The sequence below is a fragment of the Chryseobacterium turcicum genome (assembly GCF_021010565.1).
In the GTDB taxonomy this organism is placed as follows: Bacteria; Bacteroidota; Bacteroidia; order Flavobacteriales; family Weeksellaceae; genus Chryseobacterium; species Chryseobacterium turcicum.
The window spans coordinates 115,344-173,014 of sequence record NZ_JAJNAY010000002.1; the positions used below are offsets into that span (position 1 = coordinate 115,344).

Genomic DNA, 57,671 nt, shown 5'->3' on the forward strand with positions numbered 1-57,671 from the left:
AGAGGTTTTTATTTGTTTAGAGAAATTGAAAATTCGCGACTATTTAGTGTTTATTTTAGTAAATCATGACTCTATAGCATCTATTCTAGAACATAAGAAATTCATCCAATAATTATACACATAAAATAAAACTATGGTTTTTAAATTATTTACAATTAAAGATTATTTTTAGTAAAAATCTAGCAATATGATTAGTTCTAAAAATTCTCATATTTCGTGCAATAAATTTTATTTTATTAGCTCAAAGTCGGGAGACTTTGCGCAGCGGGGATTTACATTTATGATAATTACAAACCTTATCTTGAATTTAAACCTTTTACAGTTTTTGAATAAAAAGAATATTCAGGAATAACATTGTTATTTAATTGTTTTTCTAAGATAAATAATTTTTCATGTTTAATATTGAATGGGAAATCAATACTTGTGTTTTTAAACCATGTTTTGCCTTTGTCAAACTTAAAATTCAATTTCTTTATTTTTTTAGAAGGTATTAGAATTATCGGTATGGATTGTTTATCTTGACCGTACAATTCGCTAACAATGCTATCAATGGTATCACTTACAAAGAAATCATATTGGTTTAATTTGCCAACAGAACTAAAATTATTTTCACTTATTATACACTGAGGTGCTAAAATATAATAATTTTTAGATGTTGGATTGTTTAAGTAAATATTAATTTCATAATCTTTATCATTCCGATCTACTTTCTGTAATATTAACTGATCTTTATCGTTGCAAGATGTGAGCATCATAAAAATACATACAATGCAACTATTTAATAATTTATAAATTTTCATTATTTTATCTCTATTATCAAATTGTTTAATAAATCAACCACCACACGTTCAGGTGTAAAAACTCGAAGATAGCAGCCGTCATAGACACTTTTAAAATTTAACGACCTCCTGTTGTTCACTATTATAAAATTATTTTGCATTAATTGGATTGCATGATTTGCCATAGAATCTATCTTAACACTTGAAGTCTCTATAAAAAACACAAAGAATCAATACATTAGGTTTTAATTCTTAAAAACAAGCAAATGCAAATCTAACTTTTACTTACCTAATATTAAAATCCTATTCAAGAGAATTAATATAAGGCTTATCTGGTACTTTTTTTAAAATTAAATTGATTTATAAAAATTTTCTAAATTTCAACCTATAATACAAAAAAACCTCTGAAATCTTTTCAAAGGTTTTTGCTTTTTAATTAATCTTTAGAACACAATTAAAAATAAATCTGAGTTTCAGGCATTTTTTTTCTGAGAGCTTCAACTTCAGTTATCTTAAGAGGATTTCCTGTAAGAATAAGGGTTTTGAGGGTTTTTAAATCAGCAAGCTCATTCGGCAATGATTTTAACTGATTATTGGCTAAATTAAGACTGATAATGTTCTTTAATTTTTTTATTTGGGGTGAAATATCTGATATCTTGTTTTCACCTACATTAAGGAACTCCAATTTTTTTAAAGTAAGAACATTTTTGGGAAGGGTAATCAGCATATTTTTTTGAAGTTCCAGATATTTGAGCTGACCAGGAAAGTCGGTATCATGAAGGTCATTAATCTGATTAGAAGAAAGATTCAGAAATCTAAGCCTTTTTATTTTATCAATATCAGAAATAATGCTTATTTGATTGCTGTGTAAATTGATTTCTTCCAGTCCCGCAATTTTTGTCAGCGCTTTAGGAAAAACACTGAGATTATTGGCCTCTAGATGTATCTCTTTGAGATTTTGAAGTTTTGAAAACTCAGGATTAAGTTCCGTCAACTGGTTAAGATTCATAGAAAATGTAGTCAGCTTTTTAAGTTTACTGATTTCATCCGGAATATATTTAATGCTGTTTTCGTTGATATTAAGGATTTCAAGTTGCGAAAGTGAAAAAAGCACATCATCTAGCTTTTCCAGATTGTTCCCCATAATATTCAGAAAAAAAACAGAATCCATTTTCTTAATATCCGGAGGTAAATTAAATAAACCTTTATCTCTGAAGCTTAAGCTATAGACGGTTTTCTCAGACTTCAAAGCTGCCTCCATATTGGTATAAGTAGGATATTTTACAGGATCTATCTGCGCATTTATTTTAGCAATACACAATAAAGACAAAAGGCAAATATATTTTTTCATAAACAAAAAAAGATCGCCGAAAAAAATCCGACGACCGTTATAAAGAATTAAAATTATTTTTTGAAAATCTTAGCTGTTTTCTGGAAACCGTCTGCTTCAATATTTAATATTAAAACTCTCGAAACCTGAAGTTCATTGGTGAAATCTAACTCTAAATTTGTTGTAGAACCATTCACCTTCTTTTTATAGACAATCTTTCCGTCGATGCTGTACGCAGTAATTTCAAGATTTTTCAGTGCTTTCGGAGAATTGATTTTTACAATTCCCGAAGTAGGATTCGGCGCTACCGTTACATCGTTTTCATTAACAACTTCTACTGTACCCAAACTTCCCGACGTTCCTAAAAACTGCTGTAAAGCAACCACCACTGTAGCAGATTTCCCTCGGTAGTCTATCGTATTTCCTGTAGCGTCTACATCAGTAGAAATGGTAGAATTCGGATGCTGTATTGAGAAGAAACCAAATTTCTTATCTGGTGTAAAGGTAAGACCAGTAGGCTCTGATCCTGCAGGCATTGATGCAAATAATCTTACTTTAGGATTTGCCGCTGTGTGATCTGGACTAATAACCCAAATATAATTTTTACCTCCATCCTGAAGTACCCAAAGGTTCCCTAGCTCATCAAAAGTAAGGTTGTCGTTTCCGTCTCCCCAAGCTTCAGTTTTTACTCCTTGAGCCGTATTGAATGAATAGGTAGTTGAAGCACCTCCCACGAAAGTTTCTACGTTTGAAAGCGTCATTCCGTTGTCTGTCATTCTGTATACTTTATCTAATCCTTTTGCTGTAAAATAAATTTTACCGTCAAGTGGGCTTATCTCAACATCTTCTACTCCATTAAACGAAGTACCACCAGCTGACTGAGCTAAGGAAGCTGTATTATTTTGATCTGCCTGAAGTTTATTTGGAATCTGAATCCACTGTCCTGTAGTAGCAACAGGGTTTCCGCCGCTTAATCCCTGGTCAAGTTTCAAAACATACAAGTTTCCTGAAGCCAAATTGTTTGGAGTATCCATCACATATTTGTAAACCATGTGAGTTCCGCCATCTTCGCCGTAATAAGCAGTAGTTCCCGCATCATTAATAACAACATTCTCATGATTCATGATTCCCATTTGCCAAAGCTTATCTTTAGTTCCGGCTTGGTTATGTGACATTACTTGTGCTGTTGCAGGGTCAATTTCTACCAACCATCCATAATCTTTGTATCCATCAGCATTTATATCATTTGCAGTAACCGATTCTTCAGCAGTCACCACAGTTCCCCAAGGTGTAATTCCTCCAGAACAGTTTCTGATGGTCTGTACAAGACTTGGTGCTGAAAAACTCACCGCTCTTGATTTTGTTAGTTGCCAAAGCTTCGTAGCTGTATTATAGTTAACTTCTGCCATGGTAACTCCTCCTGGGTTCGTTTCATGGTTTACAGAAAGATAACCATCAGTACTGCTGTTATTTTTAGCAACATAAGCCGTAAAGTCATTAAGACCACCAACCATTCCGCCACCTTCTGTATAACTATCACCCTCTTTTAGAATCAGCTGATATTTATGCTCAACCGGAATTATTAGTTTTGAAGTCTGCGTTGTAGGAACAATTGACGTAAAACAACTGATATGTGTACCGGTGCAATTTAAAACCGGTGGAGTTACAGTTGTAGTTGTTTTAAGATACGCATCGATTGTTAAATCTGAGCTTGTAGCACTTCTGTTGTGCAATTCAATTGAAATTCTGTTAACTCCCTGTACAAATTTGTTTTTAGGGATAGAGAATATGTTAATAGCCGTTTCTGCAGCTCCGTCAACCGTTGTGCTAGAGAAAGTACTATGAGTAACAACTCCAGAAGGCATATTATCTCTAATTACTTCTTCTCCGTTTAAGTACACAATAATTCCGTCATCTCTTCTTACTCCAAATTCCATCGTATTGGACAAATCTGCCAAATTCACGGTGAAATCTTTGATAAGATAAGCGGTATCTACTCCTGAGATGAAAGAAGTAGTAACAGGATCGCCATATCCTAACGGTCCGTTTCCTACAGCCCAAGCTGAAACATCATAATTGGAACTTTTCCAGGTTGCAGGCAATGCAACATCTGCGTCGTTGTACTTCCATGCACTTTGCAATGCAAAAATCGTAGTCTGTGCCTGGATCATCGATGTCGTCATCAATGCCAAAGCTGCGATACTAAGTAGTTTTCTTTTCACTTTTATTAAAATTTCATTTACGATGCAAAACTATTTTTTTTGTCTCGGCATTACGTTACGCTATCTTTAATTAAACCCCGATGAATATTAAGATAACTGAACGTGAATGTTACGAACTTTAACTTATTATTAAATTTAAACTCGATAAAAAACGAAAGCTTTATTTTACTAACTTCTTAGCCTTGCTGATGTCGGTTAATGTATTTAGAAAACTGATGAGTTGCTTTTTTTCAATTTCTGTCAGATTAAGTTTATCTGCAGGAAGCGTCTGATTTTTCATAGGCAAACCTAAACCTTCGCCACCACCTTCATTATAAAATTCAATCACTTCTTCAAGTGTATTAAAAGCTCCGTTGTGGAAATAAGGTTTCGTTAAGGCAATATTTCTCACGGTCGTGGTTTTGAAAGAGTTTTCATAAATCCATGAATTTTCTTTTTTCACATTAGAATTTATTCGTCCTCTGTCGCCATCAAGCTCTATAGGTAAATTTGAGATAGGCAGTTTGGTCACCCCTAAAACTTCAGATTCATTTTCATTAAAGAAAGGAGGTACAAGACCTGAAAAATGCGGTGCAAAATGACAAGTTGCACAATTGGCTTTTCCCATGAATAGATTGTAACCCTTTTTAGCATCTTCAGAAATTTCTTTTTCATTTCTCATAAAACGGTCAAAATCGCTTTCAAAAGAATACAGAGATGCTACAAAAGAACTTAGTGCTTTAGAAAAATTCTGCTTATTGATTTTTCCGTCTTTAAAAACTTTTTTGAACTCCTTTTTATACTCTTTATTACCATTCAGTTTTTGTACAATTTTTTGATAATCAGTATTAAATTCATCCTGATTATAAATCACGTGCTCTGCCTGCTGCTCAAGATAAAAAGCACGCATATCATAAAAAAATCTTTTCGCAAAAACAGCATTGTACAGCGTAGGAGAATTTCTTAAAACCGTTTTTCCTTCTACATTACTTGCAGATTTCTGTTTCAGGTCGGTAAATGCATTTTCTGGCAGGTGACAACTCGCACAACTCATTGTTCCTACAGCACTGAAGCTTTGGTCATAGAAAATCTTTTCACCCAGTTTTTTCAGCTCTTCAGAATCTTCAGAAGGTTTTAAAATAGTATAAAAATAAGGGTCAAAAAAATCTGCTTTAAAAAAATCTTTATTTGAAACATTCCAACCCGAGAAATCCTTGAGGTCATCAGGATTACCATCCCAACTGCCTAATTCGGCATATAAAGGCTGAACAAATTTCTTATAAAATTCTATTCTGTCGAAAGACTCAAAATCGGTATTTTTTCCAAGATAAGTAATCGCTTTTTGAATAAGTGCATTCGCTTTTTCTGTTCTAAAATTTTTAAAATAAGCTTCATCATTAATGTATTCACTCATTCCTTTTAAAGCATGAGCAGCTTCTTCCGAAATATTAAGCGAACCTGGAGTATCAAAACCTGTCACTCCCAAACTGTAGATTCTAATAAGCTCTATTCGCAAAGGCAATGTTTTGTTATTTCCTGAGCTTAACCCATTATTTAAAGCACTTAGATAAAAGTTTGCATAACTGTTGTACAGAAAATTGGTAATGGTGCTTATTTCTTCTTTTTGCTCATTGGCTTCGTCAGAAAAAATAAGTTCATCTAAAACCTGTAAACCTTCAGGAGGCAATGTATACGCAGAAGTTCCGGCAGCTTCTATGTGAAAAAGCGGCGCAGCATTAAGATGCGTTTTGGTGAATTCAGGATAATAATAAGCTACGAAAAATTCTATTTCTTTAAAAGAGTTTCTGGTATTTCTTAAAGTTTGCTGAAGTTTTTCTAAGGAAATTTTTTCTTGGGAATAGAGTTCTACATCATTTTTCAAGTATTCTAACTCAATTTTAAATTCACGTAAACCTCTGTTTATAAATCTATTGTCATTTTCAACACCTTTGTTAACAGGATTAAAAGACATTGCAGAAAAAATGAAAACACACGGAATAAGAAGTAAAAGATAATATCTCACAGTTTTAATCGCAAAAGTAATCTGGCTAGATTACAAGAATTTTACGCAAAAATTAAATAATGTTTACCATTTGCAAGTATAACATCTGCATTTTCGATTATTGTAACCATAAGCGTTAAACTTTATTAAATCTAAAAAAGTAAGAGTATGTGATGAAAAACCGTGTCAAGGTTCAGAACCTTGACACGGTTTAATTTGTTTTACTGATTAAACAATCATACAAAAGTTAGAATAATAAAACTTAAAATAAGTTCTAAAAATCATTCATTATAAATCCACATCAACAGAGGTTTTTTAGCATTTTGAATAATCGGGTCTAATTCCCTCATCGCATTATTCGAAATCGTAGGACAGCCCCATCCTTCCGGAGAACCTTTGGGATAAACCTCTTCATCACTCATCAAATTCCAAGAATGAAAAACGATGAATCTTTTTAGCGCATTGTTATTGGTTTTATCGAGACCGTGCATTAAATATTTAACATTAATTCCCCAATCGCTTCGCCCTCTTTCGCCTAATTGGTACTTCCCCAAAGATGAAAGATGGCTTCCGTCTTGGTTACTAAATTGAGGATTATCTTTTGAACCATCGCTGCTCCAACTATTATTTCCACAACCGTGACCTACCAAATATTTATTAACAATTTTCTGTTCTTTAAAATCCCAAATAATAAAGCGACTAACTCCAGAATGCAGACTCATGTCAATTAAAATACAGAAATCAGTATTCATTTTTTTGCTTTTGCAAAATGCTAGAGCCTCTTCTGCTTTCTTTTTTGTTTTTATTAAATCCAATTCAGGCTTTTCATCCTCACTTATCTTTTTATAATCGAAAACTGCTTTATTAACGGGATTTTTCGGTTCATATTGGCATGACGAAAAAATAAAAACCACGAAAATTAAATAAAAAATCCTCACCCTGTTTATTTATAATGTAAAAAAATTCCGTAATCTGTTGGTGTCCACCACGCAGCTTTTTGTCCGGCAGCTTTCAATGCATCATTTGCCCAAGTATTACAAGTATTCAAAAAACTATAGCTTCCTTGCGCATCGTAAAAGGCATCGTTATCGCTGTAAACAGCTTTAGTAGGAATTAATATATAATTGCCATTTGTATCTTTATCAAATTTAGCCTCAACAAATTTTACCAAATCCTGATACTGTTTTTTACTAATCATTATTTTTTTACAGTCAGAAGCCTCGGTCATCGTTCTGTAGAATGACGCATGCATTGCAGATTCACTCATCCAAAATGCCGCTTTTACAGCCGTTGAAAATTTCAAATCAGCCCAAGTTGGAGTATCTAGATAAAAACCTTTATCGCCCCACCCAATTCCTACATAATTATAATCTGTTTTTTTTGAGGTGGTATTGGCAAACGGAATTTTTGCACTCCAATCGTGCAATTCATTTTTCACTGGCATTACAATATCGGTGTGAACACCGTTGGTATAGATGTAAATTGGGATTTCTTTTTTCTCGCCATCATCTTTTGCAGAAACTTCTATAAAAGGAAGCAAATAACCCAGAATTGCGTACAGCACAACAACTCCAAGGATGATTCCAAGAGTCTTCAGAAAGTAGAATAATATAACTTTTACACTCATGTTTTAATATCTTCAATTTTAATAATATTTAATTTAGTACATGACAAAAACTTAAAATCTCTTTTTAACCGCAAAAGCATCAAAAGAAATGATTGAAAAAAGAGAAGTTCAAAAGTTTACAAAATGTTTCTTTTACTTTATCACTTGTTTTGTTAGCTTTTGGATGACTTATCCATAATAAAATCTTTTGTCACTTTTGCGGTTTAAAAAAATGTCATGTATTAAAAAAATTTAATCTTAATTTTTTTCTAAAAGTATCTATTTTAATTTAAAAATTAATTAAATTTAACTAACAAAGATTCACAAATATGCTTAAAAACACGAAATCCCAGAAAAGATTTAAAGTAAGAGTAAAAAAAGCTCCTAAAAGAACACAGAAAAAACGTTGATTTTCTTAAAGATAAACTCTTTTTGAAAGTCAATTTTTCTTTTATAGGAAAGGCTTTTTAAAGTTTTACGAATTGAAATTTTTATTTCTTTAAAGCTAAAGTTTTAAGGATTGATACCATAACCTCATTATTTTTGGAAAGCACAATTTCCAAACAGGTTTTTTCACCTTTAGATTTTATTTTAATTTCTCTGAAGACTGATTCAAAAACTCAATATTTCTCTTCAAACCAGCGAATTTTGTGCGCTTCACAGGCGATTTTCGGAATATTTCTGAGAACAGTTCCTGAGTTAATTCTTTCCACTCTCTTTTTTTTAAATTTTTAAGAGAATCATTAGGTTTAAATTTGCTTTGTAGATTGGGTGCCGAAAAACGATTCCAAGGGCAAACATCCTGGCAAATATCGCAACCAAACATCCAATCTTCCATTCTATTTTTAAAATAATCCGGAATTTCAGTTTTTAACTCGATGGTTGCATAAGATATACATTTGCTTCCGTCAACAATTTTTTCAGAAACTATTGCATCTGTCGGACAAGCATCGATACATTTTCGGCAACTTCCGCAATGGTCGGTTGTTTCATTATCCGGAATTAAATCTAAATCACAAATAATTTCAGCTAAAAAATAGAAGGAGCCACTTTGTTTGGTTATTAAGTTGGCATTTTTTCCAACCCAGCCAATTCCTGATTTTTTTGCCCAACTTCTTTCTAAAACTGGTGCAGAGTCTACAAAAACACGAAATTCAAAATCTCCGATTTCATCTTGCAACTCGGCAACCATATCACGAAGAATTTCTTTTACCACTTCATGATAATCTTCAGCATATGCATATTTTGAAATTTTGAAATTCTCTAAAGCCGAAATTTTTTCTTCAGGAAAATAATTATAAGAAAGCGAAATTACCGACTTGGAACCTTCAACCAACAATCTTGGGTCTAGTCTTTTGTCGAAATGATTTTCCATATATTTCATTTCACCATGGAAATTATTCTTGAGCCATTTTTCCAAATAACGAGCATCTTCTTCCAAAAAATCAGCCTTTGAAATCCCACAATTCTGAAACCCAAAACTTTTAGCTTTAGACTTGATTAATTGAGAATATTTTTCAGCTGTTGAATTCATTGTTTTCGCATTGCAAAATTAAGATTATTTTATAAATTTGTTGGAATTTGGATGTCTGAAAATATTTACTTTCGTCCACAATCATTTAACTATAAAAAATTACTATTATGTCATTAGCAGATGTATTGCAATCAGGAAATTACGCATTAATCGACGTTCGTGAGCCAATGGAGCTTGAAATGGACGGAAATATAGACGGAGCAATCAACATTCCTTTGGGAGAAGTTGAAGACAGACAAGACGAAATCTTATCTATCGAAAAGCCTGTTGTTTTGTTCTGCAGAAGCGGAAACAGAAGCGGTAAAGCCTTAGAATATCTAAACGCTCAAGGTTTGAAAGACGGTTATAACGGCGGAGGCTGGGCTGATTTGAAAGCTAGCCTATAAGAAACGAAGGAACTTTTTTAAGTTCCTTTTTTTATTTAACCAAAATGAGAATTTTATGATTTTGAAAAACAGATTTGAAACGCTTTGCCTTAATTTTTCTCAAGACAAAAATTTAATTAATAGATTTTGGCTTGAAATTGAGAAAAATTATTCCGTAAAAAATAGATACTACCACAATCTTCAGCATTTGAAAACTCTATTTGAGGAAATTGACATTATAAAAACTCAGATTGAAAACTTTAACAATATTTCATTTTCAATATTCTATCATGATATAATTTATGATGCCACTTCAAAACTAAATGAAGAAAAAAGCGCAGATATCGCGCAGGAAAGACTTGAACATTTAGGTTTAAATCATGAAGATATCCAAAAAGTTCACGAGCAGATTTTAGCTACAAAATCTCATAAAAAATCTGATAAGGAAAACACAAATTTACTTCTAGATGCAGATTTATCAATTCTTGGAAAAAGTGATGAAACTTATTTAGAATATACAAAACAGATTAGAAAAGAATATTCTATTTACCCTGATTTTCTTTATAAACCGGGAAGGAAAAAGGTTTTAGAACATTTTTTAGACTTAGAAAACATTTTTAAAACTGAATATTTTAAAGAAAAATATGAAATTCAGGCGAGGAAGAATATTGAATCTGAATTGAAAAATTTATAGGTTTTGGCTAAAGCCTTTTCTTGATTAAAATTTAAGCGGGCTAAAGCCCGCTCCTATTGATATTATTGAATGTTTATATAATTTGAATTAAAAAATGCTTTTGTAACCGAAAAAGAATCAAAATAAATGATTGAAAAAAGAGAAATTCACAAGTTTACAAAATGTAAAATTTTCAATTGTTGCATGTTTTGTTAGCTTTTGAATAAGTTATTGCATCATAAAATCTTTTGTCACTTTTGCGGTTAAAAAATATTCTTTACTAAACATTTGATTAACCACCCCCGTCAAAAGAAGGGAAATTGTAACAAATTAATTGATTACAGAATTGATAAACTCAATTGATTTATTTAAAACAATATCCGGTGATTCTTTATGCGGAGTATGCCCAACATTAGGAATAATAAATTTCTCCGCTGTTCCGGTAACCTGAGCAACTGTTTTTTCAACTTGTTCTAAAGTTCCGTATTCATCAGCTTCTCCTTGAATAAATAATAATGGGCTTGTAATATTTTTCAGGAAAGATTCAATATTCCAAGTTCTGAATTTTTCGCTGAGCCAAATTTCAGTCCACGCTTTTACAATCATTTCAACTTTATTTCCGTGATATTTTTCTAAACGTTGAGGTAGATTTGTGGTATTATAAGCATTTAGAGCTTCTTCAACACCTTTTACTGTAATATTTTCAACAAAAATATGTCCGGCTTCACAAATGACTGCTTTTACTTTTTCAGGATATTTTGAGGCTGCAAGTAAAGCAATCGTTCCACCATCGCTATGCCCGAAAAGTATGACATCGTTAATATTTAATTCAGAAAGCAAGTCATTCAATACATCTGCTTCCAATTCCATATAATTATTTTCTCTTTCGTGTGTAATCATCGGAAAAGACTTTCCATATCCTAAACGGTCATACACTAAAACATTACACTGAGTTGCTTCAGCCAATTTCTCAGGAAAATCTCTCCATAACTGAACAGTACCTAAAGAATCGTGCAGAAACACAATGGTAGGCTTATTTTCGAAAGAATGATTAAATTTTATAAATAAGTTTTTTCCCTTTACATCAATTACCTCTTCAATCATTATTTATAAGCTTGGATTTTTTGTTTCGTTAAATTCTTTTAAAAGATTGGCAAAAACAGTTTCTACAGGAAGTACTTCATCAATCAAAGCTGAAACCTGACCGATTTCTAACTCACCTTCTTCCATATCACCTTCAAACATTCCTTTTTTTGCTCTCGCTCTGCCTAAAGAAGCCACCAAAGCTTCGGCATTTCTGCCTGTATTATATATTTCCTCAAGCTCGTTGAAGAATTTATTTTTAACCATTCTTACAGGCGCCAATTCTTTTAGAGTAAGAAGTGTATCACCTTCATTCAATTCGGTAATTTTCTTTTTCCAGTTTTCGTGAGCACTTGCTTCCTGTGTTGCCGCAAAACGACTTCCAATCTGTACTCCGTCTGCTCCTAAAATCATCGCAGCTTTCATTTGAGAACCCAAAGCAATTCCTCCTGCAGCAATCAATGGTTTAGAAATATGTTTTTTCACATTCGGAATCAGGCAAAAAGTTGTTGTTTCATCTCTTCCATTGTGACCTCCGGCTTCAAAACCTTCCGCAACAATAGCATCCACTCCCGCTTCTTCACATTTAACTGCAAATTTGGTTGAAGAAACTACATGAGCAACTTTTAAACCTTCCTTCTGAAGTGTCTCAGTATAGGTTTTAGGACTTCCGGCAGAGGTGAAAACAATCTTCACTCCTTCTTCCAGAATTATATTGATTATTTCTTCTAAATTAGGGTAAAGCAAAGCGACATTTACGCCAAAAGGTTTATCGGTAGCTTTCTTGCATTTCTGAATATTTTCTCTTAAAATATCCGGATACATACTTGCTGAACCAATCAATCCTAAGCCTCCACAATTGGAAACTGCCGAAGCCAACTTCCAGCCTGAATGCCAAATCATACCCGCCTGAATAATGGGATATTTAATATTAAAAAGTTCTGTGATTCTGTTTTTATTTTCGCTCATTTCCTGAAGCTTTTTAGCGGAGTTGAAATCTATAAAATTACTCATAAGGTAAAAGTATTAAAAACGCAGATTCTATGCTACATTTTGAGAATAATTTTCATAAAAAAACCTTCAGAAAATTCTGAAGGTTTTTTTATTATTTTGTAAGAGATTCTTTTTTCCAGTTCCCTTTAAAATCACAAGTATCATATCGACCGTCTATAGAAATAAATGTGGTTGGAAGTTTTGAATTAACAAACTTTTCAATCATTTCACTTTTTTTCTTATTAAGAGCCATCTGTTTGATTCTGTCGTAATCTGTCTCTAAAGTAATCTGGTGAGCAGGAATAACATCTTCAATTTTAATTATTTTCACCACTTTTCTTTTTCTTTCGTCTTCATCATCAAAAGCAGTGGTAATATCATTTTTATTAAGACCAGCAAGTTCATAACTGATTACTCCCGGAATGCTTTCTCTTTCGATTTTGCTAGAACCATCTCCACCGGTAATCACACCTGCATTGAATTTAGTTTTTTTATCATCCGAAAACTTAAATGCCGCATCTTTAAAACTCATTTTTTCAGCTAAGACTAAACCTCTAATGCTGTCTAATTTTTGTTTTGCAGTTGCAATTTCGGCATCTGTAGCAGTTGCCATTAAAAGAATGTGTCTTGCATCATACGCTTTACCAGACTTTTTAACCAACTGAATAATGTGATATCCAAACTCAGATTCTACAGGGTCTGAAATTTCACCTTCTTGTAAGTTTAATGCTGCAGCTTCGAAAGGCTTCACCATTTGTCCTTTAAAGATGTTTTTCATCAAACCTCCATTGGGAGCTGTTCCTGTATCTTCAGAATAGATTCTTGCCTGGCTTTCAAAACTTTCACCACCCACGATGTCTGCTTTGATTTTTTTAAGCTTGTTAATCAATTCATCTTTATGAGCTTCTGTTAATTTAGGATACATGACAATCTGAGAAAGAGAAACCTCATCTTTGATTTCAGGAAGCTGAGATTTATACAAATTGAAAAAATCGGTCACTTCATTAGGAGTAACGTCAGCTTTTTCTGTAATTCTTTGATATTTTGCCTGCCCGTAATATTGATCGGTATCAATTTTTTCGATGGCATTTTTCATTTCATACTGATTTCTGAACTTGTAAGCAGCCAACATCGACTTTTCGTCAGGAAATTGACCTAAAAGCTGATTAAATTTTGCATTTACTCCTTCTTTAATCGCCGCAGAACGGCTTTCAATCAATGTATCTCTTTTAGCTTCGTAAACCAAAAGTTTATTATTAATTAAGTTTTCCAAAAACTCACATCTATCAGTGGTTGAAGCACCCTGCTGTTTTCCGTAATTCAGCTGTTCTTCAACATCAGATTCCAAAACGATTTCATCACCAATTACTGCCGCAATACCGTCTACCAACTGTCCTTTCTTTAACTGAGCATTGATGTTTCCTGAGAACAACATCGTGAAAACTCCCAAAAGGAAAGTGATTTTTAGTTTATTTGTCATTATACTATTTTAAACAAGTTGCAAATTTAGAATTCTTAATGAATTGCACTCAATTTTTTATTATAAATATTTCTTAAAAAGAGATGATTTAATGTAATTCTACATCAAAAGTTGTCAATTCTTTAAATTGGTTCAATCTGTTGTGAATATCAGCTTCCTCAACTTCCTCAATTCTTTCTGTTCCGAATTTTTCTACGGTGAAAGAAGCCATTGCAGAACCTACGATTAATGCAGACTTCATTGTTTCGAAATCGATTTTTCCTTTTTTAGCTAAATAAGCCGCAAAACCACCTGCAAAAGTATCTCCAGCTCCAGTAGGATCAAAAACATCTTCTAAAGGAAGTGCAGGAATTGCGAAAACTTTATCATCATGGAACAATAAAGCACCGTGCTCTCCTTTTTTGATGATTACATAATCAGGTCCCATTGTATGGATTTTCTTAGCTGCTTTTACCAAAGAATATTCTCCTGAAAGTTGTCTTGCCTCTTCGTCATTGATACTGATAACGTCGGTTTTAGCAATCATATCTTTCAAAATATCCATTGCAGAATCCATCCAGAAATTCATCGTGTCTAAAATAACTAATTTAGGACGTTGATTCATTTTTTCAAGTACTGAAAGCTGAACTCCAGGGTGAAGATTTCCTAATAATAAAATCTCAGCATCTTGCATAGATTCAGGAATTTTTGGATCAAAATTCTCCAAAACATTCACTTCAGTCGCTAAAGTATCTCTTGTATTTAAATCATTGTGGTATTTACCAGACCAGAAAAACGTTTTCCCTTCTTTTACAATTTCCAATCCTTCAATATTTACGTCTCTCTTGGTAAACATATCAAGATATTCTTGTGGAAAATCTCCTCCAACAACAGATACAATTCCAGATTTTACTCCTAAAATAGAAGAAGTAATCCCGATATAAGTAGCTGCACCACCCAAAATTTTATCTGTTTTTCCAAACGGCGTCTCAATTGCATCAAATGCCACGCTTCCTACGACTAAAAGTTTCATATGTATTTTATTATTATTTAAGTTCAATAAGTAATCAATTGATTACTTATGTTTTTATTATTTTAAAGCTTATTTTTTCCATTCAAAAGTATCCAGCAAATGCATCATATCTTTTTTGATATAATCGATTGCAGGAGCTAAAGAATCTGGTTTTGGTCTAGAATTAAAGTATAAATATCCTGTCACGAAATGTTTTGTACTGTCGGTAGCGTAAAACTGCAAATTAGAAGCAGCCTGACCTTTCAATTCATAAAAATTTCCGTAAACTTTTTTCTCAGGATATTCGAAAGATTTTGTATCGATAGAGCTTGCTTTCACCGTATGTTTGTAAACCATTTTTTCAGTTTCCATAATCTGCTGTGCAAAATCGTTGTTGATGGGGTAATACGTCAGGAAAATCTTCGCCTTCATTTTCGGATAGTTCAGATAATACCAACAAGGTTTCTTTGCATTGTATATTTTAGCATAATCTGAAACTTCGAAAGTATACAGACAATTAGACTCAAATTTCTGATATTTTGGTGCAGGATACTCTAATCTCAGTTCGCCGTAAGGCTTTGGATTATTTTCTTTTCCGCACGAAATAATCAACATCGAAACAAAAATAAAAATGACTTTTTTAATCATTTTGCAAAAATACAAATTAGATTTCAAATTTGAGGGCACAAATTTCAGCATTTCAATGAGTTTTGAAATTTGGGTGATGAAAATTTTATTTAAACGCAAAGAGCACAAAGTTTTATTTAAATGATTGAGAATATTTCTCGTTCGCAAAGGCGCTTCGCTCAGCAAAGTTTACAATTTGGTTTTCTGTCATTCAAAACGGATTGTAGTGAAGTGAAGAATCTATTTTATAGATTGCTTAGTCGCTTTACTCCTCGCAATGACGCTACAAAATACTGTAAGCTGTTTCATAATTTTGAATATAATTTTCCAAAGGTTTTGGAAAAGATTTTTCGTGAGAACCTTCTACATCAGTTACGATAAAATTATTTTCATTGATGAAATTTCCCCAAACTTTTTCGGAATCAACTTCAACATTAAAAACTTCTATGCTTAAATTTTTATGGGTAAGCTTGTGATTGACCGTTTTTACGCTTTTAATAAACGGTTTTAAATCATCTGAAATCATTGGTGGAAATTCATATAATTTTTTCCAGATAAAATCATCTTTTCTTTGCTGAATTAAAAACTGGCCATTTCTGTGAACAAAATAATATTGTAAATGAAGGTCTTCTGCTTTTACTTTTTTAGTTTTAACCGGAAATTCAGATATCTTATTTAAAGAAAAAGATAGGCAATTATCATTTAGAGGACATTCTCCGCATAATGGGTTTTTCGGCTTACAGATTTCCGAACCTAAATCCATCATCGCCTGATTGAAATCACCTACATTTTCGGGCATAATCAAAGTCGATAATTCAGAAAAATAATTGAAAGCTCTAGAATTGGAAATATCAAAATCATCTGCAAAGATTCTGCTTAAAACTCGGTAGAAATTCCCATCTACAGCGGGCATTTTTCCATTAAAGCAAATACTTGAAACTGCGGCCGCTGTATATTTTCCTATTCCTTTTAGTTTTAAAATCTCTTCGTAATCAGAAGGAAAAATTCCACTATAATCATTAATAATTTGCTGAGAAGCTTTATGAATATTGATAGCACGGGAATAATAGCCTAAGCCTTTCCAATACAATAAAACATCATCTTCAGAAGATTCGGCCAAAGTTTTTACGTCGGGAAATCTTTCGATGAAGTTATTGTAATGATTTAATCCCTGAGCGATTCGGGTTTGCTGAAAAACAATCTCACAAATCCATATTTTGTAAGGGTCTTTGGTTTTTCTGAACGGTAAATCTCTCGCATTTTTGTCATACCACTTCAACAGTTTATTTCCAATATGAAGAAAATCTGCATTTTTTTTATTCTTTTCCAAAAAACCAATTCATTTAGTGATGCAAAGATAAAATTATTTTTTTGCGTTATCAAGAAGATAAACGGGAGCACCTTTTAGCCATTGATACTTGATATTTTTCATCTCAGCAATAGATTTATATCCTTTAAGCGTTTCTAAAAAAACATACACCGAATCATTTTTTTCTTTTTTAAGATTTAATCTCTGATTAGAAAGAAACTGAAACGGATACGAAATTACAGAATCTCTTTTGCTAAAAAGTAAATCTCCAGAGTTAATACTGTAAATAAAAATCTTTTTTCCTCGTGAAGAGCTGTCGGCAACAGAAATATCTGAGCTTGCCACAACCATATCGCTGATTCCGTAAGCTTCATCTTCAGACATTACATATGCATGATTGCTATCTTTTTTTTCATTTTTGAAAAGATCAATCTCATATTTTCGAGGTCGCTGATATTCTTTTTCACAACTTAAAACAGAAAATAACAGAAAAGCCAACAAGATATAAAACGTGAAATTTTTCATTGAATCATTTTTAAAAATAATTAGAAATAAAAAACCGATGTTTTTGACGCATCGGTTTCTATACTAAATATTGGGAAGATTAATCCTGGATATATTCTGCATCCCACTCGTTTCCATCATCACCTTTGTGACCGTCAAGCTTAATTACAAAACTTTTTGTTGGGAAATAAGGAGTCAGTCTGATGTCTAACCAAACTCTGTCTTTATTTACTTTATCTTGCTCGAAACGAACAATTTTGAACTTTTCAATTAATTTATCGGCACCTTTGATACCGTCTAAGAAACTTACAATTTGTCTTCTCAAATCATCTTCGTTTCTTGCATTCCAGTTTTCGAAGGCTCTTCTATTTAAGAAATCTAGTAAAACTTTCGTTACATAATCGAATACACGAACTACAGAATACGTCTGAAGGCCGATGTTATCTCCTGTAAACAGTGTTTTTGCAGAGAATGCCATGATTTTCCCATATTCGTTGACCATAGGAACCAATCCCATTTTTTCCAACTGAGAAATTTCGCTTTTCTTTAATTCAAATTTTACAGCATCTACTTCGTTGATATTACCGTGTTTTTTACCGGCAGCAACCTGAGACATTAAAGTTTTATGAATTTTTCCGGCCAATGAAGTTGAAGGTGGAAGTTCTACGTTTTCTTCTTCACCAACTTCTTCGGCTCTGCCACGACCTACTAACCAGTTACACGTCATGATGACATTACTTCTGTGCAATTCGCCCCCTGTAAGATTCGCTGAGTGGAATAAATCTACCACATCATCCGGCTTATCAAGATTGGCAAAATCGGTCACCATCATTACCTTGTTTTCGTTACAGATTTTCGCCCATTTCTCTACTACTTTATTAGATCCCAAATATCCCGGAATTGCCAAAATAGAATAGTTATCTCTTAAATCTAAACGATCGTAATAGCTTTTAAATTCATCAGAAATAGCATCAATAAATATAGGATTATCAAGATCTGAAACCTGCTCCAACGTTGCATTAACGATACTTACGTTATCTACCTTATCTAGTTCTGTATTTTTATAAAACTGAGCAACCGTTCGGTATGAAGTTTCTAGTTGGCGTACGGCATCAAGAGAATTTTTAAGATTTACTTTCAAATTCTGATCAGCCTGTTGTGCTTTATTTTTGCAGGTATCTGCCATTTTTTCAGCAGAATCATTGCTGTTTAAAAGCTCTACCCACAGATTAATTTTCTGTAAAAGCTCTTTTCTTTCATCGGTTTTATTACCATCATTCAAGAAGATTTCTTTTCTCGCTTTTCTGGTTGGGTTCATATTGGCGATTCCGTCTACGACAGATTCTATAAAGCCAAACCCTCCGATTTTATTTAATTCTTCAAGCGGATTTCCTTTTGGTCTTCCAGCTTGCTGCTGTTGATTATGCTGTTGGCTTTCTGCAGCCTGTAATTTACTATCCATAATATTTGTGTAGGTACTTAAGATTATTTTTCAAGTTCTTGTGCCACATCTTTCAATGCTTCAATAAAAGCAGCTCTGGTCTGCTCATTTTCCAACATATTGCGAAGAATCTTATTGGTTTTCAGCTGACGTACGATTTTATTGTACTGCTCCTGCTCCATGCTGAGCTGCTGAAGGTAATCTGATTTCTGAACAAGATTTTTGGGAGTGAAGTCTGCAAGATTCTGAAAACGGAATTCTTCTTCTACCACAGTTCCTTCCTCTGTTTCGTGCTGTACAGCGACAGAAGGCTGAAAGTGTCTGAAAACATCATCTACGGTTTTTAATCCTGTAACAATTTCGGGAACATAAGATTCGTCTGTTGTGAGCTGACTTACGATAAGAGATTTGTTCTCCTGGATTTCTTGAATAGCTTCATTAGCGTCGACCTTGACTTCGTTTCCGCCAACACCATAATTAAACATTGCCATATTATTATTATTTTGAGATTGTTGATTTTGGTTTGGATTAGCAAATTTTTGACCAATCCATTGTTTAAATTTATAAAAAAACTATAACATACAAAATTTTGTAAAGATTTTTATTAAAATAAATCAATTCACTGATGATAATTGAATGATTATTAATCTGTTTTGGTGTCACTAATCTATGAAAAAACAATAAAAAAAACGCACCAAAATGATGCGTTTTAACAGTAAATTATTGTACAAAAATTACCATATTTTAATTCTCTCAGCCGGAGCTTTATACAGTTTATCTCCCGGTTTAATATCGAATGCTTTCATAAAAGAATCCTGATTTACCAAAGGCCCGAAAGCTCTGAAATATCCCGGTGAGTGCGGATCTGTCTTCACCTGATTCATCATATACTGATCGGTAGATTTGGTTCTCCAAACCGTTGCCCAGCTCATAAAAAATCTTTGATCCTGATTAAATCCGCTAATCAAACCAACATTTCCTTTATCTTTTAAATACATTTGAAGTGCATCATAAGCAACCGCTACTCCACCCAAATCACCAATATTTTCACCGCTCGTAAATTTTCCGTTCACGAAACTTCCTTTTACTGGTTCATAAGCGTTATATTGAGCTGCCAATTGTCCCACTTTTGCATCAAAGTTCTTACGATCCTGATCAGTCCACCAATTATTCAAATTTCCGTCACCGTCAAATCTTGAACCGCTGTCATCAAAACCATGAGAAATTTCGTGACCAATCACTGCTCCGATTCCACCGAAATTTACCGCTGCATCCGCTTTTGGATTGTAGAAAGGCGGCTGAAGAATAGCAGCAGGGAACACAATTTCGTTATTTGAACCGCTGTAATACGCATTTACGGTTTGTGGAGACATTCCCCATTCTGTTTTATCTACAGGTTTTCCTACTTTTTCTAAACTTTTCTGATATTGCCAAGCCGAAACATTTTGTAGGTTTGAATATAAAGTTGCACCTTGAGAAGGAGCTTCTACTTTCAATTTAGAATAATCTTTCCACTGATCCGGATACGCTATTTTCACGGTGAATTTCGACAGTTTTTCCTGAGCTTTTACTTTGGTTTCCGGCGACATCCAATCCATATCATTGATGTGCGTTTTGAAAGATTTCAAAATATAATCAATGTACATTTCCATTTGTTGCTTAGATTCTGGAGTAAAATATTTATCAACATACAATTTTCCGAATGCTTCACCTAAAACACTGTTTACAAGCGCCAAACCTCTTTTATCCATCCCACGCTGCTCTTTTTGACCTTGAAGATATTTAGAGTAAAAATCGAAACGGATATTATCTAAACTATCACCCAGATTACTTGCATTCCCATTGATAATATGATATTTAAGATAATCTTTCACCAACGGCAGGTTTTTCTGATTGATAAACTGATCCATATTTTGGTAATATTTCAGCTCACCAACAATTACTTTATCTGTATTTACTCCTGCATCTTTCAGATATTTAGCCAAATTTACATTTTTCACCAAGCCAGAAAGCTCAGTAACATTTTTAGGATTGTATCTTAAATTGGCATCTCTATTTTGCTCTAAAGTCAGTAAATAATTTGCCAGTTGCTTTTCAAAATCAACCACATTTTTAGCAGACTGAGGCGCATTTTCATATCCTAAAACAACAAATAATTTAGCTACATAATTTTGATATTCTGCTAAAGTTTTGGTATTGGCCTCGTTTACTTTTTGGTAATAATCTCTTCCTAAACCAAGGTCAGGACCGCCAAGATATACAGCATTCATTTTAGAATTCTTCATATCTGCCCCAACTCTCCATCCGTAGAATGAATTATCACTTAATTTTGTTGCGTCTAAAAGGTATTTCTGAAGGTCATTAACGTTTTTAATGGCATCAACTTTAGCTAAATCAGATTTTATCGGAGAAATTCCTGCTGCATTTCTCTTTTCAACATCCATAAAAGACGCATAAAGATTCTGAATTTTCTGCCCTTCTGAACCTTCAGCATATTTCTCGCTTATAATTTTATTTAAAATATCAAGTGAAGCATCATCTACATTCTCTCTCAATGCATTAAAAGACCCCCAACTTGCTTTATCAGAAGGAATCTGGGTTTCTTTTATCCAATTTCCGTTCACATAGCTGAAGAAATCATCCTGCGGACGTACGGTTTTATCCATATAAGATAAGTTAATTCCGTTTTCAGGATATATTACCAATTCAGAGTTTACGGCAACGATGTTCACAGGTGGCTTTTCTGTTGTCTCAACAGTTTTTTTTGCAGTTCCACAAGAATTTAAAAATACAACACCTGAAAAAGCAAGTGCTGCGATATTTAGTTTTTTCATTAAAATAATTTTGATGTGTAAAACAGTTTTATCAAATATAAGAATTTTGATGGACATGCTTATAGTACCAATATCTTCACCAATTTTTGCACATAAAATCTGTCTAATTCGTGGGGAAAATATTAATTTTCAATCTTACTCAAATGTTTTTTCTTAAAAGCTGTCGGTGTTTCTCCTATATACTTTTTGAATAATTTATTAAAATAAGAAACACTTTCAAAACCAACCTGAAAACAAACTTCGGTAATGCCCAAATTCTGTAACAGTAACATCTTCGCCTGATTGATTCTGTAATTATTCACAAAATCGGTAAACGTCATATTAGTTTGTTTTTTAAAATATCGGCAAAAGGCCGGTGTACTCAAACTCACCATTTCAGCAATAATATTCACATTGGGATTTTTGTCATAGTTTTCATTGATATAATCATAAATAGTCCCCATTCTTATTTTATCATTTAAAAACCATTTTACACGCGTGTCTTCTTTGTTGAGCTCAATAACTTCGGTAGACTGTGAGAGTATCTGCAAAACTTCTATCAAAGCAATAAGTGATTCGAAAGGCTTTTTTTCTTTAATTAAATGAAGCTTTTTTGCGACTATTTTTTTTGTTTCTCCAAAAAATGATAATCCTAAATACGAACGGTCTAAAAGCTTTTTAATATCATCAAATTCAGGAACAGGAAGAATCATTTCCTGCAAAAAGTTTTCTTTAAACTGTAGAACAACCTGTTTATATTCAGTTTTTATTCCGTAATCAAAATTAAGATGCGGAACATTAGAACCTACCAAAAGGAGGTCACTTTCCATAAAACCAGAAATATTTTTTCCGACATGACGAATCCCGTTCAAGGCTTCTACATAAACCAATTCTATTTCAGGATGATAATGCCAGAAAAAACAATGTTTCATCGAAGGCTCAAAAATTTTAAAAGACTTACCATCTTCAAAATCAATGATTTCTTTCTGTATTTTCATTAGGTTCTGTTTTGATTAATTATGAATACAAATTTATTTAAAATTGTCAATACAGAGCAAGAATCAATCATTTCAGAACAAAAAAAAACCATTATTTCTCTCGAATTTTGCACTTTGAAATAGGAATAGATGTTTGATAAAAGAATTTTGCCTTTGGCAATCGGTGGTTTGGCAATCGGAACTACAGAATTTACGATTATGGGATTGCTTCCCGACATTGCACAAACACTGAAGATTACCATTCCGCAAGCTGGGCATTTAATTGCAGCGTATGCTTTGGGAGTTGTAATTGGAGCACCCATTTTAATAGGTTATTCTGTAAAGTTTCCACCCAAAAAAGTATTGCTTGTTTTGATGGTAATTTTCACCATTTTTAATGCATTATCTGCTATTGCTCCAGATTATAACTCGATGTTGATTATCAGATTTTTGTCGGGTTTACCACATGGTGCATTTTTCGGAGTCGGAACCGTAGTCGCATCAAGAATGGCAGGAAAAGGAAAAGAGGCATTGTATATCTCGTTAATGTTTACCGGATTAACGGTTGCCAATTTGGCGATGGTTCCTTTGGTTACATATATTGGGCATGCATTTCACTGGCGCTGGTATTTTGCAATTGTAGGTGTGATTGGTATTGCCACTTTATTGGCTTTAAAACTTTGGCTTCCTGCAATGGAAAAAAAAGAAGACAGTCATTTTCTGGAAGAATTGAAATTTTTGAAAGGAAAACAGTCGTGGTTGGTTTTAATGATTACGGCAATAGGTTTCGGAGGTTTGTTTACTTGGTTTAGTTATATCACGCCATTAATGACAGTCGTTTCAAAAATTGAAAGCAGCTATATGGCTTATGTGATGATTCTTGCAGGCGCAGGAATGGTCGTTGGAAATTTAGCGGGAGGTTTTCTTTCAGATAAATTAGGTCCTGAAAAAACCTGTTCGTTGCTATTGTTTCTAATGATGATTTCATTAGCGGGAGTATTCTTTCTTTCTCATTATCAAAATGTTTCATTAGTTTTAACGTTCATTTGTGGAGCCTTGTCGATGTCTGTAGCAGCACCTATTAACATTATGATGATGAAAGCAGCACCAAAAAGTGAAATGATGGCCGCCGCTTTTATGCAGGCCGCATTTAATATCGCAAATGCCATGGGAGCATTCTTCGGAGGAATTCCGTTAGAACACGGCTTGCCTTATAATTACCCTTCACTTGTAGGAGTCGGAATGACGCTTATTGGATTGATTATTAGTCTAATTTATTTTTATCTCTATAGATTACCCAATGTAAAAGAAAAAGAAATAGCGGTAGAATGTGCTACCTGTGACCAATAAAAAAAGAGAAGCAATTGCTTCTCTTTTTTGTTAACTAACTTTGAACTTCATTCCCATTTTGACACCAATATAAGGCGTTATAAAGATTTTCTTTTGGAAAAGATTTAAATTCTCCGGGCATTAAAACACTGAAAATATCTGTAAAATTCTGTACTCCTTCATTATCGGTGACAATGGCTGCTCTATTCCATTTGGTAATATCTTTTATACCTAAAAGTGCATCCTGAAGCCAGGCTCCCATGGTAAAGTTACTTAAATCTGTATCTAAGTATAGAAGGTAATTTAATTCATCAAATTTTTCTATTTTACTCTTTACATAAGGAATAACAAGATTTTCAAAATCTTCTTTGGTCACATCGCCTGTGGCATTAAAAGCAGCTACGTTTTCAGGAGCATCATTAATTATTGTTATCATAATTTATATTTAAATGGTTTTGGTCATTTTATTTTATCAATAATTAAACCATAATTAAAGAATGAATGTCTTAAAGGCTCAATTATTGCTAATATTTTGAAAATAAAACTATGGACTTGAAATCTAACGAACCTTTCTGGCTTTTAAAAAATGGTTTATTATCTTCCTATCCTTCCCTGAAATCTGATGAAGAATACGATGTTCTTATTATCGGTGGCGGAATTACCGGAAGTCTTATTGCCCATCAAATGATAAAAGACGGATACCAAACTATTTTAATTGATAAACGCGAAATCTGTAATGGAAGTACCTCAGCAACAACCTCAATGTTGCAGTATGAAATTGATACTCCGCTGTATGAATTAATTGAAATGATTGGTGAAAAAGGTGCGGTAGAAAGTTACAAAGCCTGCTCAAAATCTATAGACGATTTAGAAAAACTAACGAAAGAAATAAAAGCCCGTTCTGGTTTTAAAAGAAAGCAATCCTTATATTTTGCTTCTAAAAAGAAAGATGCAGTTTGGCTTGAAAAAGAATATGAAGCCCGAAGAAAAGCAGGATTTGACGTGACATGGCTTGGAATTGAAGATATTGAAGAAAAATTTGGTTTTCAGAATACCTATGGTGGAATTTTATCTAAACAAGGCGCAAGTATCGATGCTTTTAAGTTTGCTCACGAATTGCTAAGATTTAATATCAATAAAGGTTTAAAAGTGTATGATAAAACCGAAATGAAGTCGGTAAAATATTTACGAGACCACAATTTAGCATTAACGACTGATGGTTTTAACATTAAAACTAAAAAAATCATTTATTGCGTGGGTTACGAAAGTTCAACAATGATTAAAGAATATTTTGTAGACCTTAAAAGCACATTTGCTATAGTTTCTGAAATTGATACTCAGAAATTTAAAAATATTGAACATACACTCGTCTGGAATACTGATGACCCTTACATTTACATGAGAACAACCGATGATGAAAGGCTCTTAATCGGCGGTGGCGATGAAGATTTTTCTAATCCTGAAAAGCGCGATTCTCTATTAAATAAAAAAGAAAAAGAAATTCTGAAAAATCTAAAAAGAATAAAACCCGACTATCATTTTTATACCGATTTTGTATGGGCGGGAACCTTCGGAGAAACCAAAGACGGACTTCCTTACATTGGAACTCATGATAATTTTAAAAACTCGTATTTCGTTTTAGGTTTTGGCGGAAACGGAATTACTTTCTCTGTCACCGGAATGGAAATGGCTTCGGCTTTTATGAAAAATGAAAATCATCAGCTTTCTGAATATTTTAAGTTTGGAAGATGAATTTAAATTTTATTGGCCTCAAAAATGGCTAATATAAAATATTTTATTAGCCACGAATGCACGAATTTTTACTTGCTAATATTCGTGCATTCGTGGCAAAATTTATCAAATAAAAAGTTTGAGGCTCAGCAAAACCAAACCTCAAACAAAATAAACAATACTAACATTCACATCACTATTTCACGGAACTGGTGTTTGAGACCAATTCCTTTAAATGCCACTTTCGGTTGATAGGATTTCATCCTATCCTTTAATAAATCGTCCTTTCAGGACTCTAATCCTCGAATCTCGAACCTCGAACCTCTAAAAACCGTATCCGTTTTTTTTCGCAATCTCCACAATCGATTTTTCAATCGCTTTTCCCAAGTCGTCACCTTCAGAACTTCCTCGTTTTTTAGTTTCGATATCAATAAACTCCTGTCTTTTTTTCGCAAGAATTTCAATTTCTTTCTGAATCTTGTCACGGTCTGCCGATTTTTGAGCGACAATTTTTGTAATTTCATCTTTACTTTTTCCTTTCAGCTCAGAAGGAAGTTCATTTTCTTTTATTGACGAAATATAAGCTTTGTCTTTTTCAACTTTATCTACCAAATCCCAATGGTCATTTTTGTAAGCGTTTTTCTTTGATTTGCTTACGGCTCTTTCAACCGCATTCGAAGCAGATTGCATTTCAGCATTTGAATCTTGAGCAGTCTGTTTGTTTTTCATTTCAGAACCTCGACTTCCGTAAGAAATATAAGTGTCGTTTAATTTAGAATTATATTGTGAAATTTTCACATCATAAGGCGTTTCAATATAAATCACTTTCTGGTCGCTGTCGATATTAAAATATTTTCCTTCCCCTAAACTCGCTCCATTTTGCCAATGTGACTGAATTCCTTCATTACGGCTTCCACAAAAAATCGTATTGGTATAAATATTTTTGGCTTTAGCTTTAGAAATAACATCTTTATAACTTATTTTTCCCTGGTCAAAAGGTTCATTTCCGGCGATGTAAATCAGTTTCATACTTTTTTCGTTACCATCCCAACTCAGATTGTTTGCTGCATCACGAATTACGGCTCCACAATATTCATTCCCTCCGTTGGTTCTTAAAGCAAAAAGTTTTTCTGAAACCAAATCTAAATCTTGCGTTAACGGAGTGACTTGTCGGATGTAATTTTCATCCTGTAAACCATCATTTCCGTATTCATAAAGGGCAATTTCTACTTGCGGAGCTTTTCCGTTATATTTTAAAGTCGTTAAAGTATTCACGATATTCCAAAGTCTTGATTTTGCTTGGTCAATAAGCCCATCCATACTGTTGGAAGTATCTAGAAGTAAAGCTACCTGAATTTTATTTTCTTTAGAAACCTCAATTTTTGGCTGTGTTGAGATTGTACTTTCTACAATTTTTCTATCGTTGGCTTTGCTGCTGCAACGATTATCTGAAATTTTACCTGCACTCAAAAAAGCAAAGACACTTGCTGTTACTGTTAAAAATTTTAATGTGTTCATTTTGTATGTTTTTAATTGATTATTCTGTTATGTGATTTGAGGTACGAGATTCGTGAAATGAATTTTATGTTGGTAATCGCAAAGGCGCAATTTTTTTAATCTATTACCGCTATAAAGGCGCAAGGATTTTATCAAAGATAAAATATGCCCCCTGATGAAAATCTTTGATTTTCTTGCGCCTTAAAACAGCCTGTTTTTATAAAACTTTTGTGTCTTTGCGATAATCCAACAACTTTTTATATTTAAAATCCCGAATTATGTAACCGGTATCTCGTATCTCGAATTACCTACTATAATACTGAATCTGCATATCTTTTGGATATTTCAACTCATAAGAAAAACTGATTTTTTCTGAAGCACCGCTGGATATTTTTCTGTTCCACAGAATGCTTCCGGTTTTATCGTCATAACTTCCGTCGCCAATGTTTAATGTTTTAACTGAAATTTTATCATGCTGACTAATAGGAAGCTGGTCTAGAATTTCAAGCTCGATATTTTCTTTGGTATTGTTTCTGATGCTGATTTCAAAAGATTCGGTTTGAATACGGTTTGAACTCAATGTCTTCTCTGTTGTTTTATCTTCAATTTTTAGACGTTTTACCACAATTCTTTCATCAACTCCAAGAGAAATAGGGAATTCATTTTTTACATAATTGCTTGTAATGCTCGTTTTTCCGATGTAATTATCTTCAAAATAAATATTTGCTTCGCCTGAAATTAGATTTAAATTCTGCCAGTTTTTCACAAAAGCCATTAAGAAAACCTGATTATTAAGTTTTGGAACCGTGTGATATTTGTAAGTAGATTCTACATTTTTCTTATCCAAAATCACATACTGTTCTTTTTCCTGACTGAGAATGGTTTGATTATAATTCAATTCATACAAAACATTCATCTGATTATCTGAAACACTTGCCACCGGAATCTGACTTGGCGCAGCAACCTCAGCACGCATTTGGTAAGAGTTAGACATTTCAGCTTTGGCTTTTTGCATGTATCCTACTTTCGCATCTTCATTATTATAAGCTTTGTATTCAGCGACATACAATGGTGATAAAATAGGTCGGTTCTGGTTGTAAGAAGGTCTGTAGGTGGAAACGAAAAGTTTTACATTATTCCAGTCTTGTCCAGTTTTTTGGTAAATTTTTCCTTTGTAGACAATTTCTAAAGGTTTTTTGGTAGACAAAGCTCTTAAATCATAAGACGGAATCCAACCTGCATTAGAAACAATATAGCTAATTCCAAGATTAAGATTCATTTCATTTTCAGCAAGAATTTCAAGTAAAAGTTCTTTTCTGTTTTGTGTTTTATGCGTTTGCTCTTCAGAAACCTGCTTGTTGATTTTAGCAATACTTTCATCCAAAACAGATTTTTGTTCGTTTAAAAGAAAAGTCTGATTATCTATTTCCAGCATTCTTTTTCTGTAAAATTCAGTCAGTTTTATCAGCTGTTCCTGCGGAGTAGATTTATCATTGGTGGAAACTTTAAGATTATCATTAATAATATTTTGTTCGCCCGTCAAATTCTTGATTTGAATATTTAATAAATTGACCTGTCTCTGAAATATTTTTCTTTCATCATCCAGTTTTTTTTCAACGTCAGACAATTCATCATTTTTAAGATAATTACTTTGGGGAGTAATAGAAAGAAGCGTTGTGTTTTTCTCTAAATTGATTTTATACGTATTTTCATCCAAATCATTCGGCAGATTGATGATTTTTACGGTGTTACTTCCTTTTTGAAGGGTAACGTTTGTGCTTCCGAAAACTTTTGCACCCTGTAGAAATACAGTGGCTTGTTTCACATCGATTTCTTTTTTTATTTCCTGAGATTTAAAAAACGAAACCATAAAAATGAGTATTAAAATAGAATGTCGCATTGTTTATTATTTTTAAGTTCTAAAGTAAAATTACCTTGATTAGAAACCTGAAAATTGAAGACTTGGTGAACTGTGGTTTTCACTTGGTGGAAATTTTTAAGCAAAAAAAAGACAGCCATTTCTGACTGCCTCTTAAAAAACTAAAGAATCTCGTATTTTGTTTTGATACTGTATTTCAGCTTAATATTTTCAATATTATCGAAAGAATAATCTGCATTTTGATCAACTGCTTCCATTTGTACATTGGCTCTCATACTTTTGTAAGCAACAGGAAGAATAGAATCACTCATATAATCTTCAATTTCGATGATTTCAACAGGTGTTCCCACTTTTTTTCCGATACTTTCCAGCAGATAATCTGCTTTTTCTTTTGCTGCTTTCAACGCATTAATTTTAACCGTTTTTCTAAAATCTGCAATCTTTGTGTTTTTGATTTCGGCAATATTCAGATTGCTTACCCATTTCTGGTTTAATTCTTCAAAAAGCTTACTCACATTGGTTTTTGCATTGACTTTAAACTGAAAACTCTTGGTAAACTTTGTGGTTTTCGAATACAAATTCTGGTACATTGATTTAAATTTGATGTCTTCGTTTTTTACACCGTTGTTTTTCAGTGTTTCAAATAAAAGTTTTTCGCTGTCTGCCAATTGATTTTTGTTGTCGGCTTTTATACCGATGTTAAAGATGATTTCATCCGGTTCTACTTCCATTTCGGCAACGCCAGTTACTTCAATTACATTTTTCTTTACTTCCTGCGCATTCATCAAACTTCCTGCTGCAAAAATCCCTACTAATAAAAGGTGTCTAAGTTTCATATTGTTTATTTTAAATTTCTAAAGTAAAATTACCACGAAAAGAAACTCAAGTTTTACAAACTTGGTGAACTAATGTTTTCACTTGGTAGAAGAAAAGTCAATCAACCAAAAAATGAAATCTATCCTGCAATGCATTCATTTTTTTATATTGAATAGCTTTAGCATGAATCATTTGATTGTTAAAAGAAAAAATAATAGAACCGTCTTTGTTTTTTAAAAATAAATGCTTTGAGATACGGTTTTCTTCATTTTGAAGAATAATTTGATGATCAAAAGAAATATCATAATGAAAGGAAATCATTTTTTCTGAATATTTTTCCATTAAAATCAGATATTGGTCTTTATGAAAGAATAAATATTGGTAAGGACTTTCAGGGGAAATTATCTTATAAGCACCATTTAATGGTAATAATTTATCATTTTCTTCTTTACTAAAATAAGGCATTCCTATTTTTACCAATACAATCCCTATAACTAAAATCTTTAAAAAAGTTTTGTAAGGCAAAAATAAAGTCTGGTCAAAAAAACTTTTTTTCGGTAGACTAATCAATTTAAGAAGAAATTCCCATTCGTTTTTTCTAACCAAAAATATGCTCATTAAAAGTAAAATCAGTGAAAATAATTTTACAGAAATATCAAAACTGATATTGATGATTAATATCTGAGCGAAGCTAATGATTGCCAATAATAATCCTAAAAACCGACTGCGTTTGAATAATAACAAAGCTCCTGAAAAAAGTTCAATTGAACCGATAATGATATTATAAATTTTAGACGTTCCTATTGTGCTCCAGAATAAAATATCTTTGTCTAAATTTCCGAATCTTGTGAACAGAATATTCGGTTCAGGTTCGGGAAATTGAGCTTTAAAAATTTTATCAATCCCATATTTTATCAGAATAACAGAAATATAAATTACACAAACATATCCTGTTATTGATAAAAATATTTTCATCCATTTTTTCTTGATAATGAAACTAAAAATTGTCGATGTAAGAAGCAAAATGATGATTAAAACCAGCATCGAATAACTATCTGAGCTGTAGTCTATTCTGCTATTCTTTTTATTGAAGAAAAATTCTAATATAAAACCAGTAAAATCTCCAAAAATAAAATCCGTAATTTTTAACTGGAAATCGTTTAAAAAACTCAACGGAAAAAATAGGATAAACTGCAGAAAAAAAACACCAAAAAAAACAGTAACCTTTCTAAAAAACATTGATTTAAATTTCACAGAAATACTTTTAACGATTTTTTCTATAAATAAAAACAGACGCAAATACAGCGATACTTAAAACAAGCAAATACAGAATTTCTTCTTTTGATTTAAAGTTTTTTACTTCAGCCGTTTTGATAACTTTTTTAGTAGAAATCGGTTTATATTCTTTCGTTTTTTTGTCATATTTCAAAAAAACAGTACTGTCGATATCATTTTGAAAGTTGTAATTTTCTTTAAGTATTTTTTTTACATTATCAATATTATCATCAGAAAAAACAGTATGATTGTAAACGGTATCTCTTCCGGGTTTCCATTTTTCAGACTTTTCGCTTCTCCAGCTTTTGCAGAATTTTGAAGTTACAATGACGCTTTTTTTATCGTCGATAATAATTACGCTGTCCAATTTCGAATTGACTACATATCTTTCCGGAGCTGCTCCAAGATTAGAATAATTGGTATTGTAACTGTCTTCTACAATACTTTTTTCAAAATATTCCATGTCGCCACTGTGGCTTTTGTAGGATATTAATTTGGTCTGAGAAAAAATCTGGCAACTTGAAAATATCAGTGCGAAATGAACTAAATAGGATAAATTTTTCATAAGAATTAAGTTTAAATTATAGAACAAACTTAGTCGTCTTTCAAAGTAATTTGAAGCTAACTTGGTGAATTGAAGTTTTCACTTGGTGAAAATTATCTATTTTTCTTGAAGTCATACTTTACGCTCAGATTTACCATATACTGAATTCCTATTTCAGGATTTTCATCGTTAATTACCTTATCGTAACCGGAATATTTTATGCCTTCATAATAGAAGGTCTTCCCTTTTCTTTCCAGCTTTTTGATATAATAATCATTGTTGTAATTTCCTCTTACCACATCAAAATCTGAACTTTCATAAGCGGTATATTGTTGGTATTGAGTTTTTGGAAATACATAAGAGAAATTAGAATTGGCAATCGGAGTTCCAATCAATTCATGTTTGAATTTCCCTAAATAATCGTCTTTCTTTCTGTTGACAATTGCATACGCTTCTTTCATCAGGTTTTGATGAATCTGCTCGATATTGGTGTTGATATAATCTATTTTGATGATGTCATAAATTTGAAAATCAGAAGCTTCATAGATTATTTTTTCAATTTTTGCGTGATCATTTGTATTGATGATCATATTTTTTTTGATTTCAAATCCTTTAATTTTTTGACTGACCAGCTTTTTATCGGCTTCAATATCAAAATCATAAACTTTTGTCTGGGAAATAAAATCGACATAAACATCTTCTTTTTTGATTCCTAATGAGCTAAGCCTTTTCAGGAAATTCGCTATTCTTAAGTTGATGTTTTCAATGGCTTTTTTTGTTGTTTCTGCTTCTTCGTTTAATCCTAAAGTAATTTTAAAATGGTCTGCTTTCTGATTGAGCAAAATACTCGCATTAATTGTTAATGTAGAATCGGTGGCGTAAAAATGTTTAGATTCAGGATAATAAGTAGATATTTCGTTGTAAGAATTTCGTTCTCTGTAAACTTGGTTTCCCGACATTTGAGCTTTTACAGAAATGGAAAAAAATAATAATGAAAGTAAAGCTAAAACTGACGCTTTGCTTGAGTTTAAATTGTTTTTCATAATGATTAAGTTTAAATTAATACTGCAAACTTAAATGCATCATAAACATATTACGGACGAAACTTGGTGAATAGCTTCCCTAACTTGGTAAGCAAAAAAAAGACAATTCTGAAACGAATTGTCTTTGTATTTATTTTAAAATAACTATTTCAATAAAATTTTAAATAGTTTAAGGTAAAAAATAAACTTTTATAATTTTACCATCTTTAATTTCATAGATTGCTGTCGCTTCTACTTTTTTGTCTTTTCTCATTCCTGAGACACTTTCCTGATCGATTACGAAATTATCATTTACAATTCTGTTTTTAATTTCACAGTGGAGTTCAGGCAGTCTTTTAAACATTTCGGTGTAGCTTGTTCTCATTGCATCTTTACCTTTGCTGATAAGTTTGTTTGGGAACGTATACAATTCTGCATCTTCCGAATAAGGCTCCAAGAAAGCATCAATATTTCTTGCATTATATCCGTTTACCTGTTTCTGAACCAACATTTCCGGTGTTTCTTTGATTGTTTTTTCAACATTTATAGTTTCTCCGTTCTTGAAAACCAGACTTACTTTGGTAAGATTCTCAAGATTTTCTACTGGGTTTGAATTCAATAGCACCAAATCGGCAACTTTACCTGTAGAAATACTTCCCAAGGTGTTTTCTTTATTGAAAATTTTTGCAGGATTAATCGTTGCAGACTGCAAAACCTGCCAATTGCTCATCCCACTTTTTTTCATCGCATTCAGTTCTGAAATAAAAGAGGTTGCATGTTGGGTTCCTATATTTCCGGCATCTGTTCCGGCAGCGATAGTTACACCTCCATCTGATAATTTTTTCAGATTTATGGTTTGAATTGAATCTTTTTTTGCAATATAAACATCCATTTGTGGCAGATTAAATCTTGTTTTTAATATTTTTACAATTGCAGAATCAGAAGTAGCTGACAAATGTTTCATGTCTTCAATAGAACCAATAGCTTCAGGATTAGAATTATTGAGTTCAAACGTGTTGTAATTATTTTTTTGCCCGTAAGTTTTGTAATAGTTGCCTGCAACGGTCAAAGTAGGATTTAAAATTACATTTTTTGATTTTAATAATTTCACAAAACTATCCGGAACGATTTCATCTTCGATATTATGTACAAGAAAATCGGCGCCGTTTTCTACCGCGATTTGTGCTGTGATTCTTTCTGTAGCATGTATTGCGACTTTCAGATTATTTTTATGAGCTTCATCAATAGCACTCTTTACAACAGCTTCATATTTTCTGGCATTAGCTTCTAAATCTTTTTTATCTCCACTTACGATGTACCATATTTTTATAAAATCAGGTTTGTATGGAAGTTGTTCTTGAACCATTTTCTTGGCATCTTCTGCAGTTAAAACCAATTTGAAAGGCTCATCTTTTCCACGATTTTTAAAAACTTCAGGTTCGTAAGTTGTCAATAAAGGTCCTGTCATATAAACAGTAGGTAAGTTTGTTTTTTGAAGCGAGTTTTTTTGAGATAAAAAGTTATAGGTTGCACCCACATCAATTACAGAAGTGATTCCCAGCTTTAAATAACGATTTAAAAAATCTTCCATATTTTGATGAACCCATGAAATTTCCTTTTCATATGATACTTGACTTCTTAAATCTACTGCATCTGGTCTTGTATACAAACCTCCGCTTTGGAAAAAATGCACATGAGAATCTGTCATTCCCGGAAGTAGAAATTTCCCTTCACCGTTGATGATTTTACTATTACTTGGAATTTTTATTTTCTTTGAAGGCTTAATTTCTGAAATCTTATCCTTCATAAAAACCACGGTTTGATTTGGGATGAGCTTTTGGTTGATAACATCTACAATGGTAACGTTACAAATATAAGTTTGTGAATAAAAGTTGGTGATTATAAAACACAGTAGTAAGACGATCGAAAATTTCTTTTTCATTTATTTCATGATTAATTAGATTTCAAAGATAAAAAAAGCAATCTTTAGAACGGAATTAAAATTTTTGAATTGATACTTGGTAAACTCCACTTTTCACTTGGTGAATAGTTTTTGGGTAAACTATATATATGTATATCTTTGTTTTATGAAAATGTTTCAATTTTTTACAATCTTTTTATTTATGATTTTTGGGAATATGTTATATTCTCAAACAACTAATAATGTATGGAAAGAAGTTGAAGTTGAAAGCGAAAAACTGAAAAAAGCCGTTGATACAAAAAACGAAGCTGCAGAAGCTGAATCTTACTACAATATCGGTGAAACTTTTTTTAATGTTAGAAATTTTTCTAAAAGTGAAGAGTATTTTATAAAATCTAAAAATATCTACGAAAAGCTTAACGACAAGCAAAATCTAGAAAAGGTAATTCGAAAATTAGCGCAGTCTCAGGAAAATCAAAATAAGCTAAAATCTGCACAAAGCAATTACCAAAAGGCATCAAAAATTGGATATTCAAAGTCAAAAAGAAGCTTGAACGGCAATGATGCTTCAAGACTTTCATCTCCGGGAGTAGAAAATAAAGCTGAAGCTATTCAGAGTAATATTCAGATTAGCGAAAAAGAAAATAACAAAGAGGATCTTGCCGCAAGCTACAGCCAAATGGCAGATGTAAATATTGAAAATAAAAACATTCCGAAAGCTGAAGAAAACCTCAATACAGCCTATCAAATTTCAAAAGAACAAGCGCCGCAACAGGCATTGGCAATCAATCAGAAACTGACCAATTTTTATGTAGATAATAAAGATTTTGATAAAGCGATAGAAGCTAAAAAATCAGTTTTAAAAGAAAATTTCGTCAAAGAAAATTCTCAGAAAAAAGTCGAACAGATTCAGGAATTAGCAGAAATTTACATCAAAAAAAACGATCCAAAAGAAGCGATTATTTTATTGAAAAACGCTTACGATATCGCTTTACAAAAAGGGCACACGCTTGAAGCACAGAAAAGTGTAAAAAAACTCGACAGTTTGTATAACATTTCAGAAAACACCAATGCTTCGGTGCAACTTTATCGAGATTTTCTCGGAAAACTACCAGATTTGGTTTCCAAAGACAGAAGTTTGGTTGATAATAAAATCCTTGAAGATACCGAACAAAGAATTTCACAACTTGAACAGGAAAAGAAATTAAAAGATGAGCTCATTCGCAAGAAAAATATTTTCAATTACAGTTTAATTGCTGTGCTGGTTTTACTGACAGGTTTAATAATTTTCATTTTCAGAACGCTGAAAAAGGTTCAAATCAAAAACAAAAAAATTGCGTTGCAGTCGCTGCGTCGTGAGATGAATCCGCACTTTATTTTTAACAGTTTAAATTCTGTTAATCATTTTATTGCCACCAATAACGAGTTAGAAGCCAATCAATATTTAACCAAATTTTCAAAATTAATGCGTGGCGTCATGGAAAACTCAAGTGAAGATTTCATACCGTTTCAGCAGGAATTAGATTTGCTTCAAAATTATCTGGCGTTAGAAAAAACGCGTTTTGCCGATAAATTTGATTACGAAATTGAGGTTGACGAAAGTTTAAATACGCAAAGTCTAAAAGTTCCGGGAATGCTGATACAGCCATTTTTAGAAAACGCTGTTTGGCATGGCTTAAGATACAGATCTGAAAAGGGATTTTTAAGTTTAAAATTCATTAAAAATAATGACTTACTGAATATTACGATCAAAGATAACGGCATAGGAATAGAAGAAAGCAAAAAGCAGAAAACTGAGCATCAAAAAACACGTGAAGGTCGTGGGATGAAAAATACTCTAGAAAGAATAAGGCTGCTCAATGATTTATATAACAAGAATATTGATTGTGCGGTAAAAGACTCTGAAGACGGGGTTATTGTTCAGATTTCAATGATAATTTAATAGAAATAATGATGAAATTATATACAAAAATAACAACCCTTTTATTGCTATTCATTGCTTTTTCTTTGTCTGCTCAGGTATATGACGATGCGAGATATGACATTATTTTGAAACAATTGAAACTTAGTTCTTCTAACGTTCACAATCAGCTTTACACTGAAAAGAAAATGCCTAATCTTGAAGATTCATACATTATTGTAGTTCCCATTTTATTGGGGAAACTTGAAGATGACGGATTTTCTGTGAAAAACACCATTCTAATTACCGATTCTCAGGGAAGAATAAAAAATAAATATATTGATAATACAGAATTTGGATCTGATGCCATTATGTTAGACAGTTTTGTAATCGACACCGGTCTTTATAAGTTAAATTCAGCTATTCGTGCTTTTGGCATTACTGCCAATTATCGCGGAAGCAGCAAGCCCAATCCTTATTCTTCATCCGATATTTCATTGTATTATCCTGAAGGTAAAACTTTAAAGAAAATTCTTGACAGCTATAACCTGATGACATATAGTGGAGAATGGGATATGAACTGTTCAGGAGAGTTTGAAGAAGATAATTCGGTCATTATTGTAGATCAACTAAGAACGAATGGTTTTGCTAATCTTAAAATCAAAATAGAAAATATAAAGACGATTGGCAAAGAAGTTAACGGTGAATGCATCGAAAATAAAACGTCAAAAATATCTTATAAAACTTTGAAATTTAACAAATCTGTTTACCAATAAATCCTGCTTTTTAGTACATGACAAAAAAAATATTTTTTTGTCAACCGCAAAAGTATCAAAAGAGATGATTGAAAAAAGAGAAATTCAAGAGTTTACAAAATGTAAATTTTTCATTTATTTCTTGTTTTGTTAGCTTTTGAATAAATTATCCGGGATAAAATCTTTTGTCGCTTTTGCGGTTAAAAAAATGTCATATACTAAAATGCTGGTTCCTAAAATCTGCAACCTAAAACCTAAAAAGATGAAAATAAAATCTGTAATTGTAGACGACGAAAAAATTGCACGAGAAGTTCTAAGGAATTATCTCACAAAATACTGTCCACAAATCGAAATTCTGGGTGAAGCAGAAAATATAAAAGATGCAGTTCCATTGATTGCAGAAAGTCGCCCGCAATTAGTTTTTTTGGATGTTGAAATGCCTTTCGGAAACGCTTTTGACGTATTAGAAGCAACCAAAGAATTTTCTTACGAAACCATCTTTATTACCGCATTTTCGCAATATTCTCTGCAGGCTTTAAACAAATCTGCGAGTTACTATATTTTAAAACCAATTGATATTCAGGAATTGATTTTAGCGGTTAATAAAGTGGCAGAAAGTATTGAAAAGAAAGACGAATTAAACCGAAACAAAATTCTGCTAGAAAATTTAAAACTAAAACCTGAAAAACAACAACTGATTCTCCCGACTTTACAAGGTTTCGACGTGGTAAAAACAGAAGATATCGTAAGACTTCAAGCTGATGGAAATTTTACGCAGGTTTACCTTACAGACGGTTCAAAAAAAATGGTTTGTCGATTTTTAAAACATTTTGATGATTTACTTGAAAGTCCTTTTGTGAGAGTTCATCGTTCACATATTATCAACACCAGTTTCGTGAAATCTTATCATAAAAGTGGCACAGCAACATTGTCTGATAACTCCGAAATTGAAGTTTCTGGAAGCTTTAAAGATCAATTTCTAAAGGTTTTTTCTTGAAATGTTTGACATAAAAATATTTTGAACCATTAAGAATATGTAAGGAGTTGAGTTTCATTAAGGAAAAATCAAATAGATTTTTAGTAAGAACTATTCTTAAAGCGAAGCTCACCTTAACTATTCTCAACTTCTTAATACATCTTACAGCTTGTTTAAATTTTATTAATTTAAATTCTGTACGATTAAGTTGTGATTTTTTCCAATCATTTTTTATATAATTCTCGCAGATTATACAGATTTAGCGGATTAAAAACTGAGAAATTAATCTGCTTAATCAGCAAAATCCGCGAGATAAATTATTTTCATTTAAATTTAAACATTCTCTTAATGATTCAAAAAAAAAATTATAACCAAATTCAAAACCAATTAAGGCATCATTTTTGAATTTTCATTGTAAACAATTACAGTATTATGAAAACCTTACACAAAATAGCTATTCCTGTTTCATTAGGCATTATCGGATTTTTACTATTCAACTCTTGTTCAGTTGGGATTCCTAAAGGAGCAACGGCGGTCAAAAATTTTAACTCAGAAAAATACCTTGGAAAATGGTATGAAATTGCACGTTTCGATTTTAAATTTGAGAAAAACATGGATAATGTAACAGCTGATTATTCACTCAATCCTGATGGAACAATAAAAGTGCAAAACAGAGGCTATGATTACGTAAAAAAAGAATGGAAAGAGTCTATTGGTGAGGCAAAATTCGTTAACGACAAATCTGAAGCAAGATTGAAGGTTTCTTTTTTTAAACCTATTTGGGCAGGCTATAACGTGATTGATATTGATGATGACTACCAAAATGCTTTGGTCGTAGGAAACAGCACAAAATACATTTGGTTTTTGTCTAGAAATAAAGAAATCCCTAACAGTATTAAAGAAAGATTCTTAGCAAAAGCACAAAAATTGGGTTACAACACCGACAATTTGATTTGGGTAAAACATGATTAATCATGCGTGGCGACGAAGTAATCTATAAAGTAACAATTTAAATAATTCAAACCTAACGAGTTTTAAAAACCCGTTAGGTTTTTTTTGGATAAATTTCAGTTCAAATTTCGATACTCTTTCCATTCCAGAAAGCGATGATCAATAACTTGTTTCATTAAATCATAATTTTCGTAGGTATCTTCTACATGATAAAAGGTTTCATATTCAAAATCATTTTCTTCGGCTACACTATCAAAAACATTGAGGTAATCTGTAGCAAATGAACTGAATTTATCTGCAAATTCGGTCTCATCAACGTAATAATCTTTCGCAAAAGCATTTCCCAAATCATTCAGATCAAATTCTGAAAATTTTCCGTCACAGGCATCGATAACAAAGTCTGCACCGGTGATTTCGCGTCTTTTTAAACTTTCAATTTCGTTTTCGCAATCTTCTTTCAATTCATCAGAATGCAGATTGTTGTTGATACACCAGCTGAGAAACATTCCGGTGTGGGTAGCGCCATTTTTCTCGGGAAGTCCTTCCGGAAAATCTCCGCCATAATGCCACGAAGCATCATCATATTTAGTCATAATCTTTATTATAGTTTCAGAAAGTTTAAATCAAAGATTTTAATACATGACAAAAAAATTAAAGTGCATTTTTAACCGCAAAAGTATCAAAAGAAATGATTGAAAAAAAAGAAATTCAAAAGTTTACAAAATGTAAAATCTTTACTTTATCACTTATTTTGCGAGCTTTTGAATAGCTTATTTCCTGCATAAAATCTTTTGTCGCTTTTGCGGTTAAAAAAATGTCATGTACTAAAGCCAAAGATATAAAAAATCATTTTCTTTTGTTCACTACAGAGATTTTCACGTCATTTGTAGAGAATTTATTCAAAATTAAACGCATGCAAAACGCAGTTCTTATCACCATTGGTGACGAAATTCTTTCAGGAAATACTGTAGATACCAATTCTAATTTTATCGCTACCGAACTCAAAAATATTGGGATAAAAGTTTCTCAGATTATCACCATTTCAGACGAAATAGAAACCATCAAAGAAGCCTTACAATCAGCTTTTAAAATTGGAGATTTGATTATTACCACAGGAGGTTTGGGACCAACAAGAGATGATAAAACAAAAAAAGCTTTAGCCGAATTTTTTGATGATGAAATTGCTTTAGATGAGGTCACTTTCGAGCATCTTAAAGCATATATGGAAAAACGTGGACGCATCGAAATTTTAGAAAGAAACCGCGAACAGGCTTTTGTGCCTACAAAATCAACTGTTTTTCAAAATCATTACGGTACAGCTCCATGCATGATGATGCAACAAAACGGAAAATTAGCTTTTAGTTTACCTGGTGTTCCGTACGAAGTAAAACCTTTAATAAAAGATCAGATTGTTCCTTATTTAAAAGAAAAATTTAACCTGAATTATATTTCCACAAGAATTGTTTCTGTAGTTGGGATTCCCGAAAGTATTTTGGCAGATCAAATTGAAAACTGGGAACTTGCTTTGCCAGAAAACCTTGCGCTGTCTTATCTTCCCATTGGCACAAGAGTGAAATTAAGATTGACGGCAACTGGAAATAACGAAAATCTATTGCAGATTCAGCTGGAAAACGAAATTCAAAAACTGTTCCCTATTATCGGTGAAAATATCATTGCAACTTCTGAAGATAAAATTGAGAAAATTTTAGGTGAAATTTTAAGCGAAAAAGGGCTTACAGTTTCTACTGCAGAAAGTTGTACAGGTGGAGAATTATCTCTTTTAATTACATCAAATCCTGGAAGTTCTAAATATTTTATCGGTGGTATAGTACCTTACGCCACGCAGAAAAAGATAGATATTCTTCATGTTTCAGAAGGAATTATTGAACGATTTACAGTGGTGAGCGAAGAAGTTGCACGAGAGATGGCTGATGGCTGTCAGAATTTATTCAAAACAGATATTTCTCTTTCTACAACCGGAGTTGCAGGCCCTGGAAAAGGTGAAGATGGCAAAGAAGTGGGATTAGTATATTACACGATAAAAGTGAAAGATGAATCTCAAACTTTTAAATTGTACATGCCCCATTTAGACCGACAGGATTTTATTTATTTCGTCTCGCAGAAAATCCTTCAGGACTTGGTAGGAATTTTAATCAATAAATAAAAGTTTTTTGACGTTTGCAGCTCTAATGGCAACATAAAATGTCATTGCCCTTTTGTGGTTAAAAATCGAACTCAATTCGATTGATAAAATAAATTAACTTTACCGTAACAAAATTTAAATTAAATATACATATTGTGTAAATTATTATTACAATGAAAAAATTAACACTTTCTTTGTTTTTATTAGCAGGAGTTTGTTCACAAAATACGTTGAACGCTCAGACTAAATCTACTAAAACAACCACTATTGATAAAGGTTTAGACATTAGCTTGATGGATAAATCTGTTCGTCCTCAAGATGATTTTTACAATTACGTGAGCGGAACTTGGATGAAAACTGCCAAAATCCCTTCTGATAAACCAACTTGGGGAAGTTTCAACAAATTGGCAGATGATACCGATAACAATTCAATGACTATCTTAAACTCGCTTCTGAAAGATAAATTTGCAGAAGGAAGTGAAGGTAAAAAAATCCAGGATTTGTATGCTACGTATATGAATATGGAGAAGAGAAATGCAGACGGAATCAAGCCTATTCAGGAAAACATCAACAAAATTGATGCAATTAAAAATCTTACTGATCTTCAGAATTATTTAGCTTCAGTTACGAAAGAGGGAGAAAACAATTTTTACGGATGGGGTGTTTATGCAGACCTTAAAGATTCTAATATGAATGCCGTTTATCTTGGAGACGCTTCATTAGGAATGGGTAGAGATTACTATCAGAAAGTAGATGCTAAAAATACTGAAGCTCTTGCAGAATACCAGAAATATGTAGCTTCTATGCTAAAAGAATTAGGGTACAAAAATGCTGATGCTGCTGCAAAAGGAATTGTAGACTACGAAAAAAGCATTGCTAAACATTTATTAACGAATGAGCAAAGCCGCGATAATACCCTTCAGTATAATCCAAAAACAATGGCCGAACTTAAAGCTTTGGTTAAAAATGTAGACCTTCCTGCTTATCTTAGTAAGGTTGGTGTAAATACTGATAAAGTTATTATCGGTGAATTAGAGTATTACAAAAACTTTGATCAATTGGTAAACGCTAAAACGCTTCCTGTAATCAAAGATTATTTGAAATTCCACATGATCAGCGGAAGTGCTTCTTATTTAAGTGAAAAATTAGGAGATGCAAAATTTGCTTTCTACGGTAAATATTTAAGAGGTCAGCAGGAGCAGAGAGCTTTAAACAAAAGAGGATATGAGTTAATCAACGGTTCTTTGGGAGAGGCTTTCGGAAAATTATATGTTGAGAAATATTTCCCAGCATCAGCTAAAGCTCAAATGGTTGAGTTGATTGATTATTTAAAGAAAAGTTTCGCAGTTCACATCAACGGTTTAACGTGGATGTCTTCTACTACGAAAGAAAAAGCGATGACTAAACTGAATAAATTTACCGTAAAAGTTGCTTATCCTGATACGTGGAAAGATTATTCTAAATTGGTAATCACTCCAGAATCTAAAGGTGGAAACTTATATCAGAATCTTCAGAATATCGGTGAATGGCAGTACAATAAAGAGTTGGCAAAAATCGGAAAACCGGTTGATAAAACTGAATGGGGAATGACTCCACAAACGGTAAATGCTTATTACAACCCGGTATATAACGAAATCGTTTTCCCTGCTGCAATTCTTCAACCGCCATTCTTTAATCCTCAAGCTGATGCTGCCGTTAATTTTGGTGGAATTGGTGCTGTTATCGGTCACGAAATTTCTCACGGATTTGATGATTCAGGGGCACAGTTTGATGCAGACGGTAACTTAGTAGACTGGTGGACTCCAGAAGACAAAGCGAACTTCGAAAAAGCTACTAAAGCTTTGGCTGCTCAATACGATAAATATGAGCCTGTAAAAGGAACTTTCGTTAATGGAACTTTCACAAATGGTGAAAATATCGCAGATTTAGGAGGTGTAAACATCGCTTATGATGCCCTTCAAATGTATCTTAAAGACAAAGGTAATCCTGGAAAAATCAGTGGTTATACACAAGACCAGAGATTCTTCTTAAGCTGGGCAACCGTTTGGAGAACTTTATCAAGTGAAAAATACATGGTAAACCAAGTGAAAACAGACCCACACTCTCCTGGATATTTCAGAAGTTTCGCACCTTTAATGAATGTTGATGCATTCTACAAAGCATTCGATGTGAAACCTGGTGATAAACTATACAAAAAGCCAGAAGATAGAATTAAAATCTGGTAATCAATATTTAAAATTTTAAAACCGTTCAGCAATGAGCGGTTTTTTTATATCTACAAGATTGATAAAAAAAACGTCTCACATTTTATTTGTGAGACGTTTTTATATTTTTAATGAATATGTTTTTCTGCGTGGTAAGAACTTCTCACCAGAGGTGAACTTTCAACATGTCTGAAACCTAAACTTCTTGCAAAATCTCCGAATTCATCAAACTCTTCAGGCGTGATAAATTTTTTCACAGGAAGATGTTTTTTTGTCGGCTGCAAATATTGCCCCATCGTAATAACGTCAACATTGGCGTTTCTTATGTCTTCAATGGTTTGGAAAACTTCATGTTTTTCTTCACCTAAGCCAAGCATTAATCCTGTTTTTGTTCTGTTTTGCCCGGCTTCTTTTAAATATCTTAAAACCTCAAGGCTTCTTTCGTATTTTGCCTGAATTCTTACTTCTCTCGTCAAACGTTTTACCGTTTCCATGTTATGAGAAATCACTTCCGGAGCTACATCTACCAATCTGTCTAAATGTTTTGTAAGACCTTGGAAATCCGGAATTAAAGTTTCCATTGTTGTTCCCGGAGAAATTCTTCTTACTGCGTTTACAGTTTCCCCCCAAAGAATAGAACCCATATCTTTCAAATCATCACGGTCAACAGAAGTTAAGACCGCATGCTTAATTTTCATTAGTTTAATAGAACGAGCTACTTTTTCAGGCTCGTCCCAGTTTACATCCATTGGTTTTCCGGTTTTCACCCCGCAAAAACCACAGCTTCTGGTACAGATGTTTCCTAAAATCATGAAAGTTGCCGTTCCCTCGCCCCAACATTCACCCATGTTTGGGCAGCTTCCACTTTGGCAAATTGTATTTAATTTATATTTATCTACCAAAGTTCTTAATTCTCTGTAATTCTTTCCTGTAGGAAGTTTTACACGAATCCATTTTGGTTTTTGAACGGTAGTATCTTGAACTAAATTCTCCATTTATCTCTCAAATTGAGCTTCAAAGTTAGTGATTTTTTTATCGACTACATCTACGATGTGAATTGATGGAAATGATAATTTATTTTTGCCTCGAATGCACGAATAGTTTATTACCTACTTGCTTAAATTAAAAAATTTGAGCATTCGTGGTAAAAACATTAGTTTACAAAAAGTTAATTATCCTCAAACTCATTATTTTTCAGCAACTCAGCTAAAACTTTTTTGGCGCGCATGACACGAACTTTTGTATTAGCAACAGAAATCCCCAACTCTTCGGCAATTTCTTTGATGCTTTTTTCCTCGAAGAATCTTAATTTAATAATATCCTGATAATTAACATCTAAAGACTCAATGGTTTTAATAATCTTTTGCTGCTCTTCATCAGAAATCATCAATTCTTCGGGAGATTTTGCATAATGATTTTTTACTTCGTCTAAATTTTCGGTAGGATCTTGATTTTCACGACTTTTTCTACGCCAATAATCAATAATTGTATTTTGAGCAATCGTCAGAATCCAAGTTTTAAACTGAAAATGAGGATCGTACAAATCAAGCTTAGACAACACTTTTGAAAAAACATTGACGGTAATTTCGTCTGCATCATTTTCGTCGTGCACTTTTTTCATCACAAAAGAAAAAACGTCTACCCAAAAAACATTAATCAGTTTGGTTTGTGCTTTCTGGTCTTTTTCCTTTGCCTTTTGGATGAGAGGAAATAATTGCTCGTCTTTCATTATTAACAAATATAATTGATTTTCACTAACGAAACAATACATGTGGGAAGATGGATGAAGGATGTTTACAAGTTTGGAAACAGTACTCAAAAAGTTTTAATATCAATCTCGAAACTTTAACCACAAAAGTTTTTAACACATTAGTGTCTTTTAAGTTTTAACCTTTGAAAATAGTAAAGAGCACAATAAGTTTAAAAATCAAAGATTTTTTCTGTGTTTACAGTCTCGTATCTCGAAACTTTAACCACAAAAGTTTTTGACACATTAGTATCTTTTAAGTTTTAGGCTTTGAAAATAGTAAAGAACACATAAGTTTAAAAATCAAAGATTTTTTTTGTGTTTACAATCTCGAAACTTTGAACTCGAAACGCTAATCTCGTATCTCGAAACTTTAATCATAAAAGTTTTTTGACACATTAGTATCTTTTAAGTTTTAAGCTTTGAAAATAGTAAAGAGCACATAAGTTTAAAAATCAAAGATTTTTTTTGTGTTTACAATCTCGAAACTCGAACCCCGAAACTCGAATCTCGAATCCCGTATCTCTGAGCCCGAAACTCGCTTGATTTTCTTATCTTTGTCATCAAATTTAAACCAAAAATAATGAACTCTTTTATTGAAGAACTGAAATGGCGTGGTCTTTTTGCCGACATGATGCCCGGAACAGATGAACAACTGAATAAGGAAATGACAACTGCCTATATCGGTTTTGATCCTACTGCAGATTCTTTACATATAGGAAGTCTTATTCAGATAAAAATTCTGGCTCATTTTCAACAACATGGTCACAAACCTATCGCTTTGGTAGGTGGTGCTACAGGAATGATTGGTGACCCATCAGGAAAATCTGCAGAGAGAAATCTTTTGGATGAAGATACATTACTGCATTATGTGGACTGTTTACAAAATCAACTTTCAAGATTCTTAAATTTTGATGGAAATGAAACCAACAAAGCCGAATTGGTGAACAATTACGACTGGATGAAGAAAATTTCTTTCCTTGATTTTGCTAAAAATGTTGGAAAAAACATTACTGTTAATTACATGATGGCAAAAGATTCTGTGAAGAAAAGACTTTCAGGAGAAGCGGGTGTTGACGGAATGAGTTTTACAGAGTTTACTTACCAATTAATTCAAGGATATGATTTCCTTCATTTATATCAAAATAATAATGTAAAACTTCAGATGGGAGGTTCTGACCAATGGGGAAATATCACCACAGGTACAGAATTAATCCGTAGAAAAGCACAAGGAGAGGCATTTGCACTGACGGTTCCTTTGATTACAAAAGCTGACGGTTCTAAATTCGGTAAGTCTGAAAGTGGAGAAAATTATTGGTTAGACCAAAAGAAAACTTCCCCTTACAAATTCTATCAATTTTGGTTGAATGCAACCGATGATGATGCTGAAAGATTTATTAAATTCTATACATTTTTAGGAAAAGAAGAAATTGAAGCATTCATTGAAGACCATAAAACAGCTCCACACGAAAGAAAACTTCAAAGAAAATTAGCTGAAGAAGTTACCGTTTGGGTTCATGGAAGAGAAGAATATGAAAAAGCGATGAAAGCTTCAGAAATTCTTTTTGGAAAATCAACCGCTGAAGATTTGGTAAGCCTTGATGAAGAAATTTTCCTGGAAATTTTTGACGGAGTTCCTCAGAAAGAAGTTGCTAAAGCTGATGTTTTAGGAATTAACATTGTGGATTTGCTTTCAGAAAAAACAGGCTTTTTGAAATCTAAAAGTGAAGCTACCAGAGAATTGAAAGGAAATTCAATTTCTGTAAACAAAGAAAAAATCAATGACGTTTATACCGCAAACGAAACAGATTTGATTGACGGTAAATTCTTATTACTACAAAAAGGAAAGAAAAGTTACTTTATTGTAAAAGTGATTTAATCTTAAAAGAATACAAAAAATAATCCGGCTCAATTCTGAGTCGGATTATTTTTTTATCTAATTGTTGATTTTTAGAATGTATAACTTGTTGTAGCTGATAAATTCAATCCGCTCGAGACACTTTCTTTTTTAAGCTGGCCATCTACCCAAATCTGAACTTTCAAAGTAGAAGAAGCGTCTGCTCCTACTGCATTTACCACCATATTCACATTATAAACTACCCCTTCTGTAGAGAGCTCCGGGCTCGACCAAGTCGTTCCGCTTAAGCCGGTTACTGTAATAGGATTGCCATCGATACCATAAACTGCACCGCTGATATTGGTTCCTGCTGACCCTTCAGCTTTAAAAATAATTTTATGAGTTTCGGTCTCAGAAACGTCATCATCATCTTTTTTACAAGAAACAACAAAACCCAAAATTATTGCTACCATCAAAACAACATACGACCCTTTTACGACCTGATTCAATTTTATTTTTCTCATAATTTATTTTTGTAAATGCTATATCTATTTTCTATTGCGTAATCTTTTGAATTTGCTATTTAGAAATCAATTCTGTTAAGAAAAGATAATCAATCCTCAAATTTAAGTAAAATTTTCTACAGAATTTTAACAGAAAAGATTCAAAAAAAATAATTTAAAAAACAGAAATTCAAAATTCCTTTTCAATGTCATATTTATCTAAACCTATTTAGGTTTACGCTAAAATGCCGCCCGACAGCAAGAACCCATTTAGAGGGAAGCTTTCCCAACTTGGGACAGGGCAAACCTAAATGCGGGGAAACAATTCTGTGGCCCGACAGAGCCATCCTTTATTGGTTGAGCAAAAACTGTGGCCATACGGTATCTCATTTTATTAAATCAACAAAAAACCTCTGAAAATTTTCAGAGGTTTGTAAATTTTAATATAATGATATTGTTGGATAGGATTCATCCTATCCTTTAGTAAGCCGTCCCGTTAGGACTTTTTGTGGATTAGTGCATGGCTTCACTCAAATCTATCTTTTCTTTACTTTTTCGTTCTTTTATAAATAATATAAACGGAATACAAATTAAGAAAGCGATTCCTAAATAAAGGAAAACATCCATATAAGAAAGCACTGTAGCCTGTTTCGTGACTGTCATATCTAAAACTTTGTAAGCAGCATTCATTGCATTATCGGGAGTCATTCCTTTAGCGATGAAATTGGCTTTTAAGCCTGCTAACCGTTGCTGAACATCAAAACTATCACTATCTAAATGAGATATTAAGTTGACCCTGTATTTCTGACTGGCGTTGGCAATAAATGTGGTAATCGCAGCGATTCCGAAAGAACCACCAAGCTGCCTCATCATTCCTGTAAAAGCTGCACCCTGACCGATTTCCTGACCTTTTAATGTACTTAATGACAAAGAGGTAATCGGAATAAATAATAATCCTAGCCCCATTCCTCGTACAATCAGCATCCAGAAAAAGGCTTCTTTACTGGTATCTGGTGTCAAAATTTTATAGCCCCAGAAACTATAAATAAAGAATATCAACAATCCTAAAGAAACCAAAATTTGTTGTTTTGCTCCCTTCGAAAGTAATTTACCGATAATTGGCATCATAAATGCGGTCGTTAAAGCCGCCGGAACCATCAAAAGCCCAGAGTCTAATGCCGTCCAGCCTAAAACACTCTGTGTATATAAAGGAACGATAAACGTTGAACCATACAAACCAAATCCTAAAACAAAAGACATTGCCGTTCCTATCCTCAGGTTTCCGTTTTTCAAAACCCTGAGTTCCACAATAGGATATTTATAGGTGAGCTCTCGCCATAGAAATAAGACAAATCCTAAAACAGCTGTTGTGGTGAAAGTAACAATCATTCCGCTTTCAAACCAATCTTCTTCATGGCCTCTTTCTAAAATAAATTGTAAGGACCCTACAGTTAATGCCAACAACATAATCCCAAGCCAATCGACTTCTGAAGCTTTTCTTTTTTCAGAAAACTTCGGACTTTTTACAAATTGTAATGTCATAATAGCCGCCGCAATACCAATTGGAATATTAATATAAAAAATATAAGGCCAGCTATAATGATAAACAATATACCCTCCCAATGGTGGACCTAAAGTAGGGCCAATAATTACTCCCAAACCATAGATTGCCTGCGCCATACTTCTCTTTTCGATAGGATATGATTCTGTAATAATGGTTTGCGAAGTTACCAACAACGCCCCCCCACCAATACCTTGGCATAATCTAAAAAATACCAGCTCCCAAATATTATCTGCATTCCCACAGAGAAATGAGAAAATAGTAAAGATGACAATGGAGGCGGCAAAATAATTTCTTCTACCGAACTGCTGTGAAAGCCAGCTCGTCATGGGAACTACAATTACGTTACCAATGGCATATGCTGTAATCACCCAACCTACTTCAGAAAGTGTAGCACCCATGTTTCCCTTCATTTCGTTGAGGGCAACATTTACAATCGTGGAATCCACAATTTCTAGTAAAGCACAAAGAATCGCTGTAATCGTAATGATTACTCTTCGGGCTCCATATTCTACTAATGAATCTTGCATAGTTTTTTTTACATTGTAAAAAAGTGAATTGTCAATGGTCAATCAACATCGTGGTCAATTTTTACTACTCCATTTCCAAAATAACATCAATCATACTGCATTTTCAATTCACAATTGACTTGCTTCAGCAAAATTGACAATTCACTATTTCAATATTATTTTAAAGAAACTTCTGCTTTCACATTCATTCCTGTTCTTAATCTTTTTGCAATTTTTGAATCAAGGTTTACAAAATCTATTTTTACAGGAAGTCTCTGTACTACTTTTACGAAGTTTCCACTTGCATTATCTGGAGGCAAAATAGAAAATGTAGAACCTGTTGCCGGAGAGAATGAGCTTACTACTCCTTCAAATTCTGTATCGGGGAAAGCATCAATTTCTATTTTTACTTTTTGTCCTTCTACCATTTTGGCAACCTGAGTTTCTTTAAAGTTTGCAATCACCCATTTTTGGTCATTTTTAACCAAGCTAAATAATTGCGCACCTGCCTGTAAAAATTGCCCTGCCTGAATAGGAACTTTCCCTACAAAACCATCTTCCGGAGCTACAATAACCGTATAAGAAAGATTTAATTTTGCACTTTCTACATCTACTTCTCTTTGTTTCGCTACCGAACCGGCCACTGAAATTTGCTGTGAACTTGCTTCTGTTTGTGAAGATGCAATTCCAGTTTGCTGTGCAATCTGATTTCTTGTATCTACTAAAACCTGAAGTTGTTTATCTGCAGATTGTTTTGCTGCTAAAGCTTGCTCGTATTGCTGCTCTGTAATCGAGTGATCTTTTACAAGAACTGAATATCTTTTTAGATCCTGAGAAGTTTTCCAAACGTTTACTTTTGCTGCTTCAATTTGTGCATTTGCTGTGGCTACAGCTGCTTGTGAACTATTGATGTTCTTTGAAGTTGCGTTTGTAGAAGACTGAGCAGATGAGATATTACTTTTTGCCGTTGATAACGCTGCTTGAGCCTGATCTAAAGCCATTTTCTGATCTTTGCTATCTAAAATAACCAAAGTGTCACCTTTTTTTACAAACTGATTGTCTTTTACTTTTACTTCGGCTACATATCCTGAGATTTTAGAAATAACAGGGTTCATGTTTGAAGCAATTTGTGCGTCATCCGTTTCTTCATGAAACTGACCGTAAGAATATGCTCTATAACCGAAGATTCCTCCTCCAATGACGATTACGGCTAATATGATTGGGAAAACTAAACTTTTCTTTTTCGGTTCAGTTGCTTGAGTATTGTTATTTTCCATTTTGGATATTATTCTGTTTTTATTTGATTGTTAAAGTTCCTGTAGTCTGCAATAGTTTTCTGTAAGCCAATGCAGCATCTGCTTTTGCATTGATAACGCCAACATTTGCAGCAATCTGAGCCGCATCTGCATCTAGCAACTCTGTCATCGTTGCAAGACCGTTATCATATTTATTTTTTGTAATTCTGTAGTTTTCATTAGCCTGCACCGCCGCTTTTTCGAAAACTGTAATTCTCTTTTTAGAATAATCTGAGTTTTGATATTCTCTGTTGACATCCAACTTAATATTGTCATTCAACAATTCGTTGGTTGCTGACAACTGCATTTCTCTTGCTTTTGATTGCTTTAAAGCAGAATTTTCTTTCCAAATGTTTGATAGATTGTAAGAAACCCCTACTCCAACATTCACTGCATTATAAATCGTTAAAAATTTTGGAATATCTGCTGCTACATAACCTCCAGTGAATGCAATAGAAGGAAGGTTTTCTGCTTTTGCAGATTTCGTTCCCAATTCTGCTGCTTTTCTTTGTTGGTCTAAAGCTTGCAAATCTTTACGGTTTTCTCGCGCTTCATTCAGATAAAAGCTAACCGGTTTCACATCATCAGATTCATCAACATAGTTTTGATCTACCTCAATCTCTGTCGTTTCTGGAAGACCAAGAAGTAAATCCATATTGATATTGGCGATATTATAATTGTTTTTAGCTTCTAATAATTGCAGTTCAATATTTGAAGTCTGAAGATTTGCCTTTAAACGGTCATTTCTTGCAATCACCCCATTATTTTCAAGCTTTAGGAAAGTTTCGTCTCTTTTTTGAGAAGCGGTAAGGTTTTCTTCTAAAACTTTAATCGATTGATTGGCTTTAAATAAATTATTATAAGCCTGAGCTACATTATAAGCAATGGCAACTTTATCGCTTTCGGTGCTCAATTTTGATGCTTCCACCAAATATTTTGCAGACTCGATACCGTATTTTATTCTTCCACCGCTGTAAATTGGAACACTTAGATTTGCCGAACCAAAAGCTACCTGATGAACTTCTGGACCTCCTGCGCCAGAAACACCGGGAAGGCGGATATCAACATTCGGTTTCATGGGCAGATACAGATAACTTGCAGAAACTTTCAATTCTGGGAGCTGTCTGTTTTTTGCTTCCAAAAGATCGGCAGTTGCTTCTTCTATTTTGGCAGCATCAATTTTCAAACTTTTACTGTTCTGGATTCCCAACTGTACGGCTTCATCGAGGCTGAGTTGTTTTTTCTCCTGAGCTTGGGTGTACGTTATTCCTGCAAAAAGGGAAAGTACAATAACTGAGTTATTTATTCTCTTCATAACCTAAAAGGTCTTTTAGTATATATTTAATATGTTTTTTGAGTTCCGAATAATATTTCTCTTCAAAAGCTTCTTCATCTTCTGTATTGTTAAGAAATTCCTGATACATTCCTTTTGCGTTCGACGCATAAAATAATGTTCCGCTTACAGTAGAATGCAGTAAATAGATAGGTGGGTTTTTAGTAAAAATTCCTTTTTGAATTCCACTTTCCAGAATTTTAGAATACATTGAAATGAAACTCATTTTAGTTTCCTTCAAAAATTCTACAATCTGAGGATTTTCTGTATGAAGCTGCTCTCGTTGCATAATTCTGTAAAAACATTTGTGATGCCTTACTCTTCCTGCAAACTGATCAACAATTCTTTCAATCTTTTCCCATTCATTGATATCTGTTCTTTCCAGAATATCTTTAGAAAAAAACTGACCTTCATTCATTCTATATTCCACCAATTTCTCATAAAGCTTCTCTTTAGAACCGAAATAATAAGAAATCATTGAAATATTTACATTGGCTGCTTTAGAAATCTCCCTTGTAGAAGTTCCCTGAAAACCATTTTCTGCAAATAGCTTTTCTGCAGCGAATAATATATTTTCTTCTTTTGAAATCATATGCGGTGTTTTGCGGGTGCAAATGTACACAAGTTTTCAATAAAATCAAACGATTGATTGGTTTTTAATTTAAATTTAATCCTTTATTAACAACAAACTCAATAAACAATTAATATTCAATGAATTACGCTTTATTCACAAACATAATAAATAGTATAGATTTTGTATTCATTATGTTTTTAAAGAAAAAAAGAGTTGAAATTTGTGTTTGTAAAAGGAAAATTAAGACTTGACAGAAGGCTATTCTATATTTGAAAACAGCATCAATTGCCAAGAATGCACGAATAAAAAATATTCGTGCATTCGTGGCCTATAAATTTTCTTAAGATTAAAGAATATAATGCGTGAGAATCTTCTATGAACTCTTATGAATATATCTTGAAAGTTTGATTCCTAAATCTGTCCATACGATTTTAGGATTGCCATTTCTAGTAAGATGCAAATCTGCAGTATTAATTTCATCTAAAATACTAATGATATTTGCGCCACTTATAAATTTTGAAAAACCTGCCCAATTGAAACCATTGGCATCAATTTTTTTGTAAACCAATTCTTCAGACTGATAATTTTGCAATAAAGCCAATCTGAAAATTTCTGAGGCATAATTGAGAAAATTCTTTTGCTTTTCTCTGTTCCAGCTTGCAATTTCTTTGGCCCAAATGATAATATTTCTAAGAAATTCCGGCTTCTTTTTTACCATAAATGCATCACGCACCCATTGTACAAACAGCTTTTCAAACTCAGGATTTTTATTTTGAGAGTTTAAAAACTTTACCGCATCATTCAAATTTCCTTGTGACTGATGTACAACTTCTTTTACCTTTTCATTTGAAACATCAAATTTACTTTTCAAAAAAGCTTCCAAGTCTTCATCACCTATCCTGGGAACATCAATAAGCTGCGTTCTTGATAAAATTGTTGGCAAAATATCGTCACTGCTTTCTGCCGTTAAAAGAATAATGGTCTTTGCTGGTGGTTCTTCCAAAAATTTAAGAAACTTATTGGATGCTGCCGTATTCATTTTATCAGCTCGCCAAACGATGAGAATTTTTGTACCGCCTTCAAAACTTTTTAGAGCAAATTTTTGATTTTGCTCGTCTATTTCATCTGCAGAAATAAAGAATTGTTTGTTTTCAGATTCCAAAACAGCAGTCCAGTCATCAAAACTAGCGTAAGGGAAATCGATAATCATTTCTCTGAATTCCTCAAATTTGTTTTTACTTAATGAGTTTCTGTTATCGGTAAAAACAGGAAAGCTGAAATGTAAATCTAAATGATTAAGGTGCTCTACTTTTGAGGCTGCATACTCGTTTTCTCTATTCAAAATTTCTTTTGCATACGCTAAAACCAAAGGCATCGTTCCATAACCTTCTTTTCCTATGAAAAGCTGGGCGTGGCTTACTCTGTTTTCGGTGATGCTGTCTTGAAGAAGTTTTTTAAGATTTTCTTGTCCGGCGATGTTTTCCCAATTCATGTTTCAAAGATAAAAGAATTTTGTGGAAAAGAATAAATGGTGAATTATGAATTTAAAGCCAGATATAGAAAAATTAATAGTAATGCCAATTGACGATGGACAATTCACTATAAAAACCCCTTAACAAAATTTAACCTCAGTAAATTTTTACAATTCATTAATATTTAAGATATTTGCGCATTATTTTAAAAATCTAGAATGAAAAAAATTTTTGTACTATCATTCATTTCAGTGGGGTACTTCCTTAACGCGCAAAGTTTGAGCAACTCACCTTATGCAACTTACGGAATTGGTGATGTAAAATATGATAATACGATTGAAACGTCCTCTATGGGAGGAATTTCAACTGCTTTCATAAGTGATTTCAGCAGTAATTTTAACTTCGGAAACCCTGCGAATAACAGCAATTTTGAGTTAACAAGCATTAAGCTTGAAGCTACTAACGAGAACAATTATTTCAAAACCGACTATAACAATACGAAGTCTACTAAACATTCTACGTATTTATCAAATATTTCCATAGCATTTCCTATTTCTTCGAAAATAAAAATGGGATTCCTTTACCAACCTTACAGTTCTAAGAGCTATGAGGTATTGAATTCAGAAACTATTGGAGGTGTAGTACATTCAAATAAATTCGAGGGTAGTGGAACTTTAAATACTGCTCAATTAGCAGTATCATATAAAGTTAATTCTCAATTTGCTGTAGGAGCAAGAGCTAATTATTATTTTGGGAATCTTTATGACCTAAACGAATTTACCACTTCTACCGCAGATTTAATTAATGGTTATGAAACCAAAAACAGTATCAGAAACTTCAACTTTACATTAGGTACAAGTTATCAAAGTATAGATACACGTAATGACCATAAATTGACAATTGGTGCGACGGCTACTTTTGGGAATACCAGTAATATGACTACTAATTATATCAACAGTACCTATTATTACAGTGATGTTGATACAAAAGCAGGAGAAACAATTATCGACAATAAAACTAAAAGCTCCAATAATCTTCTTCCGCTTCAAGCTTCGGTCGGTGTAGGATATGGTAGCGAAAACCACTGGTTCTTATCTGGTCAGATTGATTACAAAAAAGGAGAAGCAATCTCATATTTCGGAAATTCTTTCGATTATAAAGACTCTTACAGAGTTTCTGCCGGAGGTTGGTATTTACCAAACTACAATAACTTTAGAAGCTATTTTTCAAGAATAGTTTACCGTTATGGTGCTTTCTATGAAAAAGGAAATCTAGAAATTGCAGGAAGCAACATCAATAAGTTTGGGGTATCTGCAGGAGTAATGTTGCCTTTCAAAACCAGCAGTATCACAAGAATGAGTGGTCTTGAAATTGGTGTAGAATTAGGAAAAAGAGGAACGCTTAAAAACGATTTGATTAATCAGAATTTTGTTAACCTAAAAGTTGGTTTCAATTTTGCTGACAGATGGTTTAGAAAACAGCTTTACAATTAATAATGAATTTTATTTCACATAAAACATTCAAAAATATAGCATACCTTTTTAGTTGTGCTATATTTTTTATATTAACATCCTGTGAAGAAGACCTCACAAAGCTGAATGGTAGTGAGAATAAAAACTTTCCGTCGCAGATTATCCACAATGCAAAGATTATACAGAGAGATTCTGGCATTATTACGCTAAAAGCTACCGCTCCTATTATTGAAAAATACGAGTTGATTGACAGTCAATATACTGTTGCCAAAAAAGGAATGAAAATAGAGTTTTTTGATAAGAAAAACCCGAAAAAACCTGGTAATATTACTGCTAAATATGCAAAGCTGTACGACTATAAAAAATTCTATGAAGCAAGAGGTGATGTGAAAATCCTTACCAGTGATGGGCAGAGATTTGCCACGCAAAGTGTTTTTTGGGATCAGAATAAGAAAAGAATCTATACCAGAGATACCGTTTATGCAACAATGGAAGACGGCTCTACTCTAGTGCATGCCAATGGAATGACTGCCAAAGATGATTTCTCAGAATATAAATTTTTTAATAATTCTGGAGATCTTGATGTAAGCAAAACCAAAATTGCTCAACCAAAACCTTAATAAATGAAAGTTTATAAAGCAATTGGCTTAATGTCCGGAACCAGTTTAGACGGTTTAGACATTTGTTTCACCAAGTTTTGGAAAGAAAATTCAAGCTGGAAATTTGAAATTCTTAAAGCTGAAACTATTGCTTACCCCGAGGCTTTAGAAGAACAACTTCGAAATTCTATTCATTTATCTTCACAAGATTTATTAGCGTTACATTCAGAATACGGCTTTTATTTAGGTCAAATTACGAATGATTTCATTAAAAAAAATCAACTTACTGATGTAGATTTAATCGCGTCTCATGGTCACACCGTTTTTCATCAACCCCATCGGAAATTTACGCTTCAGATTGGTGATGGAAGGGCTATAAAAATAAAAACTCAAGTTCCTGTAATTTACGATTTCCGGTCTCAAGATGTTTTATTGGGTGGAAATGGAGCACCTTTAGTTCCCATTGGTGATGAACATTTGTTTTCAGATTACGATGCGTGTCTTAATTTAGGAGGTTTTTCTAATATTTCTTTTAAAATTAATGAAGAAAGAATCGCGTTTGATATTGCTCCTGTCAATATTATATTAAATAAATTAGCGCAGGAATTTAATCAGAATTATGATGAAAACGGTGATTTAGCGAAAAAAGGAAATATTAATCCTCAATTATTAGAGCAATTGAATTCGTTGGATTTTTATGCACAGCCTCATCCAAAATCATTAGGAATAGAATGGTGTAACGATACTATTTTCCCATTATTTTCAGGAATTGACAGCTTAGATGTTGTGGCAACTTTTACCGAGCATGCCGCTGAACAGATTTCTAAAATTTTCAATATTCATCAGTTTAAAAAAGTACTTTTTACAGGAGGTGGAACTTACAACCACTATCTGATTGAAAAAATAAAGAGTAAAACTCAAACAGAAATCATTATTCCCGAAAAACAGATTATTGATTTTAAAGAAGCCTTAATCTTTGCTTTTATGGGGGTTCTCAGATTGAATAACGAAATTAACGTACTCGCTTCCGCCACAGGAAGTTTGCACAATCACAGCACAGGAATTATTGCATAAAAAAACCTTCATTGCTGAAGGTTTTCGTTTTATTTATAAGCTTC

At 32.9% G+C, this 57,671-nt stretch carries 50 protein-coding genes (1 of these 50 only partly in view); 14 read left to right on the forward strand and 36 right to left on the reverse strand.

Annotation, left to right across the window (positions count from 1 at the left end):
- Positions 1-296: 296 nt before the first annotated feature.
- The 7 genes from LO744_RS15295 to queG all read right to left on the reverse strand — a co-directional run bounded on the left by LO744_RS15295 (position 297) and on the right by queG (position 9,452).
- A complete protein-coding gene (locus LO744_RS15295) occupies positions 297-800 on the reverse strand; it encodes a hypothetical protein (protein ID WP_230670872.1) in 504 nt (167 codons plus the stop codon).
- A 433-nt stretch (positions 801-1,233) separates the two neighbouring features.
- A complete protein-coding gene (locus LO744_RS15300; RefSeq protein ID WP_230670873.1) occupies positions 1,234-2,130 on the reverse strand; it encodes a leucine-rich repeat domain-containing protein in 897 nt (298 codons plus the stop codon).
- A 53-nt stretch (positions 2,131-2,183) separates the two neighbouring features.
- Positions 2,184-4,331: an alkaline phosphatase PhoX gene (locus tag LO744_RS15305; protein ID WP_230670874.1), complete on the reverse strand. Its 2,148-nt coding sequence runs from the start codon at positions 4,329-4,331 to the stop codon at positions 2,184-2,186.
- Positions 4,332-4,491: 160 nt separating this feature from the next.
- Entirely contained in the window at positions 4,492-6,333 is a 1,842-nt protein-coding gene (locus tag LO744_RS15310) for a cytochrome-c peroxidase (RefSeq protein WP_230670875.1), read from the reverse strand.
- 260 nt (positions 6,334-6,593) lie between these two features.
- Positions 6,594-7,250, reverse strand: coding sequence for a murein L,D-transpeptidase catalytic domain-containing protein (locus LO744_RS15315; protein WP_317207268.1), 657 nt, complete (start codon positions 7,248-7,250; stop codon positions 6,594-6,596).
- Between the two features lie 5 nt (positions 7,251-7,255).
- A complete protein-coding gene (locus LO744_RS15320) occupies positions 7,256-7,939 on the reverse strand; it encodes a TIGR02117 family protein (RefSeq protein WP_230670880.1) in 684 nt (227 codons plus the stop codon).
- A gap of 565 nt (positions 7,940-8,504) precedes the next feature.
- The gene (gene queG, locus LO744_RS15325; RefSeq protein ID WP_230670883.1) at positions 8,505-9,452 is read right to left on the reverse strand and encodes a tRNA epoxyqueuosine(34) reductase QueG; all 948 of its coding nucleotides are present in this window, start codon (positions 9,450-9,452) and stop codon (positions 8,505-8,507) included.
- A gap of 107 nt (positions 9,453-9,559) precedes the next feature.
- Between queG and LO744_RS15330 the strand changes: the two genes are divergently transcribed.
- A complete protein-coding gene (locus LO744_RS15330) occupies positions 9,560-9,838 on the forward strand; it encodes a rhodanese-like domain-containing protein (RefSeq protein WP_230670886.1) in 279 nt (92 codons plus the stop codon).
- A 55-nt stretch (positions 9,839-9,893) separates the two neighbouring features.
- Positions 9,894-10,511, forward strand: coding sequence for an HD domain-containing protein (locus LO744_RS15335; RefSeq protein WP_230670889.1), 618 nt, complete (start codon positions 9,894-9,896; stop codon positions 10,509-10,511).
- A 309-nt stretch (positions 10,512-10,820) separates the two neighbouring features.
- Here the strand turns inward: LO744_RS15335 and LO744_RS15340 are convergent, their stop codons facing one another.
- The 11 genes from LO744_RS15340 to LO744_RS15390 all read right to left on the reverse strand — a co-directional run bounded on the left by LO744_RS15340 (position 10,821) and on the right by LO744_RS15390 (position 22,729).
- Complete coding sequence (locus LO744_RS15340; protein WP_230670891.1) at positions 10,821-11,594, reverse strand: alpha/beta fold hydrolase; 774 nt, start codon at positions 11,592-11,594, stop codon at positions 10,821-10,823.
- A 3-nt stretch (positions 11,595-11,597) separates the two neighbouring features.
- Positions 11,598-12,587 (reverse strand): NAD(P)H-dependent flavin oxidoreductase, encoded by a 990-nt coding sequence (locus LO744_RS15345; protein WP_230670893.1) that lies wholly within the window; start codon positions 12,585-12,587, stop codon positions 11,598-11,600.
- A 91-nt stretch (positions 12,588-12,678) separates the two neighbouring features.
- Complete coding sequence (locus tag LO744_RS15350; protein WP_230670896.1) at positions 12,679-14,046, reverse strand: peptidylprolyl isomerase; 1,368 nt, start codon at positions 14,044-14,046, stop codon at positions 12,679-12,681.
- 88 nt (positions 14,047-14,134) lie between these two features.
- The gene (locus LO744_RS15355) at positions 14,135-15,058 is read right to left on the reverse strand and encodes a PfkB family carbohydrate kinase (protein WP_230670898.1); all 924 of its coding nucleotides are present in this window, start codon (positions 15,056-15,058) and stop codon (positions 14,135-14,137) included.
- 69 nt (positions 15,059-15,127) lie between these two features.
- Positions 15,128-15,685, reverse strand: coding sequence for a gliding motility lipoprotein GldD (gene gldD / locus LO744_RS15360; protein WP_230670900.1), 558 nt, complete (start codon positions 15,683-15,685; stop codon positions 15,128-15,130).
- 262 nt (positions 15,686-15,947) lie between these two features.
- Positions 15,948-16,994, reverse strand: a complete 1,047-nt coding sequence (gene mutY / locus LO744_RS15365; RefSeq protein WP_230670902.1) for an A/G-specific adenine glycosylase — start codon at positions 16,992-16,994, stop codon at positions 15,948-15,950.
- Between the two features lie 33 nt (positions 16,995-17,027).
- On the reverse strand, positions 17,028-17,498 hold the full coding sequence (locus tag LO744_RS15370) for a hypothetical protein (protein ID WP_230670904.1): 471 nt from the start codon (positions 17,496-17,498) through the stop codon (positions 17,028-17,030).
- A 79-nt stretch (positions 17,499-17,577) separates the two neighbouring features.
- Positions 17,578-18,939, reverse strand: a complete 1,362-nt coding sequence (locus LO744_RS15375) for a DUF5458 family protein (RefSeq protein WP_230670906.1) — start codon at positions 18,937-18,939, stop codon at positions 17,578-17,580.
- 23 nt (positions 18,940-18,962) lie between these two features.
- Positions 18,963-19,409 carry a type VI secretion system contractile sheath small subunit gene (locus tag LO744_RS15380; RefSeq protein WP_230670907.1) on the reverse strand — a complete coding sequence of 149 codons (447 nt, stop codon included), beginning with the start codon at positions 19,407-19,409 and terminating at the stop codon, positions 18,963-18,965.
- A 243-nt stretch (positions 19,410-19,652) separates the two neighbouring features.
- Positions 19,653-21,752 (reverse strand): M13 family metallopeptidase, encoded by a 2,100-nt coding sequence (locus tag LO744_RS15385; RefSeq protein WP_230670908.1) that lies wholly within the window; start codon positions 21,750-21,752, stop codon positions 19,653-19,655.
- Between the two features lie 122 nt (positions 21,753-21,874).
- On the reverse strand, positions 21,875-22,729 hold the full coding sequence (locus LO744_RS15390) for an AraC family transcriptional regulator (RefSeq protein ID WP_230670909.1): 855 nt from the start codon (positions 22,727-22,729) through the stop codon (positions 21,875-21,877).
- A 129-nt stretch (positions 22,730-22,858) separates the two neighbouring features.
- Between LO744_RS15390 and LO744_RS15395 the strand changes: the two genes are divergently transcribed.
- Positions 22,859-24,058, forward strand: coding sequence for an MFS transporter (locus tag LO744_RS15395; RefSeq protein WP_230670910.1), 1,200 nt, complete (start codon positions 22,859-22,861; stop codon positions 24,056-24,058).
- Between the two features lie 34 nt (positions 24,059-24,092).
- On the opposite strand, the gene LO744_RS15400 is transcribed toward LO744_RS15395, so the two are convergent.
- Complete coding sequence (locus tag LO744_RS15400) at positions 24,093-24,473, reverse strand: SpoIIAA family protein (RefSeq protein ID WP_230670911.1); 381 nt, start codon at positions 24,471-24,473, stop codon at positions 24,093-24,095.
- Between the two features lie 110 nt (positions 24,474-24,583).
- Between LO744_RS15400 and LO744_RS15405 the strand changes: the two genes are divergently transcribed.
- A complete protein-coding gene (locus LO744_RS15405) occupies positions 24,584-25,789 on the forward strand; it encodes an NAD(P)/FAD-dependent oxidoreductase (protein ID WP_230670912.1) in 1,206 nt (401 codons plus the stop codon).
- 303 nt (positions 25,790-26,092) lie between these two features.
- Here the strand turns inward: LO744_RS15405 and LO744_RS15410 are convergent, their stop codons facing one another.
- From LO744_RS15410 to LO744_RS15440, 7 genes are all read right to left on the reverse strand, one after another.
- Positions 26,093-27,286, reverse strand: coding sequence for a vWA domain-containing protein (locus LO744_RS15410; RefSeq protein WP_230670913.1), 1,194 nt, complete (start codon positions 27,284-27,286; stop codon positions 26,093-26,095).
- Positions 27,287-27,569: 283 nt separating this feature from the next.
- Positions 27,570-29,165 carry a DUF4139 domain-containing protein gene (locus LO744_RS15415; RefSeq protein WP_230670915.1) on the reverse strand — a complete coding sequence of 532 codons (1,596 nt, stop codon included), beginning with the start codon at positions 29,163-29,165 and terminating at the stop codon, positions 27,570-27,572.
- 140 nt (positions 29,166-29,305) lie between these two features.
- Positions 29,306-29,980 (reverse strand): SIMPL domain-containing protein, encoded by a 675-nt coding sequence (locus LO744_RS15420; RefSeq protein WP_230670916.1) that lies wholly within the window; start codon positions 29,978-29,980, stop codon positions 29,306-29,308.
- A gap of 97 nt (positions 29,981-30,077) precedes the next feature.
- On the reverse strand, positions 30,078-31,199 hold the full coding sequence (locus LO744_RS15425) for a hypothetical protein (protein ID WP_230670917.1): 1,122 nt from the start codon (positions 31,197-31,199) through the stop codon (positions 30,078-30,080).
- A gap of 25 nt (positions 31,200-31,224) precedes the next feature.
- Positions 31,225-31,800 carry a hypothetical protein gene (locus LO744_RS15430; protein ID WP_230670918.1) on the reverse strand — a complete coding sequence of 192 codons (576 nt, stop codon included), beginning with the start codon at positions 31,798-31,800 and terminating at the stop codon, positions 31,225-31,227.
- A gap of 92 nt (positions 31,801-31,892) precedes the next feature.
- Positions 31,893-32,822, reverse strand: a complete 930-nt coding sequence (locus LO744_RS15435) for an SIMPL domain-containing protein (protein ID WP_230670919.1) — start codon at positions 32,820-32,822, stop codon at positions 31,893-31,895.
- Positions 32,823-32,991: 169 nt separating this feature from the next.
- Positions 32,992-34,743, reverse strand: a complete 1,752-nt coding sequence (locus LO744_RS15440) for an amidohydrolase family protein (protein WP_230670920.1) — start codon at positions 34,741-34,743, stop codon at positions 32,992-32,994.
- 181 nt (positions 34,744-34,924) lie between these two features.
- On the opposite strand from LO744_RS15440, the gene LO744_RS15445 reads away from it, so the two are divergent.
- The 4 genes from LO744_RS15445 (at position 34,925) to LO744_RS15460 (ending at position 39,325) form a co-directional block, all read left to right on the forward strand.
- Positions 34,925-36,664 (forward strand): tetratricopeptide repeat-containing sensor histidine kinase, encoded by a 1,740-nt coding sequence (locus LO744_RS15445; RefSeq protein WP_230670922.1) that lies wholly within the window; start codon positions 34,925-34,927, stop codon positions 36,662-36,664.
- 8 nt (positions 36,665-36,672) lie between these two features.
- Complete coding sequence (locus LO744_RS15450; protein WP_230670924.1) at positions 36,673-37,398, forward strand: PA3715 family protein; 726 nt, start codon at positions 36,673-36,675, stop codon at positions 37,396-37,398.
- A gap of 187 nt (positions 37,399-37,585) precedes the next feature.
- Complete coding sequence (locus LO744_RS15455; protein ID WP_230670926.1) at positions 37,586-38,374, forward strand: LytR/AlgR family response regulator transcription factor; 789 nt, start codon at positions 37,586-37,588, stop codon at positions 38,372-38,374.
- A 411-nt stretch (positions 38,375-38,785) separates the two neighbouring features.
- A complete protein-coding gene (locus LO744_RS15460) occupies positions 38,786-39,325 on the forward strand; it encodes a lipocalin family protein (protein ID WP_230670928.1) in 540 nt (179 codons plus the stop codon).
- A gap of 95 nt (positions 39,326-39,420) precedes the next feature.
- Here the strand turns inward: LO744_RS15460 and LO744_RS15465 are convergent, their stop codons facing one another.
- Positions 39,421-39,897: a DUF7832 domain-containing protein gene (locus tag LO744_RS15465; RefSeq protein ID WP_230670930.1), complete on the reverse strand. Its 477-nt coding sequence runs from the start codon at positions 39,895-39,897 to the stop codon at positions 39,421-39,423.
- A 320-nt stretch (positions 39,898-40,217) separates the two neighbouring features.
- On the opposite strand from LO744_RS15465, the gene LO744_RS15470 reads away from it, so the two are divergent.
- Both LO744_RS15470 and LO744_RS15475 read left to right on the forward strand, forming a co-directional pair.
- Positions 40,218-41,468 (forward strand): CinA family nicotinamide mononucleotide deamidase-related protein, encoded by a 1,251-nt coding sequence (locus LO744_RS15470; RefSeq protein WP_230670932.1) that lies wholly within the window; start codon positions 40,218-40,220, stop codon positions 41,466-41,468.
- A gap of 152 nt (positions 41,469-41,620) precedes the next feature.
- Positions 41,621-43,672, forward strand: coding sequence for a M13 family metallopeptidase (locus LO744_RS15475; RefSeq protein WP_230670934.1), 2,052 nt, complete (start codon positions 41,621-41,623; stop codon positions 43,670-43,672).
- Between the two features lie 107 nt (positions 43,673-43,779).
- Here LO744_RS15475 and lipA read toward each other — a convergent pair whose 3' ends face one another.
- Positions 43,780-44,646: a lipoyl synthase gene (gene lipA / locus LO744_RS15480; RefSeq protein WP_230670936.1), complete on the reverse strand. Its 867-nt coding sequence runs from the start codon at positions 44,644-44,646 to the stop codon at positions 43,780-43,782.
- Between the two features lie 173 nt (positions 44,647-44,819).
- Entirely contained in the window at positions 44,820-45,380 is a 561-nt protein-coding gene (locus LO744_RS15485) for an RNA polymerase sigma factor (RefSeq protein ID WP_230670938.1), read from the reverse strand.
- A 601-nt stretch (positions 45,381-45,981) separates the two neighbouring features.
- Here LO744_RS15485 and tyrS point away from each other — a divergent pair.
- Positions 45,982-47,277 (forward strand): tyrosine--tRNA ligase, encoded by a 1,296-nt coding sequence (gene tyrS / locus LO744_RS15490; RefSeq protein WP_230670940.1) that lies wholly within the window; start codon positions 45,982-45,984, stop codon positions 47,275-47,277.
- 71 nt (positions 47,278-47,348) lie between these two features.
- On the opposite strand, the gene LO744_RS15495 is transcribed toward tyrS, so the two are convergent.
- From LO744_RS15495 to LO744_RS15520, 6 genes are all read right to left on the reverse strand, one after another.
- Positions 47,349-47,759 carry a hypothetical protein gene (locus tag LO744_RS15495; RefSeq protein WP_230670942.1) on the reverse strand — a complete coding sequence of 137 codons (411 nt, stop codon included), beginning with the start codon at positions 47,757-47,759 and terminating at the stop codon, positions 47,349-47,351.
- A gap of 492 nt (positions 47,760-48,251) precedes the next feature.
- Positions 48,252-49,829 (reverse strand): DHA2 family efflux MFS transporter permease subunit, encoded by a 1,578-nt coding sequence (locus LO744_RS15500; RefSeq protein ID WP_230670944.1) that lies wholly within the window; start codon positions 49,827-49,829, stop codon positions 48,252-48,254.
- Between the two features lie 155 nt (positions 49,830-49,984).
- Positions 49,985-51,085 carry an HlyD family secretion protein gene (locus tag LO744_RS15505; protein WP_230670946.1) on the reverse strand — a complete coding sequence of 367 codons (1,101 nt, stop codon included), beginning with the start codon at positions 51,083-51,085 and terminating at the stop codon, positions 49,985-49,987.
- Positions 51,086-51,104: 19 nt separating this feature from the next.
- A complete protein-coding gene (locus tag LO744_RS15510) occupies positions 51,105-52,418 on the reverse strand; it encodes a TolC family protein (RefSeq protein ID WP_230670948.1) in 1,314 nt (437 codons plus the stop codon).
- Positions 52,402-53,028: a TetR/AcrR family transcriptional regulator gene (locus LO744_RS15515; protein WP_230670950.1), complete on the reverse strand. Its 627-nt coding sequence runs from the start codon at positions 53,026-53,028 to the stop codon at positions 52,402-52,404. Before LO744_RS15515 ends, LO744_RS15510 begins: the two co-directional genes overlap by 17 nt.
- A 355-nt stretch (positions 53,029-53,383) precedes the next feature.
- Positions 53,384-54,502, reverse strand: a complete 1,119-nt coding sequence (locus LO744_RS15520; RefSeq protein ID WP_230670952.1) for a DNA polymerase III subunit — start codon at positions 54,500-54,502, stop codon at positions 53,384-53,386.
- 198 nt (positions 54,503-54,700) lie between these two features.
- On the opposite strand from LO744_RS15520, the gene LO744_RS15525 reads away from it, so the two are divergent.
- Genes LO744_RS15525 through LO744_RS15535 form a run of 3 tightly spaced genes read left to right on the forward strand, consistent with a single transcriptional unit; the run spans position 54,701 to position 57,627 of the window.
- Positions 54,701-55,975: a hypothetical protein gene (locus LO744_RS15525; protein WP_230670954.1), complete on the forward strand. Its 1,275-nt coding sequence runs from the start codon at positions 54,701-54,703 to the stop codon at positions 55,973-55,975.
- A 2-nt stretch (positions 55,976-55,977) separates the two neighbouring features.
- Entirely contained in the window at positions 55,978-56,574 is a 597-nt protein-coding gene (gene lptC / locus LO744_RS15530) for an LPS export ABC transporter periplasmic protein LptC (protein WP_230670956.1), read from the forward strand.
- Positions 56,575-56,577: 3 nt separating this feature from the next.
- Positions 56,578-57,627, forward strand: a complete 1,050-nt coding sequence (locus LO744_RS15535; RefSeq protein WP_230670958.1) for an anhydro-N-acetylmuramic acid kinase — start codon at positions 56,578-56,580, stop codon at positions 57,625-57,627.
- 29 nt (positions 57,628-57,656) lie between these two features.
- Here the strand turns inward: LO744_RS15535 and LO744_RS15540 are convergent, their stop codons facing one another.
- Positions 57,657-57,671, reverse strand: the end of a protein-coding gene (locus LO744_RS15540; RefSeq protein WP_230670959.1) for an SRPBCC family protein. The gene runs 375 nt beyond the window's last position; 15 of the gene's 390 nt are visible here — the last part of the coding sequence; its start codon lies off the right edge, out of view; it ends in the stop codon at positions 57,657-57,659.

Bases quoted from the DNA above. Each gene is read 5' to 3' on its own strand.
- LO744_RS15375 (WP_230670906.1), bottom strand. From the start codon at position 18,939: ATGGATAGTAAATTACAGGCTGCAGAAAGCCAACAGCATAATCAACAG.
- lipA (WP_230670936.1), bottom strand. From the start codon at position 44,646: ATGGAGAATTTAGTTCAAGATACTACCGTTCAAAAACCAAAATGGATT.
- tyrS (WP_230670940.1), top strand. From the start codon at position 45,982: ATGAACTCTTTTATTGAAGAACTGAAATGGCGTGGTCTTTTTGCCGAC.
- LO744_RS15335 (WP_230670889.1), top strand. From the start codon at position 9,894: ATGATTTTGAAAAACAGATTTGAAACGCTTTGCCTTAATTTTTCTCAA.
- LO744_RS15380 (WP_230670907.1), bottom strand. From the start codon at position 19,409: ATGGCAATGTTTAATTATGGTGTTGGCGGAAACGAAGTCAAGGTCGAC.
- LO744_RS15520 (WP_230670952.1), bottom strand. From the start codon at position 54,502: ATGAATTGGGAAAACATCGCCGGACAAGAAAATCTTAAAAAACTTCTT.
- LO744_RS15300 (WP_230670873.1), bottom strand. From the start codon at position 2,130: ATGAAAAAATATATTTGCCTTTTGTCTTTATTGTGTATTGCTAAAATA.
- gldD (WP_230670900.1), bottom strand. From the start codon at position 15,685: ATGATTAAAAAAGTCATTTTTATTTTTGTTTCGATGTTGATTATTTCG.
- LO744_RS15350 (WP_230670896.1), bottom strand. From the start codon at position 14,046: ATGACAAATAAACTAAAAATCACTTTCCTTTTGGGAGTTTTCACGATG.
- LO744_RS15525 (WP_230670954.1), top strand. From the start codon at position 54,701: ATGAAAAAAATTTTTGTACTATCATTCATTTCAGTGGGGTACTTCCTT.
- LO744_RS15485 (WP_230670938.1), bottom strand. From the start codon at position 45,380: ATGAAAGACGAGCAATTATTTCCTCTCATCCAAAAGGCAAAGGAAAAA.
- LO744_RS15430 (WP_230670918.1), bottom strand. From the start codon at position 31,800: ATGAAAAATTTATCCTATTTAGTTCATTTCGCACTGATATTTTCAAGT.
- LO744_RS15295 (WP_230670872.1), bottom strand. From the start codon at position 800: ATGAAAATTTATAAATTATTAAATAGTTGCATTGTATGTATTTTTATG.
- LO744_RS15340 (WP_230670891.1), bottom strand. From the start codon at position 11,594: ATGATTGAAGAGGTAATTGATGTAAAGGGAAAAAACTTATTTATAAAA.
- LO744_RS15400 (WP_230670911.1), bottom strand. From the start codon at position 24,473: ATGATAACAATAATTAATGATGCTCCTGAAAACGTAGCTGCTTTTAAT.
- LO744_RS15330 (WP_230670886.1), top strand. From the start codon at position 9,560: ATGTCATTAGCAGATGTATTGCAATCAGGAAATTACGCATTAATCGAC.
- LO744_RS15470 (WP_230670932.1), top strand. From the start codon at position 40,218: ATGCAAAACGCAGTTCTTATCACCATTGGTGACGAAATTCTTTCAGGA.
- LO744_RS15390 (WP_230670909.1), bottom strand. From the start codon at position 22,729: ATGAAAATACAGAAAGAAATCATTGATTTTGAAGATGGTAAGTCTTTT.
- LO744_RS15515 (WP_230670950.1), bottom strand. From the start codon at position 53,028: ATGATTTCAAAAGAAGAAAATATATTATTCGCTGCAGAAAAGCTATTT.
- LO744_RS15465 (WP_230670930.1), bottom strand. From the start codon at position 39,897: ATGACTAAATATGATGATGCTTCGTGGCATTATGGCGGAGATTTTCCG.
- LO744_RS15355 (WP_230670898.1), bottom strand. From the start codon at position 15,058: ATGAAACTTTTAGTCGTAGGAAGCGTGGCATTTGATGCAATTGAGACG.
- LO744_RS15495 (WP_230670942.1), bottom strand. From the start codon at position 47,759: ATGAGAAAAATAAAATTGAATCAGGTCGTAAAAGGGTCGTATGTTGTT.
- LO744_RS15370 (WP_230670904.1), bottom strand. From the start codon at position 17,498: ATGAAAAATTTCACGTTTTATATCTTGTTGGCTTTTCTGTTATTTTCT.
- LO744_RS15460 (WP_230670928.1), top strand. From the start codon at position 38,786: ATGAAAACCTTACACAAAATAGCTATTCCTGTTTCATTAGGCATTATC.
- LO744_RS15420 (WP_230670916.1), bottom strand. From the start codon at position 29,980: ATGAAACTTAGACACCTTTTATTAGTAGGGATTTTTGCAGCAGGAAGT.
- LO744_RS15505 (WP_230670946.1), bottom strand. From the start codon at position 51,085: ATGGAAAATAACAATACTCAAGCAACTGAACCGAAAAAGAAAAGTTTA.
- LO744_RS15455 (WP_230670926.1), top strand. From the start codon at position 37,586: ATGTCATATACTAAAATGCTGGTTCCTAAAATCTGCAACCTAAAACCT.
- LO744_RS15450 (WP_230670924.1), top strand. From the start codon at position 36,673: ATGATGAAATTATATACAAAAATAACAACCCTTTTATTGCTATTCATT.
- LO744_RS15445 (WP_230670922.1), top strand. From the start codon at position 34,925: ATGATTTTTGGGAATATGTTATATTCTCAAACAACTAATAATGTATGG.
- LO744_RS15425 (WP_230670917.1), bottom strand. From the start codon at position 31,199: ATGTTTTTTAGAAAGGTTACTGTTTTTTTTGGTGTTTTTTTTCTGCAG.
- LO744_RS15345 (WP_230670893.1), bottom strand. From the start codon at position 12,587: ATGAGTAATTTTATAGATTTCAACTCCGCTAAAAAGCTTCAGGAAATG.
- queG (WP_230670883.1), bottom strand. From the start codon at position 9,452: ATGAATTCAACAGCTGAAAAATATTCTCAATTAATCAAGTCTAAAGCT.
- lptC (WP_230670956.1), top strand. From the start codon at position 55,978: ATGAATTTTATTTCACATAAAACATTCAAAAATATAGCATACCTTTTT.
- LO744_RS15415 (WP_230670915.1), bottom strand. From the start codon at position 29,165: ATGCGACATTCTATTTTAATACTCATTTTTATGGTTTCGTTTTTTAAA.
- LO744_RS15440 (WP_230670920.1), bottom strand. From the start codon at position 34,743: ATGAAAAAGAAATTTTCGATCGTCTTACTACTGTGTTTTATAATCACC.
- LO744_RS15435 (WP_230670919.1), bottom strand. From the start codon at position 32,822: ATGAAAAACAATTTAAACTCAAGCAAAGCGTCAGTTTTAGCTTTACTT.
- LO744_RS15535 (WP_230670958.1), top strand. From the start codon at position 56,578: ATGAAAGTTTATAAAGCAATTGGCTTAATGTCCGGAACCAGTTTAGAC.
- LO744_RS15510 (WP_230670948.1), bottom strand. From the start codon at position 52,418: ATGAAGAGAATAAATAACTCAGTTATTGTACTTTCCCTTTTTGCAGGA.
- LO744_RS15395 (WP_230670910.1), top strand. From the start codon at position 22,859: ATGTTTGATAAAAGAATTTTGCCTTTGGCAATCGGTGGTTTGGCAATC.
- LO744_RS15320 (WP_230670880.1), bottom strand. From the start codon at position 7,939: ATGAGTGTAAAAGTTATATTATTCTACTTTCTGAAGACTCTTGGAATC.
- LO744_RS15385 (WP_230670908.1), bottom strand. From the start codon at position 21,752: ATGAAAAAACTAAATATCGCAGCACTTGCTTTTTCAGGTGTTGTATTT.
- LO744_RS15405 (WP_230670912.1), top strand. From the start codon at position 24,584: ATGGACTTGAAATCTAACGAACCTTTCTGGCTTTTAAAAAATGGTTTA.
- LO744_RS15410 (WP_230670913.1), bottom strand. From the start codon at position 27,286: ATGAACACATTAAAATTTTTAACAGTAACAGCAAGTGTCTTTGCTTTT.
- LO744_RS15500 (WP_230670944.1), bottom strand. From the start codon at position 49,829: ATGCAAGATTCATTAGTAGAATATGGAGCCCGAAGAGTAATCATTACG.
- LO744_RS15475 (WP_230670934.1), top strand. From the start codon at position 41,621: ATGAAAAAATTAACACTTTCTTTGTTTTTATTAGCAGGAGTTTGTTCA.